The following is a 55902-nucleotide window of genomic DNA, read 5'->3' on the forward strand; positions in this document are numbered from 1 at the left end:
GCCCCGCGTTGACCGTTTCTTTCGAATGCCCATCGCAACCTCCTCATCGAGTGTTGCGACGACCAATTGAATCCACCACCCGGCCTTCCCCGCGCGATGGTTTTAACGCTTATACGCGATCTCCCCGGGGACCGGGCTGTCTTGCCCCCGTCATCTCGCGCGATGCGTTGAGCACCGACACGAGACTTAGCGCCAGCGTCGGGGCGCCAGGACCACGCGACTTCGCCGTCCGTGACGGATCGCTCGTCCGCGCGAACTTTCGTCCGCGCACGGCCCGCCACGTCCACCGCATTCCTGCCCTACGCAACTGGACGATCCGGAAGCGCCCCTCGGCCGGACAGGAACAAAAAGAGAACATAAACTGATTTGCGTCGTTTGGCAAGCGTGGCGTGTCGCGGACATCGCCGGGTGGGGCGGACCATGCAATTCGAGTTCGATTGGGATCCGGCCAAGGCAGAGAGCAATCTGCGCAAGCATGGCGTTGCCTTTGAGCGGGCGATGAGCATCTTCAGCGATCCGTTGGCGCTCTCGCGTCTCGATGACGGATCTGGCGCAGGCGAGGAACGATGGGTTACGATGGGACGCAATATTGCGCACGAGCTACTGCTGGTCGTGCATACGTACACGGAGCTATCGGCAGACCGCGCAGCGATCCGCATCATTTCTGTCCGTCGCCCGACCCGGCGCGAAATCCGCTCCTACGAGAATGGGTGATCCGATGAAGGATGAATACGATTTCTCGAACGCCGAACGCGGCAAGTTCTTTCGCAAGGGCGCGCGAATGCTGCCTCCGGTGCATCTCGAGCCTGATGTGCTCGATCACCTGACCGGGCTGGCCAGCGCGCGGGGCGTATCGTTGACCGAATTGGTCAACACGCTTCTCAAGGAGGATATTGAGCGGATCGAGGCTGCGAAATAGCTCTTTGGGAGCTTCTGCGAGCACCTCGTGATGCCTTCGCGACCAGACTTCCGCGACACGGTTCGGGCGCGCGCGGACCGTGATCCGGCGTTCGCGAGGCGTTGTTCCAGGAAGCCGTGAGTGCGCTGCTGCGCGGAGAGGCCGATGACGGCCGCGCCGGCCTGCGTGCGTAAATCGACGCAACGATCGGCTTCGAGGCGTTGAGCAACGCGCTCGGGCGGCCGTCGAAGAGCCTGATGCGCATGTTAGGGCCATCCGGCAATCCCACGGCCGAGAACCTGCTTGGCGTGATCGGCGTGTTGCAGGCAGAGACAGGCGTGCAGCTCGACGTGCGCGTCGTGGCCGCGGAGTGAGTTACTGGCGCGCGGATCAACAAGATCACAGCTGCTCTCAACCAATGAAGAACGAATACGACTTCTCGAACGCCGAGTGCGGCTCGTCGTTGGACGAACTGGTCGCGACGCTCCTCAAGGAGGAGATCGCGCGGATCAAGGCGGCGAAATAGATATCAGGAGCGCCGCCGCCGCTGATCTTGGCAATAGCCGAGGGCCGTCCGTCGCAGGCGACTGCGGCGGATGAGGCTATCTCCGCCGTTGCTGTTGGCACGGATATCGCGAGCTTCAATCGGGCGCATACGCGTCCGGGTCGGGACTGCTGCTGGGCGACTTGAACGCGGCGCGTAAGGGGGCCGGCATCGGGTAGTTGAAGTTGATCCCGGTCGGCGGCACGGGTGACTCGAACCACTTCTTGTAGAGCGCCTCGATGGCGGGGCTCTGATAGAGCTCGGCCGTGACGCGATCGGCGATGGCCTTGAACGGCGCATCGTCCTTGCGCAGCATGATGCCGAAAGGTTCGGGCTTGGAGAATGCGTCGCTGCTGATCATGTACGCCGCCGGGTCCTTCGACCGCGCGATGGCGACCGCGAGCTGGACGTCATCGAGCACATAGGCCTGAGCCCGGTCGGTCTCCAGCATCAGGAACGCTTCGGCCTGGTCCTTGGCCGGCACGATGTTGATGCCGAGCTTGCGTTCGACATTGACCTTGTTCAGCTGTGCGATGTTGGTCGATCCAGCGATCGCGACGGCCGTCTTTCCCCTGAGGTCGTCGATCGTCTGGAGCGAGAGCGACTTCTTGGCCGCAAAGCGTGTGGCGCTGAGAAAGTGCGTATTGGCAAAGGTCACGAGTTTCTGGCGTTCGGCGTTGTTGGTAGTGGAGGCGCACAAGAGGTCGATCGTGCCATTCGTCATCAGCGGTATGCGATTGGATGACGTCACCGGAACGGTTTCGATCGTGAGGTTAGGAAGCCCAAGCTCCTTTTTGACCGCATCCGCGATCCGGGCGCAGATGTCGAGCGCGTAGCCCACCGGCTTCTGGTTGCCGTCGAGATAGCTGAACGGCACCGACGATTCCTGGAAGCCGATCGATATCCTGTTCGTCTCCTTGACCTTCTGGAGCGTGCCCGTCAGTTCCTCGGCGCCGGCGGCGTTTGCAGCGAGCGCTGCCGTCAGCAGAAGTCCCCAAATGCGCATCAAAGCCTCTCCTCGCAGCAATCCTCTTTGCGCGTGCAGCGTTGCACGCGCAGCGGCGATGCAGCCTCGCTGCGTCCGGCCTGGATGAAAAGGGATAAAACCGCCTTCTTTCTCATTCCTGGAGGTGATGGATCGCCGCGCCGGGCGTCGTCGCCGGGTTCACCTGCCCTGTCTAACCTTCGAGTTGACGGCCGAAATCGCAGGTCTGGCGCGCCAGATCCGCTACGGCGGCCGCGAAGGCCGAGGGTCTGTCGTTGCGATACATGGCCGCATAGGGCACGGCCGGCAGCGTCGGCTTGACCGGCAGGATGACCAGCTTCTTCTGCTCGAAGAGAGGACGAAAACAGCGTTGCGGAAGATAGCTGATGCCGAGGCCGGCCACGGCGAGCCCGACCAGCGCAGTCAGATTGTCGACCGAGATGGCGCGCTTGAAGGAGACGCCGTTGGCCGCGAGCCATTTGTTGACGAAGAGGCCGGAGCCCGAGCGACGGCCCTGCATCAGAATCGTATGATGACCAAGCTCGTCGAAATCGAGGCTCCGGCGCGTTCTGACCAGGCCGGGGCGCGCCGTCCACACGTTCTGCACTTCGGCAAGCCGCAGCGACGTCACCTCCGGGTCAGAGAAGACGTCCGGGATGACGACGAGATCGAGGCTGCCCTCGATCAGCCGATCGTAGAGGCTTCGGGAGGTTTCGACTTCAGGCTCGATCATCACCGCCGGATGGGCTTCGCGAATGGCCGAAACCAGACGCGGCAGCCATGTCAGCGCTGACAGCTCCGTCGCCCCAAGCCGCAGACGGCGCGCCGGTGACTGCCGGCCGTCCTTCAACTCCAGGATCTGGTCCTGCAACGCCAACATCTGTCGGCCAAGAGCAAGGATCTGCTCGCCACGTTCGGTCAGACGAGCCCCGCGCTGGCTGCGATCGAACAGCGGAACGCGCGCTGAGGCCTCGAGCTCCTGGATGCGCTTCGAGATCGCCGATTGCGTCGTGTTCAGCTTGGCTGCGGCGCGTTCGAACGTGCCGAGCTCCGCGATCCAGTTCAAAGCTTCTAGCTGCTTCAGGGTGACCATGTTCGCATTCAAAAAAGAGATGGATCGATATCTCCATTTATCGGTTTTCTGAATTCAAGACGAGTCCTACACCGCCGAGGCGGGGCGCCATCGAGCGACGCTCTGGACTGTGCAAGACGGGGAGCGAGAATGGGTGAGGGACAAGCGCAGCCTGGTGCGCCGATCGATGCGGCGGTCGTCGCCGCGTTCAAGAGCGTTTCCACGGCCGTGATCAGCGACAACCTTCAGCGGTTGCCTGGTGCAGCCAGTCTACGGCCATTCTATACGGGCTCGCCGATGGCCGGGATCGCGCTGACCGTGAATACGGCGCCGGGGGATAATCTCTTCATTCATCGCGCGCTCGATCTTATTACGCCTGGCGACGTCCTCGTCGTCAATGGCGGCGGCAACGAGACGCGGGCATTGGTCGGCGAGATCATCGCCGCCATCGCGAGGGAACGCGGCGCGGCCGGGATTGTCGTCGACGGTGCGATCAGGGATTCCGGCGTGCTGATGAATTCCGACTTCCCCGTGTTCGCGCGTGCGGTCAATCACCGTGGCCCCTACAAGAACGGTCCGGGTACGATCAACGTGCCGGTGTCGATTGGCGGCATGATCGTCACGCCAGGCGATATCGTGGTTGCCGACGCCGACGGAGTGGTCGCTTTCGCGCCGGCGATCGCATCCGAACTGCTCGAGTCCGCCCGCGCGCAGGAGCAGCGTGAAGCCGAAATCCTGGCGAGCATCCGCGCGGGGCGCTATGGCGGTGCCTACGCAAAATAGGCGTCTATTGCGGTCATCCGTACGAGCCTTGGCGGTATGCGGACCTCGTCCTTGTCGTCCCGGATGTCGTTTCGCTCATCCGGGCTACTTGCATGCCAACGGCACCCCGCTCAGCAATACCCATACACGCCGCAGGCATAAGGCAGGCGGAACATGTAGTTGGTGTAGCCTTCGCCGCCGTAATAGGGGCCCTGGTAGTCGTAGGAGAAGGCGCGGCCGTAATAGCCGGGCAGCTCCTGGCGGCCGAACAGCAGCGGCGTCGAGGGCCACATCGGGGAGATCAGCGAGTCCTGGTCCCTGACGACGACGACCGTCGGCGGCGGCGCTCTCACGGCGCGGCGGGCCTTGATGTGCACGATCTTGTCGTGGACGGCCGGCAGGTCGGCTGCGAGCACGACGCCGTTCGCCGCGATGGCCGCCAGCAGCATCATGATCACCAACGTTCGCATCCTGCTCTCCTCGACTTCTGTTCGGGTGGCGTCGGCGCTTCGCGATACATCCACCGCTGCTTTCACGCGGGTCCGGAAGGCGATTCCACGGGCGGCAGGATGAGCCGGGTATGGTTAACGAAATCCTTCCGGCATCCGACAGTTGGCTGCAATCATCCGTAGAAGGACGGGCATTTTCAGCTTTTGTTAAGTTCTGCGGGTGCAAGCTTACTGCTGCCGGCGATTTTGAAGGTCGGCCGAATGCAGCCCGGCCGCTGCGTCCGGGCGCGAAAATCTCTGCTGCATTTCATCAGAGTCTCAGACCAGAAGGTTTCGAGCATGTCGGTGATCATGTTTTCGGCGTCGGCGCGCCAAAATCTCCAATCACGGACCGGCTCAGTCAACGCTGAACTCGCTGCCATCGACGAGGGCGCCGCAGGACTGCAGGCGCTGTCGGCAAGCCGGCTGATCGCGGCCTCCGCGCTGCCTCTGGCCCGCCAGATGCACGCGCGCCTGTTGCAGCTGATGAGATGATCACCTGGAGTTAACGAGGGCGCGGTCCGAGAAGCCGGCAACGGCCCGGCCGTGGGACGAAGGAGAGCGCGGAAGCCCAGGGGGCCGCCCGCGCTCTCTTTGTTTTCGGGGCCGCTTGCTGTCTCAGCCGTCAGTTACTCGTCATGCGCGGGCTTGTCCCGCCTGCGGGGCCGAAGCCCCTTCGGCGCGGCGACGGCCCGCGCATCCACGTCGTCATTGCCGGGGCGAAGACGTGGATGGCCGGGACAAGCCCGGCCATGACGTGGTGAGAGATGCGCTCGTCACGCCGCACGCCGATGCGCGGCGCGATCCGTAGAGCGAAACGCGCCTTACGCGCTCAGCGCCTGCTCGAGGTCGGCGATCAGGTCTTCCTTGTCCTCGATGCCGACGGAGATGCGGACGATGTCGGGGCCGGCGCCGGCCTTGATCTTGGCGGCGTCGTCGAGCTGGCTGTGCGTGGTCGAGGCCGGGTGGATCACCAGCGAGCGGGTGTCGCCGACATTGGCGAGATGCGAGAACAGCTTCAGGTTCGACACCAGCTTGACGCCGGCGTCGTAGCCGCCCTTGAGCGAGAAGGTGAACACGGCGCCGGCGCCCTTCGGGCAGTATTTGCGCGCCAGCGTATAATACTTGTCCTCGGGCAGGCCGGCGTAGTTCACCGAGGCGACCGCCGGATGGCGGTTGAGAAATTCTGCGACCGCCTTGGCGTTGTCGCAATGCTTCTGCATGCGCAGCGGCAGGGTCTCGATGCCGGTCAGGATCATGAAGGCGTTGAACGGCGACAGCGCCGGTCCGAGATCACGCAAGCCCAGCACGCGGCAGGCGATGGCGAAGGCGAAATTGCCGAACGTCTCGTGGAGCCGGATGCCGTGATATTCGGGTCGCGGCTGCGTCAGCATCGGATATTTGTCGCCGCTGCCGGCCCAGTCGAAGGTGCCGGCATCGACGATGACACCGCCGATCGAGTTGCCGTGGCCGCCCAAGAACTTGGTCAGCGAGTGCAGCACGATGTCGGCGCCGTGATCGATCGGGCGGATCAGATAGGGCGAGGCCAGCGTGTTGTCGACGATCAGCGGCACGCCCGCCTTGCGCGCCACCTGCGCGACCGCCTCGATGTCGGTGATGGTGCCGCCGGGATTGGCGATCGACTCGATGAATACAGCCTTGGTGCGTGGGCTCACCGCCGCCTCGAAGCTCGCGACGTCATCGGTGTCGGCCCACACCACGTTCCAGCCAAAGCTCTTGAACGCATGCGTGAACTGGTTGATCGAGCCGCCATAGAGTTTTCGCGCGGCGATGAACTCGTCGCCGGGGGACAGCAGCTGCTGCAGCGCCACGACCTGCGCGGCATGGCCAGAGGCCACGGCCAGCGCGGCGGTGCCGCCCTCGAGAGCTGCGACGCGCTCCTCGAGCACGGCGTTGGTGGGGTTGCCGATGCGGGTATAGATGTTGCCGAACGCCTGCAGCCCGAACAGCGAGGCGGCGTGGTCGGCATCGTTGAACACGAACGACGTGGTCTGATAGATCGGCGTCGCCCGCGCGCCGGTGGTGGGATCAGGCTGGGCGCCGGCGTGAACGGCGAGGGTGGCAAATCCCGGGGCACGGTCGGTCATGATGTTTCCTCTTGGCTTGATCCCTCGCGCAGCGGCGCCGGCTGATGCAGGGATCGATGATGGGAGACGGTGTCGATAGCGCGCCGTCGTGCGCCTCCGCGTCATCCCGGCGGAGGACATTTGCCACCGGGCAAGATGCCGTCAAGGCTGGCGGCGATAATCAGTCGGATTTGAAATGCGTTGCTGTGTCGCGCCGTCGTCGCGACACGATCCTTTCGCAGATGCGTCAGGAGGGATCGCTTCTGTCCTTCGCGGCGCGGTCGGCCGCTGCCGTCGTGCCGCCGCCGACGCTGGTGCGGTTTAGCGACAGCCGCATGCCCTGGGTCGGGATCGGCGCGCGCTTGGCGCTGATGGTGCGCGAGTTGACACCCATCCAGGAGATCTCCGACGACAGCCGGCCATATTCGATCTTGGGGCAGCGATTCATGACGACCTTCAGCCCAGCGGCCTCGGCCTTTTCGGCCGCCGCATCGTCACGCGCGCCGAGCTGCATCCAGATCACCTTCGGCAAGGGCTGCAGCTTCAGCGCCTCGTCGACCACGGGCATGATGTGCTGCGAGCTGCGGAAGATGTCGACCATGTCGATGGGACGGCCGATGTCGGCGAGCGAGGCGACGAACGGCCGGCCCATCAGGCTCTTGCCGACATGGCCGGGATTGACCGGGATCATGTCGTAGCCGCGCTGCACCAGATATTTGAAGGCGAAGAAGCTCGGCCTGATCTCGGACGGCGAGGCGCCGACCATCGCGATGACCTTCACGCCGTTGAGGATGCCGCGGATGTAGTCGTCGGGATAGGTGTCGTGATTCATGGGGGCACGTTTCTATTAGTTATATCGGGCATCGTCATTCCGGGGCGCCCGAAGGGCGAACCCGGAATCCCGAGCTGAGTTCAGCAATCTCGAGATTCCGGGTTCGATGCTTCGCATCGCCCCGGAATGACGAAGTTATTGATGCCGTCATTGCGAGGGAGCCAACGGGTCCGCGCGAACGCGCGGCCCGATGACAGGCTCCGCGACGAAGCAATCCAGGGGCTCGGGTGGAACTCTGGATTGCGTCCGCCTTCGCCTTGCAGGCTTCGGCCGACACGCCGCTGCGCTCGCAATGACGGAGGAGAGAGCGGCGGGCGTCACTCATCCCGCCAGGTCGGAGTCCGCTTCTCGATGAAGGCGCCGATGCCTTCTTCCGCGTCGCGGGCGAGCATGTTCTGCGTCATCACCTCTGCCGCATAACGATAGGCGTCGGCAAGGCTCATCTCAGCCTGGCGGTAGAATGCTTCCTTGCCGAGCTTGATTGTATAGGCGGATTTGCGCGCCACTTGTTGTGCCAGCGCAATCGCCGCGTCGCGTTCCGTTCCGGCTGCGACCACGCGGTTGACGAGGCCGATGTCGCGGGCGCGTTCCGCCGGAACCGGCTCGCCGGTCAGCAGCATCTCCATCGCCTGCTTGCGGGGCACGTTGCGCGACAAGGCCACCATCGGCGTCGAGCAGAACAGGCCGATGTCGACGCCGGGCGTCGCGAACGACGCGCGCTCGGAGGCGACGGCGAGATCGCAGCTGGCGACCAGCTGGCAGCCGGCTGCGGTGGCGATGCCCTGCACGGAGGCGACGACGGGTTTCGGCAGATGCACGATGGCCTGCATCATCGCGCTGCAGGCGTTCATGAGCTTGGCGAAGAAGGCGCGGCCGCGATCGGCATCGCTGCGACGGGCGGTGAGCTCCTTGAGGTCATGGCCGGCGCAGAACGCCGGGCCGTTGGCCGCGATCACCACGGCGCGCACGGCCTTGTCGGCACCGATCTCGGCCAGGGCCTGATGCAGCTCCGCGATCAGCGGCTCCGACAGGCTGTTACGCTGCGCCGGGCGGTTCAGCGTCAGCACGACAACGGGGCCGACCATCTCGCGCATAAGGATCGGCGCGTCGGCAGCATTGGCGAGGGCAGGGGCGGACATTGCGATTTCCGGTTGGCGATTTCCGTTTGGGCGCTGGATCGCGGCTAATGTAACAGAAGGCAACGCGACAGAGCAGGGGGAGACATGACGGCGAAGATGAGCATCGCGGAACTCGAAGCGTTCCTGCACGCGGAATTTCCCCAGGCCTTCCGCACCGGCGGCGACATCAGCATCGAGAGCGCCGACGGCCGGAGCTGCCGGATGCGCCAGCGCTTCAACGAGCGCATGCTGCGTCCCGGCGGCACGGTCTCCGGGCCCACCCTGATGGCGCTGGCCGACTTCGCGATGTACGTGGTGCTGCTGTCGGCGATCGGCCCGGTCGGTCTTGCCGTGACCACGAATCTCAACATCAACTTCCTGCGCAAGGGCGCGGCCGGCGCCGACGTGCTGGCCGAGGCGCGGCTGCTCAAGCTCGGCAAGCGGCTGGCGGTCGGCGAAGTCACGCTATTGTCAGGGGAATCGCCTGATCCGATCGCCCACGTCACGGCCACCTATTCCATTCCGAATGCGTGAGGTTTTCGAGGGTATTATTGCACCATATTTATAACCTCATGTTTTCGTTGGCGTAATTTTGCGCCGATGGCGTTGACGAATGCGGGGCGCTTCTCTAGAAGCTGCGACCAGTCCGGCGCGTCATCCGCGCCGCATTCTCCCTGTCACGGATATCTCTCATGAAAACCTTTTCGGCAAAGCCGGCCGAGGTCCAGAAGAAGTGGGTCGTGATCGACGCCAAGGGTCTGGTCGTCGGCCGTCTCGCTACGCTGGTCGCCATGCGGCTGCGCGGCAAGCACCTCCCGATCTACACGCCGCACGTCGACTGCGGCGACAACGTCATCATCGTCAATGCCGCGCACGCCGTCCTGACCGGCCGCAAGCGCGAGCAGAAGGTGTACTACAAGCACACCGGCTATGTCGGTCACGTCAAGGAGCGCACCGCGCGCCAGATCCTCGAGGGTCGCTTCCCCGAGCGCGTGATCGAGAAGGCCATCGAGCGCATGATCCCGCGCGGGCCGCTCGGCCGCGTGCAGATGGGCAATCTGCGTGTCTATGGCGGACCCGATCATCCGCACGAGGCGCAGAACCCCGAGAAGATCGACATCGCCAAGTTGAACCGCAAGAACACGAGGGCCGCATAAGATGGCCGAAAGCATCCAGTCTCTCGATCAGCTGTCGCAGCTCAAGGGCGCCGTCACGGCTCCGGACGCTCCGAAGTATGAGAAGAAGGTCGACAAGTTCGGCCGCGCCTATGCCACCGGCAAGCGCAAGGACGCGGTCGCCCGCGTCTGGATCAAGCCGGGCTCCGGCAAGGTCACCGTCAACACCCGCGACATCGAGGTCTACTTCGCTCGTCCGGTGCTGCGCATGATGATCGAGCAGCCGATGGTCGTCGCCGCCCGCAAGGGCCAGTACGACGTGATCTGCACGGTCGCCGGCGGCGGCCTGTCCGGCCAGGCCGGTGCGGTCCGTCACGGCCTGTCCAAGGCGCTGACGAATTTCGAGCCGGAGCTGCGCGGCGTCCTCAAGAAGGGCGGCTTCCTGACCCGCGACTCGCGCGTCGTCGAGCGTAAGAAGTACGGCAAGGCCAAGGCCCGCCGCTCCTTCCAGTTCTCGAAGCGCTGATCTCCTGGCTCCGGCTCCGTCCGGATCCATCAGCTTCAAATACGAACGGGCGCCCTCGCGGGCGCCCGTTTTGCTTTGCGTGAAGCCTGTGCGGATCAGGCGCTGGCGCGGCGCGCCGTCAGCCATTGGTTCGGTGCCAGCGGCTTCGACACCACGCGGACCTCGCCGATGCTGCCGATGAAGCCGTCCGCCGGTGAGCGATCCCACCAGCCGCAGCCGAGTGCCCAGGGCTGGCTCGCCGCAACGCTCGCGAGGCCGTTGCCGCCGATGACGCTGCGCACGACCGGCGCGCCCTCGATGTAGAGCACGGTCGAATTGTCCTTGGGATCGTTGACGATCGCGAGGTGGTACCAGGTGTTCAGCATGATCTCGCCGGACCAGTCGGTCTGCGGCTGCTGGGTCGAACTCGACGGCACGATCTCCCACTGCACCTCGCGCAGGTTCGAGATCGCAAACAGGATCGGCGGCGATTCCGGGTCGCCGCCGGCATAGCCGGGCAGCCAGCCGCGGTTGCCGAAGCGGGTGAGGATGTTGCACCAGGCGTGGTCGCTGGCTTTCCAGTTCGGATCGATCTTGATGAAGGCTTCGACGGTATAGCCGGATGCGAACGTTGCCGCGTTGATCGGCGCGTTGGCCGCGGTCGTGAACCAGCTGAAGCGGCCGGCGCCCTGCTTGGTCGTGTTGAGGAACTGCATGCTGCCCGGCGCCGAGGACAGCCGATGCTTGTCGGCGGTGAAGGCGACGTCAGCCACTTGAGCTGCGCCCGTGAGCGAGGCGCGCTGCATCGGGTTGGCGGCGGTGAGGTCCGGCAGTGCAGTGCCGGCGGCCACCGCCTTGCCGATCGCCGACGAGGCGATCCGCCAATGCGCAACCGTCTCGGCGATCAGCGGATAGTCCTGCTCGTTCGCCGGCGGCACCACCACCGGCTCGGGCGCCTCGGTGTAGTTGGCGTAGAGATCCTGCTTGACGCGCGGCAGGATCGGCGTGCCGGCGAAGGCCGGCAGATGGCAGAAATTGGTGAAGCGGGCGAAGCGGCGGCGGAAGTCGATGGGAATGGTGAACTCGTGATTGTCCTCGGTCAGCCAGGCGCGGTCGAACTGCTTCAGGCTGTCCTTCGGCTTCGCGACCACCCACGGTGAGAACGAGGCGACGTCGATCTTGTTGCGGGTGAAGTCGAATTCGTAGAGCCGCATCAGGCCGTTGCCGCCCTGATAGGCCATCTGATAGTCGACCACCATCTGGTGGACCGGATTGTGGAAGTCGTTGATCTTCGTCAGCAGCGCGCCGCCATGATAATGGCCGTTGAGGGTCATGAAGATCTGGTCGTTGCTGCGGATCAGCTTGTCCCAGAGATACTGGCCGTAGGCGACCTCGAGCGGGCTCGTGCCGTCATTGGCGATGTTGAGCAACTGGTGATTGGCGAGGATGACCGGCAGCATCGGATGGCGCGCGATCATGCTGCGCGCCCAGGCGATCGCATCGTCCGAGGCGCGCCACGACAGCGACAGCACCATGAAGCTGACGCCGCAGGCATGGAACACATGCGCCTCGTGCCAGCCGCTCGGATGCCGCTCCAGGAAGGTCCGCTGCCTGGCGGCGCGGCTGGTGGGAAACCATGTGAGATAAGGCTCGGACGCGCCGCGCTGCGCATCGGTGCCCGCGCTCTGGCTTGTCGCGCTTTCGAACTCCAGCGCCGACAGCACGTCGTGATTGCCGGCGAGCACCGAATAGGGCCGGCCGGCGTTCTCCAAGAGCTTCATCGCGGCGTCGGCGACCGCCCATTGCTGCGGATGCTTGGACTGGTCGACGACGTCGCCGAGATGGATGGTGAACGGGATGTGATACTTCGCGGCGTTGTCGACGATGAACTGCGTCTGCGCCGGATAGGGCGTGCTGCCATACTGGCGCTGATAGGCCTGGCCTTCTTCCGACGTTGCATAGCGCGAGTAGAACTGCGTATCGGGAAGGACGGCGAGCGCGAAACTGGTCGTGACGTGATGGTGGTGATGATGCATGCGCCAATGCGCGTGCGCCGCCTGGCCGGGCAGCAGGCTGGCGCCGAGGCCGAGCGCCGAAACGCCCATCGCGTTGCGCAGCAGCGTGCGGCGGTCCACGCCCTGCATCGGCTCCGGACTGCGCGACGGATGATGGCCTGCGGCCGGCTTGTTGTTCGATGAATCGTCGTCGAAAGACATCCTCGTCCCCACCTCGAGCGGCGGATCGCGCCGCGGTCGGGACGTGTTAGGGAGAGATGATCTCAAATTTGAGAAGGTTTCTTATCGTTTCGATGAGTGTTCGCCGCAGGAGGGGAAACCATTGATTCCGCACGCGAGGGCGCACAACTATCAATGAAGGGGTGTGTGCCGTGTGCAATCTGGGCGGGCGGTCGCGCGGATTGCCTCGGCATTTTTGAATCCTGTTTGCAGATTTCTTGCGCAGCAATTTGTTGACGAGTTGCGCCGGGCTTTTCGAGAAAACTTGGCAACCCAGGAAAACCTCTTTCCAACAAACCGCCCGCTAGGTTGATCGCGATAAGGCCGCGCTAACCCTGACTTCCCGCGCCGCCGCAGCAACCGAGGTGATCGATGGCGCTTGATAGCATGACGCTCGACATCGTAGCGACCATGGTCGCGGCGCTGCTTGGCGCCATGTTGCTCCATTTCGGTCGACAGGAGAACACGCCGGCGCTGCGCTGGTGGGGGGCGGCCTATATTCTCGGCGCCGTCGCGATCGCGCTGTGGACGCTGATCGGCGAGCTCTATGGTGAGGTGGTGTCGCTGTTCCTGAGCTCCATCGGTCTGATCGCCACCGCCATGGTGTGGAATGCCGCGCGCGTGTTCCACGGCAAGCCGCCGAGCGTGCTTGGGCTCGTGCTCGGCGCGACGGTCTGGATCGCCAGCGGCATGCTGCTCGATGCGTCGGCGCAGGCGCTGCGGCTGACGATCGGCGCCGCGATCGTCGTGATCTACGCCATGCTGACCGCGGCCGAGCTGTGGCAGGAGCGGCGGCGGACCTTGCACAAGCGCTGGCCGGCGCTGATCGTGCCGGTGATGCACGGCTTCGTCCTGATGCTGCCGATCCTGCTCGGCAACATGCTGCGCGATTCCGACGGCGCCTTCGCCGCGGCCTGGGTCACGATCTTCTCGATCGAGCTCGTGCTCTATGCGGTCGGCACCGTGTTCGTGATCTTCATGCTGGTGTCAGAGCGCATCGTCAGCGCCCACAAGCGCGCGGCGACGACCGACCCGCTGACGGGCCTGCTCAACCGCCGCGGCTTTGCCGAGTCCTCCGCGCAGCTCATCGAGCGCGAGGCGCGCGAGCAGCGCCCGGTCAGCGTGCTGATCTTCGACATCGATCATTTCAAGTCGATCAACGACCGCTTCGGCCACGCCGAGGGCGACGAGGTCCTGAAGCTGTTCGCAAACGTCGTGGTCAACAATCTGCGCCTCACCGATCTCTCGGGGCGGATCGGTGGCGAGGAGTTCGCAGCACTTTTGCCCTGTTCGATCGAAGAGGCCATGGTCGCCGCCGAGCGTGTCCGTGAGGCGTTCGCGGCCTCCGGCGTGGTGTGCGAGGACAAGCCGGTCGACACCACCGTCAGCATCGGTGTCGCCGGCGGGCCGGGCGGGACCGATCTCGACGTGCTGCTCGCGGCCGCCGATACCGCCCTCTACAAGGCCAAGCGTTCCGGGCGCAACCGGGTCGAAGCGTCGGCGGAGCTGCCACTGTCGCTCGACCGCTACCGCCGCCAGCGCGCCGCTGCCAGCCTGCCGCAGTCGGGACAGGCGGTGTTGTCCAGCTGAGGCGCGGCTTTCGCTCTCCCGAGGTCTGGGCTAGACAAGCGGCCCACACCAGGGGAGGCCGACAGAACATGATCACGGAAATCGCCCAGATCGACGTCAAGCCGGGCACGGAGAAGGATTTCGAGGCCGCGGTCGCGAAAGCACGCGCTGCTTTCGGCCGCTCCAAGGGCTTTCACGGCTTCGAGCTGCACAAATCGATCGAGAAGCCGCAGCGCTACCGCCTGATGGTGAAGTGGGAGACGCTCGAAAACCACACGGTCGATTTCCGCGGCTCGGAGAACTTCACCGAATGGCGCGGCCTGGTCGGGCAGTATTTTGCCAATCCTCCGGATGTCGAGCACACCGAGACGGTGCTGACTTCGGCCGGCTGAGGCCGCGCCAGCGCTGCTCGCCGCGGAACACCATCATGACGCATGACGATCTGGTCGAAGCCTACGCTGCCGCCGGACGGCACTACCATGATCTTCGCCACGTCCGGGACTGCCTGGCCCAGCTCGATCGCGTCGCGGACCTCAGCGTCCGCGACCGCGAGATCCTGACCCTCGCGATCTGGTGGCACGACGTCGTGTATGATCCCACGCGCTCCGACAATGAGGAGCAGAGCGCCATCCTTGCCGAGCGTCACGTCGCGCCCGAGCTGCGCGACGAGGTCGGACGCCTGATCCGGCTGACCCGGACGCACGATGTCGCGCCCGGCGATCGGCTGGGCGCGCTGCTCGTCTCGATCGATCTCGCCATTCTCGGCACCGATGAGGCCGGCTACGACGCCTATGCGGATGCGATCCGGCGCGAATATGCGCACGTGCCGGACGACGCCTACCGCGCCGGGCGCGCGGTCGTGCTGGAGCGGTTCGCGGGGCGCCCCGTGATCTATCCGGATGCGGGCTTTGCCGCTGCCCTCGACCAGAAGGCGCGGGCCAACCTCGCGCGCGAGCTGAGCGGTCTTCGATCATAAGCAGGATCAGCTCAGGCATTTCGAGCGGCCGCATCGCTGCGGCAATGCAGCCTGCGCAGCATCGCATGAGCGAATGTGGCTTGTCTTTTGCTGCGGCTCGACATGCAATGAGATGACATGCGCGTCGCCATGGCGCGCTCCTCATTTTCTGGAACTCCGTCATGCCGATCATCAACCGCGCCGCCGAGCTGGCGGAAGACGCCAAGGTCTGGCGCCGCGATTTCCACCAGCATCCCGAGCTGCTCTACGAGGTGCATCGGACCGCCGCGCGTGTCGCCGAGCTGCTGGCCTCGTTCGGTGTCGACGAGGTCGTCAGCGGTATCGGCAGGACCGGCGTCGTCGGCGTCATCCACGGGCGCGAGCCGTCGCAGCGTGTGATCGGCCTGCGTGCCGACATGGACGCGCTGCCGCTGCAGGAGATCAGCGACATCCCGCACAAGTCCACCATTCCGGGCCGGATGCACGCCTGCGGCCATGACGGCCACACCGCGATGCTGCTGGGCGCGGCGCGCTATCTCGCCGAGACGCGGAACTTCGCCGGCACGGCCATCGTCATCTTTCAGCCAGCCGAGGAGGGCGGGGCCGGTGGCCGTGCCATGGTCGAGGACGGCCTGATGGAGCGCTTCGGCATCGAGGAGGTCTACGGCCTGCACAACGCGCCGGGCCTGCCGCTCGGAACGGTCGCGACGCGCACCGGCGCCGTGATGGCCGCCGCCGACACCTTCGAGGTGCGCCTGAAGGGCCTCGGCGGCCATGCCGCGCGGCCGAACAAATGCGTCGATCCGATCATCGCCGGCGCGCAGATCGTGACCGCGCTGCAGACGATCGTGGCGCGCAACGTCGATCCGGTCGAAAGCGCGGTGCTGTCGATCACGCGCTTTCACGCGGGGACGACCGCCGACAACATCATTCCGCAGACCGCAATCATCGGCGGCACCGTGCGCACGCTCGACGAGGACATCCGCCGCTTGATGGACGAGCGCTTCAAGGGCCTCGTGACGGCGCTCGCGAGCGGGATGGGCGTCGAGGCGGAGATCGACTATGAATGGGGCTATCCGGTCGTCATCAATCACGCGGAGCAGACCGCGTTCGCAGCCGACGTGGCGCGCAGCGTCGTCGGGCCGGAAAAGGTCATCACCGATATGCCGCCCCGGCTCGGCGGCGAGGATTTCGCCTACATGCTGCAGGCGCGGCCCGGCGCGTTCGTCTTCATGGGCATCGGCGATGGGGCCGGCGTGCATCACCCCGAATATGATTTCAACGACGACGTGATCCCGCACGGCATCAGCTATTGGGCCAAGCTCGTCGAGACCGCGATGCCGGCCGGCTGAGCGGGCTCTGACCGGGCCTCAGATCGCGGCCGCGGCGTCCTCGGTGCGGCGGTCGCTCTTGAAATAGTCGATCATGACCTTGGCGATCGCCATCAGCGGCAGCGCCAGGGTCAGGCCCCAGACGCCGAACACGATGCCGAGCAGGATCTGGAACGCGAACAGCGTGGCCGGCGGGATGTCCAGCGCCTGGCGCTGGATTAGCGGCGTCAGCACGTAGCTCTCCATCGCGTGCACGCCGAGGAACAGCACGAAGGCGCTGACCGCTGCGACCCAGCCGGAGGCAAGGCTCGCCAGCACCACGATGACGCCGGCGATGATGGCACCGACGGTCGGAATGAACGCCAGCAGGCCGGCCTGGATGCCGAGGATGAACGAGCTCTGCACGCCGATGATGGCGAGGCCTATCCAGGTGACGAGGAAGACTGCGAACATCGTCGTGATCTGGGCGATCAGCCAGCGCTCCAGCGTGTAGCTGATGCGGTCCACGATCACGGTGGCCTGGTCCCGGTACTTCGCCGGCGCCAGGAAAAGCAATCCGCTGCGGTAGACCGCCGGCTGGGCGGCGAAGGCGAGGCCTAAGAACAGCACGATGAAGAAGTTGCCGACGGCACTGACGGTGCCGAGCAGCAGCTTGAAGGTCTGGCTGACGATGGCGCCGCCGGAGGAGGCCAGCGCGCTCGGCGAGGGCAGGCCGCCCGGCAGGCCATGGGACGGCGTCTGGGTCGGTGTGGTCGAGCCGCCATCAGGCGCGGCAGTGGCCGTGCTCGCGGCGTTGAAGTCGAAGAAGCTGGTGTCGATGCCGTTGCGGTCGAGGAAGCCCTTGATGTTGCCGAGCTGCGACTTGATCGTATCGCTCAGCACCTTGGCCTGGTCCGCGATGGTGGTGCCGCCGAGGAAGACGATGCCGACGAGCACGGCCGCGAGGGCCAAGCAGACGATGACGAGCCGCGCCGGATGCGGCCAGGGCAGGACGCGGCCGAGCAGGCTGGTCATCGCGTTGAGCGCGACGCCGAGCAGCATGCCCGCGAACAACAGGAAGATCGCAGCCGCGTAATACCAGGTGAAGGCCATGCCGGCCATGAACAGGGTTACCCCGATGCCGCCCACGGCAATGGCCCAGGCCAGGTCGCTGCGGGCCTGGAGGCGTGGGTCGGCGGGGGCGGTCATGAGGCGTCCTCTGTGCTGATCGGCCCCCACACATTGGCGAAAACGGCTGCCGGATCAAGCGCAGGCTTGAAAATCGGGGCGCACGGCGGTGCGCTTGCGGGGGTGTCCGGAATTGGCATTGGCGACCCGCGCCGCCATATGTTGATCCGGCTTTGCGACACAGGCATGATTTGTCGAGGCATGATTTGTGCCTCCGGGCTCATTGAAGATCGAGCCTGGGCTCCCAGGGAGAGAAACGAGGGCCATGAAGCGTCCGGTCGTCGGCGTGATCGGCAACAGCCATCGCGTCGAGAACAGGTTCACCGTGCAGATGGTGGGCGAACGCAACCTGAGCGCCGTGGCCGAGGTCGCGGGCGCGCTGCCGCTGATGTTTGCCGGCGTTCCCGAGATCACCGACATCGCCGCACTGCTCGATGTCGTCGATGGCGTGGTGCTGACCGGCGCCCGCGCCAATGTGCATCCGACCCGCTTCAACACCGAGCCGAGCCTCAAGCACGAGCCCTACGACATCCATCGCGACGAGGTCGCGTTGCAGTTGTCGGAGGCCTGTGTCTCCAGAGGGATCCCGCTGTTCGGCATCTGCCGCGGCCTCCAGGAGATGAACGTCGCCTTCGGCGGCTCGCTGCATCCGGAGATCCGCGAGCTGCCCGGCCGCATGAATCATCGCATGCCCCGGCTGGAGAATGGCGAGATCCATCCCGACCCCAACGTCGTGTTCGCCGATCGCCATGAGGTGCGGCTGACACCGGGCGGCGCCTTCGCCGGCATCCTCGGCTGCGACAGCATCAAGGTCAATTCGCTGCATGGTCAGGGCATCCTGGAGCCGGGCGACCGCGTCGTGATCGAGGGCATCGCCGAGGACGGCACCATCGAGGCCATCCGCATCGCCGACGCGCCGAGTTTTGCGCTGGGCGTGCAATGGCACGCCGAATATGACCCGCAGAAGAACCCGATCAATCGCAAGCTATTCGAGGCGTTCGGGGCGGCGGTCAAGAAGCGCCATCTGTCATCCTGAAGGCCGGGACTGAACCGGATTTCCGGCGCGGCAGACGAAGCTGCAGAGACGCCTCATCGTGAGCTCGTCACAAGGAAGCCCGGATGCGCCACGTCCTGACTGCTGCAGCTCTGCTCCTCGCCGCTCCGGCCTTCGCCCAGACCGCGCTGCCCATTGAAGGACCGATCACCTGCACGCTGCCCGTGGCGGCGACCGACACCGTGAAGAGTCTCAAGCAGCGCTACGGCGATGAGGCCGTGGTTCAGGATCTCCCCGGCGCCGAAGGCGAGACCTATAAGGGCCTCGTGCTGTTTCCGCGGGCGCTGGACCGGCGCATCGAGGTCGCCTTCATCGACGACAAGATCGCGACGGTGTCCGGGCTGACCTTGCGCGACACGGCCAAGACCAGCCGCTGGAGCGTTGTGGGCATCACCATCGGCGCGAGCCTCGCCGCGGTCCAGAAGGCCAACGGCAAGCCGTTCGTCGTCTCAGGCTTCGGCTGGGACTATGGCGGCTTCGTCACCGACTTCAAGAACGGCGCGCTGGGACGCATCCTGCCGGGCGGCTGCTCGGTCACCGTGCGCTTCGGCAGGGACAAGGACCCACCGCGAGCGCTCTCGGGCGATGGCGTGAAGGTGTCGTCCGACAATCCGGCGCTCGTCAAATTCGCGCCCGTCGTCACGGAGATCGGCATCAATTTCGCCGCGAAGTGATGGCTTCATAGTCGCAGGACTGACCGGGATGAGCATGCGCCGAACGAGCTTGTTGTTGATGCTTCTGGCTGCGCCGGCATGGGCACAGACCGCGCCGCCTGCCGATGGGCCGATCACCTGCACCTCGCCGGTGTCGGTCACGGACTCCGCCAAGAGCCTGATGCAGCGCTACGGCCAGGAGGCGGTGACAGACGACCAGTTGTTCACCGGGGTGGAGGACATCACTTATCAAGGCGTCGTGCTGTCGCCAAAAGCGCCGGACCGGCGTATCGAGATCGGCTTTGCTGACGAGACGATGCAGCGGGTGTCGCGTCTCACCTTGATCGACTCCAGGACGAGTCACTGGAACGTTGCCGGTGTGACGCTCGGCTCCACCCTGGCCGAGGTGCAGAAGATCAATGGCAGGCCGTTTCTGATCCGCGAGTTCTTCACCGATGGTGGCGGCTTCGTTGTCGACTGGAAAGGCGGCACGCTGAGCCGTCCTTTGCCGGGTGGATGCTCCGTCAGCGTTCGCTTCGGCAGTGACGACCACGAGGGAAATCCGATCGGTGATCGCATCGCATCCGACAAGGCGGAGTTGCGCAAATGGGGACCGGTGGTCGAGCAGATCGTGGTGAGCTTTCCCGAGAAATAGCGGCTGAGTTGCGCCCTCGGGCCTCATGGTTCGAGACGGCGCGCGCACTTCTGTCGGATGATCTCATTGACTCACGGGCGCTCCTCACCACGAGGAGAAACCGCGGCCTTGCGCGCGACCTCCATCTCCTCATCCTTAAGGAGCTTGGCGATAGCCAAGCGTCTCGAAGGACGAGTCCCGTTGGATCATCGCAGATGAGCAGCCACCAACAAAAGGCGCCCGGTGAAGGGCGCTGGGGGCAGGGGTGGTGCGGCAAGATCTCCATCAGGAAAGCTTGCCGCATTTCTCGATAGCCACGACAACGCAGCGCTCATCAATGGGCGCCGGTCGCAGGCGCGTCCGGCGGATTCTCCGAGAGTGGCCGTCTCCTACGGCCAAGCCCAATCCGTACAGCTCGTCCCGCGCGTGGCGAGAGCGCGGCTGCGATCAGGGCTTTGCGAGATGCCAGGCGTTGTTCAGGAAGCCGTCGCCTGTGATGTCGCCGGGCTTCTGATCCTTGGCGAAGGTGTAGAGCGGCTTGCCCTTGTAAGCCCACTGCCTGGAGCCGTCGTCCCGGGTGATGATGGTGTAGTTGGCGTCGGCCTTGTCGCTGGCTTCGGCTTTCAGGACCGGCCAGTTGGTCGCGCAGGGACCGTTGCAGGCTGATTTGCCGTCGACGTCCTTGTCGAACGTGTAGAGCGTCATGCCCTTGTTGTCGGTGAGGATGTCGCCCTTCGTGCTGCTGCCGCTCTTGGTTGGAGGCGCCGCGCTGGCGGACGAGATCGCCGCGAGTGAGATTGCGGCGGTCAGGAAGAGGCGCGAGATCGAAAGCTTGGTCATTCGAAATCTCCCAATGCATGTGGATCACAGGGATAGAAACTCATTCCGGCCCGATCTATTCCTTGCGCCTGTCCCTATTCGTCATTGGGCGGAATGTCGTACCGCCGTTCTGGCGCTCATGCCGGCCTTGGCATTCGCCAGCACGGCACTGCGACACCAACGAAAAGGGCGCCCCGCAAGGGGCGCCCTGGTGTCGTCATCCGCCGATCTTATCGGGCCTTAGCCCGAGTAGTACATGTCGAACTCGACCGGGTGCGGGGTCATTTCGAAGCGCTCGACCTCGGTCATCTTCAGCGCGATGTAGCTGTCGATGAAGTCGTCGTCGAACACGCCGCCGGCCTTCAGGAAGGCGCGGTCCTTGTCGAGGTTCTCGAGCGCCTCGCGGAGCGAGCCGCAGACGGTCGGGATCTGCTTCAGCTCTTCCTTCGGCAGGTCGTAGAGGTCCTTGTCCATCGCCGGGCCCGGATCGAGCTTGTTCTTCACGCCGTCGAGGCCGGCCATCAGCATCGCGGCGAAGCCGAGATAGGGGTTGGCGAGCGGATCGGGGAAGCGGACCTCGACGCGCTTGGCCTTCGGCGACGAGGTGTAGGGGATGCGGCACGAAGCCGAGCGGTTGCGCGCGGAGTAGGCGAGCAGCACCGGCGCCTCATAGCCCGGGACCAGACGCTTGTAGGAGTTGGTCGACGGGTTGGTGAAGGCGTTGATGGCCTTGGCGTGCTTGATGATGCCGGCGATGTAGGACAGGCAGGTCTCCGACAGGTCGGAATATTTGTTGCCCGCGAACACCGGCTTGCCGTCCTTCCAGATCGACTGGTGGACGTGCATGCCCGAACCGTTGTCGCCATAGACCGGCTTCGGCATGAAGGTGGCGGTCTTGCCGTAGATGTGCGCGACCTGGTGGATGCAGTACTTGTAGATCTGCATCTGGTCGGCCATCAGCGTCAGCGTGTCGAACTTCATGCCGAGCTCGTGCTGGGCGGAAGCGACCTCGTGGTGGTGCTTCTCGACCTTGACGCCCATGCGGGCCATGGCGCCGAGCATCTCCGAGCGCATGTCCTGCACCGAGTCCTGCGGCGGCACCGGGAAGTAGCCGGCCTTGGTGCGGATGCGGTGGCCGAGATTGCCGCCCTCATACTCGGTGTCGGAATTGGTCGGCAGCTCCGAGGAGTCGAGGCGGAAGCCGGTGTTGTAGGGCGAGGAGCTGTAGCGCACGTCGTCGAACACGAAGAACTCGGCTTCGGGACCGACGAACACGCTGTCGCCCACGCCCATCGACTTCACCATCGCCTCGGCCTTCTTGGCGATGCCGCGGGGATCACGGTTGTACGGCTCGCCGGTGGTCGGCTCGAGCACGTCGCAGGTGATGATCATGGTCGTTTCGGCGAAGAACGGATCGATCGTCGCGGTCACCGGGTCGGGCATCAGGCACATGTCGGATTCATTGATCGCCTTCCAGCCGGCGATCGAGGAGCCGTCGAACATCGTGCCTTCGGCAAAAATGTCTTCGTCGATCATGCTGACGTCGAAGGTGACGTGCTGCCACTTGCCCCGCGGGTCGGTGAAGCGGAGGTCGACGTATTTGACGTCGTTGTCTTTGATTGCTTTCAAGACGTCCTTGGCGGTCTTCATGAATACCCCTCTTGGCTTATAACGTCACGGCCCGGCGCGGGACGGCGTCCGCGGGTCATGCTCCATAGCCTCGTGCGGGGGCCAAGACAACATCGGAAACGGCAAAACGGCCGCGTGCAAGCGCCTCGCAGAGGACACTTGAGCTGCCGTAGGGGCTGCTGGCGCAGCAAACGTTCCGTGCGGGGCCTGGAGCGGACGGTCCGTTCCAGGCCTGCGGTCGGGCTAGATCGCGTCCAGTCCGGATTCTCCGGTTCGGATGCGGATGGCTTCCTCGATGTTGGACACGAAGATCTTGCCGTCGCCGATGCGGCCGGTCTGGGCGGCGCGGCGGATCGCCTCGATCGCGCGCTCGACCAGATCGTCGCCAATCACGATCTCGATCTTCACCTTGGGCAGGAAATCGACAATGTATTCGGCGCCCCGGTAGAGCTCGGCATGGCCTTTTTGCCGGCCGAAACCCTTCGCTTCGGTGACGGTGATGCCCTGAAGTCCCACTTCCTGAAGCGCCTCCTTCACCTCGTCGAGCTTGAACGGCTTGATGATGGCTTCGATCTTCTTCACTGAGCGCCTCCCGGGCATTCCGCTATAAACAACAGGTGGGTCATCGTCAGGCTGCGCGCACGCGCAGGTCGTTCGATCATTTCGTTACCGGGCCCGACACTCTCCGGCGGAGGCCCGGTGATTGACTGCCCGACTTGCCCCGTGCCGAAGTGGCTCCACAAAAGCAGGGTCTATGCCAAGTCGTTAACGGGCCCAAATCGAGCCGATAATCAGGCATTTCACGAGCACCCGACGATTCCCTCAAGGAACGTCTAGAATACCGGAGCCTTGAGATTAGGCAAACAGATCAAACGTTGTGCAGGTCTTGACGGCGGAGGCGGGCGCTGTCCGAAATGCCCAGGGAAAAGGCGACGTGCCGGGTTTCGTCGCGCCTTGCCAGATGTGCAGCGCCCTTGGAAGTTGCGGGCCGGCGCGGCAATAGGAAGCGCGGGATTCGCGCGCACCGGCTCCGAGGAACGGGGCGCCGACGTCCCCTGCGAGGCCATGGGGACGACATCAGGCTGCCGGCGCAAGACGGCGGCTGGAGACGAGAGCGGTTTATGGAAATCTTGACCACGAGCGAAATGGAGCGCGCCGACCGGCTGACGATCGCGGCCGGCACGCCGGGCTTTTCGCTGATGCTGAGTGCCGGACAGGCGGTGGCCGAGGCGGCCATGGACCTGGTCGAGACCGGGCCGATCGTGGTCGTGTGCGGGCCAGGCAACAATGGCGGCGACGGCTTCGTTGCCGCGGCCGAGCTCGCCGCGCAGGGCAGGGACGTGTCGGTCATCCTGATGTGCGAGCGCGACGCGCTGCATGGCGATGCGGCCTCCGCCGCCAAGGGCTGGAAGTTTCCGGTGCTGCCGTTCACGCCGCAGGCGATCGGCAAGCCGGCGCTGATCATCGACGCGCTATTCGGCGCCGGTCTTAGCCGGCCCGTCACCGGCGAGCCCCATGACGTCATCGCAGCGATCAACGGCAACGGCGCGCCGGTGCTCGCTGTCGACCTGCCGAGCGGCATCAACGGCACCACGGCTGCGGTGATGGGCATTGCGGTCCGCGCCACCGAGACGGTGACCTTCTTCCGCAAGAAGCCAGCGCACCTGCTGCTGCCGGGCCGCCAGCATTGCGGGCACGTCCGGCTCGCCGACATCGGCATCGATCCCCAGGTGCTCGCCGAGATCAGGCCGCAGGCCTTCGAGAACGAACCCGAACTCTGGCAGGGCCGCTTTCCCGTGCCTGTTATCGACGGCCACAAATACGCGCGTGGCCATGTGCTCGCGATGTCCGGCGACGTCGCCGCGACAGGCGCGGCGCGGATGGCCGCGCGCGCCGCGTTGCGGGCCGGCGCCGGTCTGGTCACGCTGGCCTCGCCGCGCGATGCGCTCGCGGTCAATGCGGCAGCGCTGACGGCGGTGATGGTGCGCGCCGCCGACACCGCGATCGAGTTCGGCGAGCTGCTCGGCGACAAGCGTTACAACACCTGCATCATCGGGCCCGGAACGGGCGTCAATGAGCGCACGCGCGACCTCGTCTTCACCGCGCTGTCGGCGCAGCGTCATCTCGTGCTCGATGCCGACGCATTGACGAGCTTCGCCGATGCGCCAGAGCGGCTGTTCGAGCAGATCAGGGCGATGGCCGAGGCGCAGATCGTGCTGACGCCGCACGAGGGCGAATTCCCGCGCCTGTTCTCGGATCTCAGCAACAAGCATCCCGGCCGCTCCAAGCTGGAGCGCGTCCGCGCGGCTGCCGCGCGCTGTGGCGCCGTGGTGCTGCTGAAGGGCGCCGACACGACGGTGGCCGCGCCCGACGGCCGCGCCGCCATCGCCGCCAATGCGCCGCCCTGGCTCGCCACCGCCGGTGCCGGCGACGTGCTCGCCGGCATCATCGCAGGGCTGCTCGCACAGGGCGTGCCGGCGTTCGAAGCCGCCACCATCGGCGTCTGGATGCATGGCGAGGCCGGCAACGAGGCCGGCCCCGGCCTGATCGCGGAGGATCTCACCGAGACCCTGCCGGCCGTGTTCAGGCGCCTCTTCGACCGGTTCGGCGTCGACTACTGATGCCGCGCCGTCACTCGAGCTCGACGACGATCTTGCCGGTCGCGCCGCCCGCGAGCGCGGCATAGGCGGCGTCGACCTCGGAGCGTGAGAAGCGGCGCTCGTCCATGCGTGGTGCGAGGTGACCCGCGTCCGCGAGCTTGGCGGCCTGGGCGAGGATGAAGCCGTGATGCTCGCGGCCTTCACCGGTCAACAGCGGCAACAGCGTGAACACGCCCGAATAGCTGGCAGCCTTGAATGACAGGGGCGCCAGCGCATGACTGCCCCAGCCGAGGGCGCTCACGACATGGCCGAAGCGGGCGACCGCATGGAACGAGGCGTCGAGCGCCGCACCGCCAGCGGTATCATAGACGACGTCGAAGCCGCGTCCGGCCGCATACTCTCGGACATACTGATCGACGCTCGTCGTGTGACGGTCGATCGGGGTGACGCCGAGCGCGCTGAGTTCCGCGCGCCGTTCGGCCGAGGCGACCACGAACACCTCGGCGCCGCGCGCCCGTGCAAGCTGTGCCGCGACACGTCCCACGCCGCCGCCACCCTGGACCAGAACCGTCTGGCCGCGGCTTACGGCGGCGCGGTCGACCAGTCCTTCCCAGGCCGTGATGGTGATCAGGGGCAGGGCGGCGGCCTCGCGCATGCCGAGCCGCGTCGGCTTGTGCGCAATCAGCCGGGCATCGACGGCGGCGAATTCGGCGAGCGATCCCTGGATGCCGCCGACACCGCCGGTCATGCCGTAGACCTCGTCGCCGGCCTTGAAGCCGGTGACGCCGGAGCCGACCCGCTCCACCGTTCCCGCGAGATCGATGCCGAGCACGGCGGGCAGAGGATGCCTCGCATGCGCAGCTTTGCCTGCGCGAATCTTCAAGTCGAGCGGATTGAGACCGCTGGCCGCGACGCGGACCAGCACCTCGCCCGGGCCGGGACTGGGGCGCGGCACCTCAGCGATCCGAAACGGCCCGTCCACCTCGTCCAAGACCACGGCGCGCATCGATTGATTGAAGGCCATCACAACACCTCGTTGCTGTTGGGTCTTGTGTGGCGACGTCGAAAGTGTTTGGAAATGGCCTTATTTGATATTGTCTCATTCAAAAATGAATGGGTGGTGCCGAGATGGATTGGAGCGATCTGCAGGTCTTCCTGGCAGTTGCGCGCGAGGGCACCCTGGGCGCCGCCGGCCGGCGGATCGGGCAGAGCCAGCCGACGGTCGGCCGTCGGTTGCGGGCGCTGGAGCGGAGTGTCGGCCAGACGCTGTTCCAGCGCACGACCACGGGTTTCGTCCTGACCGATGAAGGCGCCATGGTCCTGGCCCACGCCGAGCGGATCGAGGAGGAGACGCTTTCGATCGGGCGCAACCTCGGCGGCGGCGATCAGGGCCTCGACGGCACCCTGCGCATCGCCTGCTCGGACTGGTTCGGCCTGCACATGCTGTCGCCGGTGGTCGCGGAGTTCGCGCAATCGCATCCCCGCGTCATGGTCGAGATGTTGACGGATGCGCGGGTCTACAGCCTGGCACGGCGCGAGGCCGACATTGCCTTCCGGATCGCGTCGTTCGACGAGCCCGACGTGATCGTGCGCCGGCTCACCCACATCCGCTACGGCGTCTATCTCCAGACCGGTCGGCCGCAGCCTCGTCCCGGCGATGGCGAAGGCCACGACCTGATCACGATGGACAGCGGTTTTGGCGGGATGCCCGACGCGGTCTGGCTCTCACGCGTGCTGCCGGGGGCACGCGTCGGCATCCGAAGCAACAGCCGCGACGTTCAGGCGCGCCTGTGCGCGCTCGGCCGCGGCGTCGCCGTGCTGCCACGTCCGCTCGGCGATGCCACCCCCGGCATTTCCCGCATCGACCTCGGCGAAGAGCCGCCGGGACGCGATACGTTCGTCGGCTACCACCGCGATCTCAAGCGGCTGGCGCGGCTGCGCGCCCTGCTCGATCTCGTTGTGGCGCGCTTCGCCCGCGACACAATGTGAGCGCGGGCGCGCCGTCACGTCACCTGATACGTCGCGACCGCGCTCTCGTTCCAGGCGAGGCCGAGACCCGGACCTCGCGCGGTCACCTTGCCGTCGATGACCTGCAGCGGCTCGGCGAGGATGGCGCCGGCAAAGTCCAGCACCTCGAGCCAATGCGCGGTCGGCGTCACCGCCAGCACATGCGCGCTCGCTTCTGGCAGGATGTGGCTCGACATCGGGATCGAGGCCGCATCGGCTTGCCCGGCGACGTTGAGCCAGCCGGTGATGCCGCCGACCTTCATCAAATCGGGCATGATGAAGTCGGAGGCGCCGGTGGCGATCGCCTCGGCAAAGCCGCGCGGAAACCACCAGTTCTCGCCGGCCTGGATCGGGATCTCCGAGCGCTCGCGCACCCGGGCATGGCCGGAGAGGTTTTCCTGCGGCACCGGCTCCTCGATCCAGGTCAGGTCGTAGGCAGCAAGGCGCGTGATTCTGCGCGTGGCTTCAGTGGGATCGAGCGACTGGTTGAAGTCGAGCATCAGCGCCATGTCCGGGCCGAGCAGGGCGCGCAGGCCCTTGATCATCGCTTCGTCGGTCGCGAGATCGCCATGACCGCCCTTGGTCTTGATGGCGCGGAAACCGTGCTCGTCGCGCGCGGCGCGCAAGGTGCGCTCGTCGTCCTTGGCATCGAGCACGCCATAGCTGTCATAGGCCGGAATCGGTCGCGCGGTGCCGCCGAGCAGCTCGACCACGGGCTTGCCCGCGAGCTGACCGAGCGCATCCCAGAACGCCATGTCGAGACCTGAGACGGCCATGCCGACGAGGCCCTGCCAGCCGAGCAGGCGGAATTTGGCGTCCATAAGTTTCATCAGATCGAACGGGACCAGGGCTTGGCCTTTGAGCTCGCGGCCGATCTCCTCGACCAGATGCAGCAGCGGTTTCAACGCGAGCTTGGTGTAAGCGAACAGGTAGGAATGGCCGGTAACCCCCTGATCGGTTGCGACGTCGATCAGCACCAGCGGTCCGGAGTCGATGATGCCGAACGCGTTGCGCAAGGGGCGCTTCATGGGCGTGATCACGGCGCGTGCCGTGATCCCGGTGATGGCGGCAGTGGTCATGGGGACTGTTCCCTCAGGGTCGTTTCCTCACCGGATCTCATACCACCGCAGCAGGCGCGGCGCCGCCCAGTTGGTCGCCGTGCTCTCGACCAGGAATCGGCCTGATTGCTCGGCAAGGAATGCAATGCGCTGGGTCTGGCCGGCCTCCAGCGCCAGCGTGTCGAGCCAATAGGGCTTCCAGCCATCGTCGAGCCGGTCGAGCAACCGGAACGGCTGGCCATGAAGGTGGACCACATGGGTGCCGGCGCTCTTGTTTGCCAATGTCAGCACGACCGCTTGGCCGGCCTTGGCCTGGAAGGTGGGGGCGCCGGCGGCGTTGAACGCGGCGGGCGGTTGCCAGCCGGCGCCGTCGAGCGTGAGCTCGGTCCGAGCGGCGGTCCTCAGGTCCAGCTTGTCCGGCAAACCGTTCGAAGGCAAAGGCGGCGCCGGCGGCAACGGGGCGGCACGGAGCGGCGGCTCGCTCGACGCCACCAGCCGGGCGAGGGGACGCGCATTGCTGCCGTCGTGCAGCAGCACGGCCAGCGTTGTCTTGGCGGCGGGCATGTCGAGGAAGACGTCGGTGCGGCCGCCGGGCGGCAGCACCACCGCGCCGTTTCGAGCCAGGAAAGGCTCGGCCGGCTGGCCGTCGATGGCCATCACGCGGACGGCGTCGAGGTCGGCGATTTTGATCGCGATCACAGCGCGTTGACAGCCATTGATGAACCTCAACCTGACCCGCGCATGGGTTCGCAGCGCGATCTCCGGCTGGATGTGCCCATTGACGGTGTAAAGGGGGTCGGCGTCTCTCGCCTCGGTTCGTGGCGCAACCGCGGTTCCGTCCGCCGCGAGCCTGAAGTCCTCGACCAGGAGAATTTCGTCGTGGTCGACAGTTACCGTCTCGGCTTCGTCGACGATGACAGGGAGCGGCCGGATCGGCACGGCGTCGGCGAGCAGCCGCAGGTCGAGCAGGCCGGTCCCGGCGCGCGACGCCAAGGCTGGAATGGTGGCCCGGCCGCCGGGGCCGATCTCCGCCTGCGCCAGCAGCGGGGCGGGTAAAGTGAGGCCGCGGCTGGACAGCGCGGCCGGGATCGAAAGGCCATTCGAAAGGTCCAGATCGAGCGCCGTGCCGCGTGCGAGCCGGATCACCGGAGCCGGTGCAGCCAACCGCCATAGCGGGCTCGGTGAACGTCCCGGGCTCAGCGCGAGAGATTCGCCGCGAGCGTCCAAGGAAACCGAGATTCGGCCAGCGGCCGGAGCCGGGCGAGCAAACGAGGCCGCGCCGGCTGCGGCGAGGCCGCCGAGCAGGGCACGGCGGCTGAGCCCCTCGGACGGTTCCGTCATGCGACAAAACATCGTGCGATGAGGGGGATGCGGATCATGTTGTTTTCCCTTATCTGTGCGTGCGACACGGTCGATCGGCCTGCCGGTGGTGCTTTCGACAGCCCATTTTTTTGCTGCGGACGGTTTCGTGCGTGGTATAAGCCGCGCCGCCCGCGGCACCGCGGCCGGGCTATCGATGCAGTTCACGCGGGCGTGGCGGAACTGGTAGACGCGCTGGATTTAGGTTCCAGTGACGAAAGTTGTGGGGGTTCGAGTCCCTCCGCCCGCACCAAGCGCTTCTCCGGCGTTTGCCCCAAGTTTTACCGGCAGACCCGCCCTCTCGGACAGAGAAGCGGGGCCGCCGATCCCACCGACGCAAGGCCCTTTGCCGCGCGTCGTCCACAATTGAGTCAGATGTGTCCGGATCGCAAGGGTTCGGACCGAAGCGGAAGAAGATTGACGCCATGCAGGTCACAGAAACCTTGTCGGAAGGCTTGAAGCACGAGTTCCAGATCAGCGTTCCGGCGGCGGATCTCGACGCCAAGGCGGATGCCAAGCTGGTCGATCTCAAGGACAAGGTCCGCATCAACGGCTTCCGCCCCGGCAAGGTGCCGGTGGCGCATCTGAAGAAGATCTATGGCAAGTCGGTCATGGCCGAGACTATCGACCAGACCATCCGCGACACCAACACGCAGATCTTCACCGAGCGCGGGTTCCGCCTCGCCACCGAGCCGAAGGTGACGATGCCGACGGAGGAGGCCGAGGTCGAGAAGATCCTCGCTGGCCAGTCCGACCTGACCTACACCGTGGCCGTCGAGGTCGTGCCGGCGATTGCGCTCGCCGACTTCAAGACCTTCTCGGTCGAGAAGCCCGTGGCCGACATCACCGACGCCGATGTCGACGAGGCGATCAAGCGCCTGGCCGATGCCAACCGCAGCTACGCCGCGAAGGCGGAGGGCGCGAAGGCCGAGAGCGGCGACCGGGTGAAGATCAACTTCAAGGGCACGATCGATGGCGTCGCCTTCGAGGGCGGCACCGGCGAGGGCATCGATGTCGTGATCGGCTCGAACACCTTCATTCCCGGCTTCGAGGACCAACTGATCGGGATCGGCGTCGGTGAGACCCGCACGCTCAAGGTGACGTTCCCGACCAACTATCTCAACAACGAGCTCGCGGGGAAGGCCGCGGAGTTCGAGACCACGGCGACCGCGGTCGAGGCTCCGGAGGACAAGGTGGTGGACGATGAGTTCGCCAAGACGCTCGGCCTCGAGTCGCTCGACAAGCTGAAGCAGCTGATGCGCGACCGCCTCGCCGGCGAGTTCAGCCAGGCGACCCGCCAGCGTGTCAAGCGCGCGCTGCTCGACCGTCTCGACGAGACCCACAAGTTCGATGCGCCGCCGTCGCTGATCGACGAGGAGTTCAACCTGATGTGGAACTCGGTCAAGGCCGAGATGGACTCCAGCGGCAAGACCTTCGCCGACGAGAACACCACCGAGGACAAGGCGAAGGACGAGTACCGCACCATCGCCGACCGCCGCGTCCGTCTCGGCCTCGTGCTGTCGGAGATCGGCGAGAAGAACAAGATCACCGTGACCGACGACGAGGTCGGCCGCGCCGTGATGGAGCGCGCGCGCTCGATGCCGGGCCGCGAGAAGGAGGTCTGGGACTTCTATCGCAACAACCCGCAGGCGCTCGCGCAGCTGCGCGCGCCGATCTACGAGGACAAGGTCGTCGACTTCATCCTCGAGCTCGCCAACGTGACCGAGAAGAAGGTCTCCAAGGACGAGCTGTTCAAGGACGACGACAGCGACAAGGCGGCCTGAACAGGTCGCCCATCGTAGGGTTCGCGACATAAGCGCGTGATTAAGGTTGACCGGCGAAAGCGCCGGTCGGCCCGGTTCAGGCGCTGGCCGCCGCCGCGGGAATCAGCTTGAACAGCGCAATGACCTCGCTCGCGGCTGGCCAGGGGACCCGGTCTTGTCACCGGCGAATTGGTCCATATCTGTGAGCTCGGTCTTGAAGTTCTGCATCACGGGACACCTGTCCGTCGCTGCTCGTTGAAATGAGCCTCACCTGCGGCGGCCGGTCGTCTCAACTGCTGGTCCAACCCTTGGGTGATTCATGCGCGATCCCGTCGAAACCTATATGAACCTTGTGCCCATGGTGGTCGAACAGACCAACCGCGGTGAGCGCGCCTACGACATCTTCTCGCGCCTCCTGAAGGAGCGCATCATCTTCGTGACCGGTCCGGTGGAGGACGGCATGGCGACCCTGATCGTCGCGCAGCTCCTGTTCCTCGAGGCCGAGAACCCGAAGAAGGAAATCGCGATGTACATCAACTCGCCCGGTGGCGTGGTGACGTCGGGCCTCGCGATCTACGACACGATGCAGTTCATCCGTCCGGCGGTGTCGACGCTGTGCACCGGCCAGGCGGCTTCGATGGGCTCGCTGCTGCTCTGTGCCGGCCACAAGGACATGCGCTTCTCGCTGCCGAACTCGCGCATCATGGTGCATCAGCCGTCCGGCGGGTTCCAGGGCCAGGCGACCGACATCATGCTGCACGCCCAGGAGATCCTGAACCTGAAGAAGCGGCTGAACGAGATCTACGTCAAGCACACCGGCCAGTCTTACAAGGCGATCGAGGACGCCCTGGAGCGCGACAAATTCCTCACGGCGGAAGCGGCCCAGGAGTTCGGCCTGATCGACAAGGTTCTCGACAAGCGGCCGGAAGATCCGGCGGCGATGGGTAAGTGAGCCGTCCGTGATCGAGGCGGGGTCCGATTGACGGGCCTCGGAACGCAATAGCATCGCCTTTGCCGGCTCGGGCCGGCAAAGGTACCAAGGTGGGGTCCCAAAAGGGCCGCAACCCTGCCGTGCGGCCGGCAAATAGGCGTGGCAAACACGCAACGCTTCGCTGATTTCGCGTGTTCTTACCGTGTCAAGCCCCAAAATCACGGTAATGTCACGGTCTAGGGTCTGTGCTCCGATTAGCGAATTCTTGATAGTCGGATGACAGCATGATTGGCTAGAGTGTCCAGTTATGGATCGTGGGGGATTCGCGTAGGTCGTCGGTGCACGACGGGTGAAGAACAAGGTGTTAATTTTGGTACGAAATTTGCTCTTTCACCAGTCTGGTCCGGCCCGTGCCGGATCGGAACGAACGAGCGGACAAGAGCGAACCGCGGACGGAGACAGGAATGAGTAAGGTCGGCACGAGCGACTCGAAGAACACGCTATATTGCTCGTTCTGCGGCAAGAGCCAGCACGAAGTCCGCAAACTGATCGCAGGTCCAACCGTCTTCATCTGCGACGAGTGCGTCGAACTCTGCATGGACATCATCCGCGAGGAGAACAAGTCCTCGCTGGTGAAGTCGCGCGACGGGATTCCGACCCCGAAGGAGATCTGCAAGGTCCTGGACGATTACGTCATCGGCCAGAACCATGCGAAGAAGGTGCTGTCGGTCGCCGTCCACAACCACTACAAGCGGCTGAACCATCAGACCAAGCACTCGGACGTCGAGCTGGCGAAGTCGAACATCCTGCTGATCGGCCCGACCGGCTCGGGCAAGACGTTGCTCGCCCAGACGCTCGCCCGCATCCTGGACGTGCCGTTCACGATGGCGGACGCGACGACCCTGACCGAGGCCGGCTATGTCGGTGAGGACGTCGAGAACATCATCCTGAAGCTCTTGCAGGCGGCCGACTACAATGTCGAGCGCGCGCAGCGTGGCATTGTCTACATCGACGAGATCGACAAGATCAGTCGCAAGTCGGACAATCCGTCGATCACCCGCGACGTGTCGGGCGAGGGCGTCCAGCAGGCGCTGCTCAAGATCATGGAGGGCACGGTTGCGTCGGTTCCGCCGCAGGGCGGCCGCAAGCACCCGCAGCAGGAGTTCCTGCAGGTCGACACCACCAACATCCTCTTCATCTGCGGTGGTGCGTTCTCTGGACTGGAGAAGATCATCTCGGCGCGCGGCCGGTCGACCTCGATCGGCTTCGCCGCCCAGGTTCTGGCGCCGGAAGACCGCCGTACCGGCGAGATCTTCCGTCACGTCGAGCCTGAGGATCTCCTGAAGTACGGCCTGATCCCCGAGTTCGTCGGCCGTCTGCCGGTCGTGGCGACGCTCGAGGATCTCGACGAGAACTCGCTGAAGAAGATCCTGACCGAGCCCAAGAACGCGCTGGTGAAGCAGTATCAGCGGCTGTTCGAGATGGAGAACATCGAGCTCACCTTCGCCGACGAGGCGCTGGGCGCAGTGGCGCGCAAGGCCATCGAACGCAAGACCGGCGCGCGTGGCCTGCGGTCGATCCTCGAGAGCATCCTGCTCGAGACGATGTTCGACCTGCCGGGTCTCGAGGGCGTCGAGGAAGTGGTCATCTCGCGCGAAGTGGTCGAGGGCACGGCCCGTCCGCTCTACATCTACGCCGATCGGTCCGATCGTGCGGTGGAAAGCAGCGCCAGCGCGTGAGGCGCGCTGGCACGAGAGACAGAAGACCTCGATTTGTTAGATCGGCGATCGCTGCGGACATCATGTCCGCGGCATCGCAGCGTTTCAGCGTCCCGCCGCGTAAAGCCATTTTTGGCGGGTGTTTACCGATACTTGACACCCCCCGGGTCGATAGCCACCTAATGTCGCGTGGCGATACAAATCTCAATCCCGGGATTCGCCTCAACAAACGATCCGAAACAAGCGGGCGATATCGACGCGTCAGTGATGTCCGGATCAGATCGCACCTTGTGGCGGTTGCGCACGATGGCGGACTGCGTGCAAGGGGGCTAAACAAAAGGAACAGGCCATGACGACCCCCAAACCCCGGCCGACCATCGTCTACGGCGAGAGCCACGCGTATCCGGTTCTGCCGCTCCGCGACATCGTCGTCTTCCCGCACAACATCGTTCCGCTGTTCGTCGGCCGCGAGAAATCGATCCGCGCGCTCGAAGAGGTGATGAAGAACGACGCGCTGGTGATGCTGGCGACGCAGAAGAACGCGTCCGACGATGATCCAGCTGCGGATGCTATCTACGAGACCGGGACGCTCGCCAGCGTGCTGCAACTCCTCAAGCTGCCCGACGGCACCGTGAAGGTGCTGGTCGAGGGTCTGGAGCGCGCGCGCGTCGAGAAGTACACCGATCGTGCCGACTACTACGAAGCCACTGCCGTTGCGCTCGAGGATACCGATGCGAAGTCGGTCGAGGCCGAAGCGCTCGGGCGGTCCGTCGTGTCGGACTTCGAAAGCTACGTGAAGCTGAACAAGAAGATCTCCGCCGAAGTCGTCGGCGTCGTTCAGTCGATCACCGATTTCGGCAAGCTGGCCGACACCGTCGCCTCGCATCTCGCCGTCAAGATCGCCGATCGCCAGGGCATCCTGGAGACGCTGTCCGTCACCACGCGCCTGGAGAAGGTGCTGGGCCTGATGGAGAGCGAGATCTCGGTGCTGCAGGTCGAGAAGCGCATCCGCTCGCGCGTCAAGCGCCAGATGGAGAAGACCCAGCGCGAGTACTACCTGAATGAGCAGATGAAGGCCATTCAGAAGGAGCTGGGTGACGAGGACGGCCGCGACGAGCTCGCCGATCTGGAAGAGCGCATCAACAAGACCAAGCTCTCCAAGGAAGCGCGAGAGAAGGCGCAGCACGAGCTGAAGAAGCTGCGCCAGATGTCGCCGATGTCTGCGGAAGCGACCGTCGTGCGCAACTATCTGGATTGGCTGCTGTCGATCCCGTGGAACAAGAAGTCCAAGGTGAAGAAGGATCTGGAGGCCGCGCAGGCGGTTCTGGATGCGGATCACTATGGGCTGGAGAAGGTCAAGGATCGCATCGTCGAGTACCTGGCGGTGCAGTCGCGCGCCAACAAGCTGACCGGCCCGATCCTGTGCCTGGTCGGACCTCCCGGCGTCGGCAAGACCTCGCTCGGCAAGTCGATCGCGAAGGCCACCGGCCGCGAGTTCGTTCGCGTGTCTCTGGGCGGCGTGCGCGACGAGGCGGAGATCCGCGGTCATCGCCGGACCTATATCGGTTCGATGCCCGGCAAGATCATCCAGTCGATGCGCAAGGCCAAGACCTCGAACCCGCTCTTCCTGTTGGACGAGATCGACAAGATGGGCTCGGACTTCCGGGGTGACCCGTCGTCGGCGCTGCTGGAGGTTCTGGACCCCGAGCAGAACACGACGTTCAACGATCACTATCTGGAGGTCGACTACGACCTGTCGAACGTGATGTTCATCACGACCGCGAATACGCTGAATATTCCCGGGCCGCTGATGGACCGCATGGAGATCATCCGCATCGCGGGCTACACCGAGACCGAAAAGCTCGAGATCGCCCGCAAGCATCTGATCCCGTCCGCGCTGTCGAAGCACGGCCTGGATTCGAAGGAGTGGTCGATCGACGATGACGCGCTGCTGCTCGTGATCCGGCGCTACACCCGCGAGGCGGGCGTGCGTAACCTGGAGCGTGAGATTTCCACACTGGCCCGCAAGGCCGTGAAGGAGCTCATGATGTCCAAGAAGAAGTCGGTGAAGGTCACCGAGAAGGCCGTCGAGGAATTCTTGGGTGTGCCGAAGTATCGCTTCGGTGAGATCGAGAGCGACGATCAGGTCGGGATCGTCACGGGTCTGGCATGGACCGATGTCGGCGGTGAGCTGCTCACCATTGAAGGCGTCATGATGCCCGGCAAGGGCAAGATGACGGTGACGGGCAATCTGCGCGACGTCATGAAGGAGTCGATCTCGGCGGCGGCGTCCTACGTCCGCTCGCGGGCGATCGTCTACGGCATCGAGCCGCCGATGTTCGACCGCCGCGACATCCACGTCCACGTTCCGGAGGGGGCGACCCCGAAGGACGGTCCGTCGGCGGGCGTCGCGATGGCAACCGCAATCATCTCGGTCATGACGGGCATTCCGATCCGTCACGACGTGGCGATGACCGGCGAGATCACCTTGCGTGGTCGCGTGCTGCCGATCGGCGGTCTGAAGGAGAAGCTGCTGGCTGCGGCCCGCGGCGGCATCAAGACGGTGCTGATCCCCGAGGACAACGCCAAGGATCTCACGGAGATCTCCGATGCGATCAAGGGCGGCATGGACATCATCCCGGTGTCCCGTCTCGACGACGTCGTCGCCCGTGCCCTGGTCCGCAAGCCGGTGCCGATCGTCTGGGAAGAGGACACCAAGGTGCCGGTGAAGGCCGACGGCGACGAAGCCGCCGGCGGCCTGACCGCCCACTGAGGTCCGAACTGATCCAAGGAAACGGCGCCCGTAAGGGCGCCGTTTTCGTTGGGAGATCGAACCACCGACCCTTCGAGCGTGCGTGGTCTGCCCCCACCGTTCCCGCTGCGGCGGTTTCTCGCTGCCGCCGCGTGGTTCCGGCGTTGATTGAGGATCGGGCAGGGGGTAAAGAAGCGCGACGTGAGGGCGGCTAGCTCAGCTGGTTAGAGCATCTCGTTTACACCGAGAGGGTCGGGAGTTCGAATCTCTCGCCGCCTACCATTAGCATCCGCTGGGACGCACCCTCGCAATGGTGACGCTGCTATTGTCGTGCGCGTCGATTTTCCAAGCTGATGGCGATGCTCTCCAGAAGCGCGTTTGTGCGTCGGGTTTCATCGATCTGCTGCTCTCGTAAAGCTGAGCCACCTTGCCATCGAGCCTCGGCGGCTGAGCCAAACCCACGTCCCGATCACGATGATGGCGCCGCCGAGTGCTATTCGGACAGGGGGTTAAAATCCTTTGCGACAGCTGGTGCGAAGCGCCCGGACGATTTCGCGTGGCGATGAACCGTTCTTCGGCTAGCTTGGCGCGCGGAGTGAAACATCGCGGGCGAACCGATGACCGACTTCCTGCGCCACTGCACCGGCGGACATGAGCGTGCGATTCCGGCGGGCACCATGCTGCTCGAGGAGGGGCATAGCACCGGGCATCTCTACATCCTGCTCGAGGGGCGGCTGGAGGTGATCAAGGCCGGCGCCACGGTGGCGGTCGTGTCGGAGCCGGGCGCGCTGTTCGGTGAAATGTCGCTGCTGCTTGAGCAGCCTCACACGGCGACCGTGCGCGCCGCCGCGGATTGCCTGATCTACGAAATTCCCGACGCTCGGCGCTTCCTGGCTGAAAATCCCGAGGCGACGCTCGCGATCGCGCGCATGCTGGCGCAGCGCCTGAACGTCGCCAACAGCTATCTCGCCGACCTCAAGCGGCAATATGCCGGCCATGGCACGCATCTGGCGATGGTCGGCGAGGTGCTGCAGAGCATGATCAACCTGCCGCCGCAGCAGGTTTCGCCAGGAACGGATCTGGAATCCGATCCACGACTCTGAGCCAGTCCGGCGCCGCCGTCACGGGCTGGGCCGGGCGTTGCAGCGGACCGGCGAGATCGACCCATTCGGCTTGCCCCGCCGCCAGCCAGAAGGCGCGCCCTTCATCGGTGTCGAGCACCATGTAGGCCGGCGGTCGCCCGGGCTGCCGTCCGGTGTTGAAGACCCAAGTCTCACCGACGCGATCGAACCAGGAGCCGTCCTTGATGAACGGCGACTGGTGCACGTGGCCGGAGATCACCATTGCCGGGCGGTGCCGCGCGATGAAGCCTTCGAGCTCGGTGTCGCCGAAGAAGCGTTTGCCGCCCCAGCTCACCGGCGAGTTGGCCGGCGGCGCATGATGCACCCAGATCCAGCGGGCTGCGTCGCGCGTCGCGGCGGCATCGAGCTGGCGTCCGATCGCGGCCTTGACCAGCGGACCGTCCCACCACGGGCAAAGCGAGAACAGCGTATCGCCGATCAGGACGTCATCGCCGTCGGCCGCGATGCCGAGCTCGCGGACCGTCCCGATCCAGGCCGCGATCTTCTCGCCATCCGGGCTGCGCTCCTCCAGGTCATGATTGCCCGAGCAGATCATGACCCGCGTCTTGGCCGCCAGGAGCACGAGATATGTCTTCACGACCACGATCTGGGCGCGAATGTCGACGATCGAGGCGAGATCGAGCGCATCGCCGGCGAACACCACCGCATCAAAATGATCGGCAGCCGCCGCCAGCCAGTCGAACTGCGGCAGCGAGTAATGAAGATCGGCAACGATAAGAGTGCGCATGTGGCTCCTGACGCGCCTGATCGAAGCAAGAGCGAGACCAGAACCAGCGAGACCAGAGGCTGTCCCGCTATTGCATTGCGCTGCTGCGCTCGCCAGCAGGTCCGCGCGCATCTATCGATCCCTCGCCCGCGGCGGTATGATGGGGCCGTTTTTCAGCCGCAGCTGCTAATTGCGAGTGTCCCATGTCTCGTCGTCCGCGACCGCCCATGACTGTTTCCTTCGTCCGCACAGGCGAGCGCCGCTACGCGGTGCGCGCGACGCTCGGCGACGGACGCACCCTCGAAATGAGCCCGGCGCCAGGCTTCGATCCCTGGATGCCGCATGATCTGCAACACTTCATCGTCGAGAAGCATCTCGGGATTGACGGCGCCGTGTTCGGGCGGCTCGCGGCCGGCGGCACGGCCGGGACTTTTCATTTGGTCCCGCATGCGACCTCGTCCCGCGAGACCGCGCGGCTGCGTCGCAGGCATGAGGCCAGGGACCAGCGCCTGATGCCGGAACGCAGCGAGGACTATGCCCGCTCCGAGCGCGCCACCTATGTGTGCTGGCAGGACTGGCTGCAGCAGGCTGACGATCCGGCGCTGCGGGCGCGCGGGGCCGAGATGGCACCGTCGGCGCGCAGCCTGCTAAATGGGATGTCAGCGGAGGAGCGCGCGGCCTACACGCCGATGCGGCGCGACGCCATCCGACAGGAGTTCGCGCGGCTGAGCCGATGTTGGAGCGCTCTCGCCGTCGGCGAAAGTCTCTCCGAACCGTGGTCAGAACCGGCCCACTTTCTTCCTCGAGCGCATCGCGGCCTCGTGCCTTGACAGGACAGGCGGCTGCATGCGCCATGCCGGCTCTTGCGATGACCTCAATCAGACAGGGCACATCATGCAATTGCCGGCAGGGGACGAGCGCAACGCCGACCAGATCGCCTATTGGAACGGGCCGGGCGGCCAGCGCTGGTCCGATCGCCAGGAGGCGCAGGACATCCTGCTCGCACCGGTGTCGCAGATCCTGATCGACCGCATCGCGGCCAAGCCGGGTGATCGTGTGCTCGATATCGGCTGCGGTTGTGGCGGCCTGTCGATCGCGCTGGCCGGGCAGGTGGCGCCTGGCGGGCATGTGCTCGGGGTCGACATTTCCGCCCCGATGCTGGAGCGGGCGCGCGCGGTGGCGCCGGCCGGGCTTCCCGCCGAATTCGTGCTGGCCGACGCGACCGTGCATCCGTTCGCGCCGGCGAGCTTCGATCTGCTGGTGTCGCGGTTCGGCGTGATGTTCTTCGCCGATCCGGTGGCGTCGTTCGCCAACATCCGCCGCGCGCTGAAGCCGGGCGGCCGGGTCGTATTCGCCTGCTGGCGCGAGCCGAAAGCCAATCCCTGGATGATCGCGCCGCTGCAGGCGGTCTATCGCCACGTCCCGAAGCTGCCAGAGATGGCGCCCGACGATCCCGGTCCATTTGCCTTCGCATCGGAAGCGCGGGTGACGCGCATCCTGGGCGAGGCCGGCTTCAGCGACGTCGCGCTGGAGGCACATGCGCTGTCGCTCGACGTCGCGATCGGCAAGGGGCTCGATGCGGCCGTACAATCGGCCTTCGAGATCGGCCCCGCCAGCCGCGCGCTGGAGGGGCATCCCCAGGAGACGCGCGATGCGGCGCGGCAGTCGGTTCGCGAGCTGCTGACGCAGTATGTACGCGGCGACAGCGTGACGCTCGCCGGCTCGATCTGGCTGGTGACGGCGCGCGCCTGACGGCGCTCAGGACTGCTCTTCCCAGATCATCGCCAGATGGACGATGGTCTGCACCGCCTTCTCCATGTCCTGGACGCTGACCCATTCGAGACGCGAGTGGAAGGCATGCTCGCCGGCGAAGATGTTGGGGCAGGGCAGGCCCATGAACGACAGCCGCGAACCATCGGTCCCGCCGCGGATCGATGTCCTGACCGGCGTCAGGCCGGCGCGGCGGATCGCCTCCTCGGCATAGGTCACGATCTCCGGATGCAGATCGATGACCTCCTTCATGTTGCGGTATTGCTGCCGAACCTCCATCCGGTAGCTCGAGCGCGGATAGTCCTTCAGGACGTCCCTGACGATGTCCTCGAGCAGCGCTTCCTTCTGCCGCAAGCCCTGCTCGCTGAAATCGCGCACGATGAAATCGAGCCGCGCCTGTTCGAGCGCGCCGGAGATCCCGACCGGATGCAGGAAGCCTTCCTTGCCCTCCGTCGTTTCCGGCGAGCAGCTATCCTTCGGGAGCCGCTCGATGATCGCAGATGCGATCTTGATGGCATGCTCCATCTTGCCCTTGGCAAAGCCGGGATGGGCGCTGACACCGTTGATGAGGATGGTGGCACCGTCGGCGGAGAAGGTCTCGTCCTCGATGTTGCCGGCGGTCTCGCCATCCATCGTGTAGCCGAAATCGGCGCCGAGCTTCTTCAGGTCGACCCGGTCGACGCCGCGGCCGATCTCCTCGTCCGGCGTGAACAGGATCTTGATGGTGCCGTGCTTGATCTGCGGATGGCTGATCAGGAACTGCGCCGCGTCCATGATCTCGGCGATGCCGGCCTTGTTGTCGGCCCCCAGCAGCGTGGTACCGTCCGTGGTGACGATGTCGTTGCCGATCTGGTCCCTCAACGCCGGATGCTCGGCGGCACGGATGATCTGGCTCGGGTCCTTAGGCAGCACGATGTCGCCGCCCTGGTAGTTGCGCACGATCTGCGGCTTCACGTCGGCTCCGGAGCAGTCGGGCGACGTGTCCATGTGCGAGCAGAAGCAGATCACCGGCACGGCCTTGTCGGTGGTGGCCGGGATGGTCGCATAGACGTAGCCGTGGTCGTCCAGATGGGCGTCCGAGAGGCCCATCGCCTGCAGCTCGGCTGCGAGCAACCGGCCGAGATTCTTCTGTTTGAGCGTCGAAGGGCAGGTCGGCGATGTCGGGTCCGACTGGGTGTCGATCACGACATAGCGGAGCAGACGCTCGGTGACGGAGTGGGTGTAGCTGCGAAGCGGATCGGACATGTGCACCACAAGGACAGGAGAGGGAACAATATGTTACCGTATGCATCGGTATACTAATATATCAGTTATTGCATGCCAGATACCAGGGTTCATCAGGCTATCAGTGGTTCCCCCGATCAAAGCGCATCCGCCGGCTCCTTTGCTGCGGAATGCGACGTCGCGACCCGCTGTGATCGGTACCGCCCGCCGGCGGCTGAATTGCGCGCTCCTGCGCGCGCATGGGACCTAAAGGATACCCAGTCCGGCGATTCGAAACTCATCTTCCTTTGCGGCCGTGCCGTTGCGGTCCCGAAGAAAAAAGACGGATCATCGACTTGGCCCATCATCATGCGCGATTTACGGCGGATGCCCGACGCCACTGAGAGAGACCGCGATTGACCGCTCATCAAGGACTTCGCACAGCTATCGGTTCATTGTCCTTGACTTCGAAACATCGCCCCTTTAAGTCGCACTCCTCCGCGGATTTCGCGATCACGCGGGAGTAGCTCAGTTGGTTAGAGCGCCGGCCTGTCACGCCGGAGGTCGCGGGTTCGAGCCCCGTCTCTCGCGCCATGTTTTCAATGGCTTAGCTTTCGATTTGATCCTTTGGCCGCCGCAAGCCGTGCGACCGCGTGATCTCTCCCCGGCCACCACCTGACGCTTCGCCGAACTGCAGGCGCTCCGTCGCTAATCTTTCCGATCGGGCACGAAAAAGGCCACCCAGCGGGTGGCCTGCGACCGCTGTCAGCAGCGGACCGACGGCTCAGCGCACCATCGAGTCGCTGGAACTCGTCACGGTCACAGGCTTGCCGGCCTTCACGACGTGCGATGCCGTCTGGCTGTAGTCCACATTGGCGCGGGTCGCGATACCGAAAGCGGTTACCGCGATGCCTGCGATCAGGGCAACGACGACGATCTTCAGGTGAGTCGATCGGTCTGCGGAATGCAGCGAGTGGTTCATGTCAGCCTCCCGGCGTCTCAGAGCGCCACTTTGTTGCCTGGACATGTACCTCCGCTTTGTTTCGATCCGGTTTCTTCGTTTCCTCAAAATGGTTTCATCGGTTGCAGTCGGAGCGCCGGCAATCGGGAGTATGCGGCCGGAGCCCGTGATCGGCACCCATGCCGGCATCGGCGGTGACCACGGCCGCGCCGGCCGCCGCAGGTGATCTTGATCCGGCGGCCCTTCGTGACCATCTGACGTGATAACGGACGCCTATCGGGTGACGGTCCAGTCGCCTTGCTTGGATCGCTCGATCGAACGCTGATCCGCATCTGTCTCCGACCCCGCCCAGCCTGCGCACGACGGCGTGCGTGCTCGCGATCGCTGATCACCTCAGCATCCCGCGCCGGTCCGTGCGACACCGTAATGCTGCGGGTCTGCAATGCGGCTCCTGCACGCGTCATCCGTGGCGCCGTGGCTCGGTGTGTCCAGGTTTCCGCAATGTGGGGAGGGATGACACCGGCGAGACGGCTTGTCTTGCGCGGCTTGGTGCGCTGCGCTAAGGCTTCGACCAATTCCAATGCAACGAATCTGCGGTTTGCACCGAAACCGCAGAGGAAAGTGGCGCCGATGACCGGCATCCTCCAGAACTATCTCCCCCTCGTCGTGTTCATAGGTGTCGCAGCCATCATCGGGGTGGTTCTGCTGATCGCGCCCTTCCTGGTCGCCTACCAGCAGCCCGATCCCGAGAAGCTCTCCGCGTACGAATGCGGCTTCAATGCGTTCGACGACGCGCGCATGAAGTTCGACGTCCGCTTCTATCTGGTGGCCATCCTTTTCATCATCTTCGACCTCGAAGTCGCCTTCCTGTTCCCCTGGGCAGTGGCATTCGGCAAGCTCGGCGCGGCCGGCTTCTGGTCGATGCTGGTGTTCCTGGCCGTGCTGACGGTCGGGTTTGCCTACGAATGGAAGAAAGGCGCGCTTGAATGGGATTGAGCCCGACCACGTCCTCGACCGGTCCGGTGATCGCACCGGCCCCGAAGGGCATTCTCGATCCCGCGACCGGCAGGCCGATCGGTGCCAACGACCCGTACTTCCTCGAGGTCAGGCACGAACTGTCGGACAAGGGATTCTTCGTTGCCACCGCTGACGATCTCATCACCTGGGCCCGCACCGGCTCCCTGATGTGGATGACGTTCGGCCTGGCCTGCTGCGCCGTCGAGATGATGCAGGTGTCGATGCCGCGCTACGACGTCGAGCGCTTCGGCTTCGCGCCGCGCGCCTCGCCGCGCCAGTCGGACGTGATGATCGTCGCCGGCACCCTGACCAACAAGATGGCGCCGGCGCTGCGCAAGGTCTACGACCAGATGCCGGAGCCGCGCTACGTCATCTCGATGGGGTCGTGCGCCAATGGCGGCGGCTACTATCACTATTCCTATTCGGTGGTCCGCGGCTGCGACCGCATCGTTCCCATTGATATCTATGTGCCCGGCTGTCCGCCGACCGCGGAAGCGCTGCTGTACGGTGTTCTGCTGCTGCAGAAGAAGATCCGGCGCACCGGCACCATCGAACGCTGAAGGTTTTCGTTATGGACGACGGCAGGCTCGACGCCCTTGGGCAGACGATCGTGAGCGCGCTTCCGGGCGCGGCGATCGGCCATTCGGTCGCTTTCAATCAGCTCACGGTGAACGTGGAGCCGGGTCGGATCGTCGAGGTTGTGAAGTATCTGCGTGATGATCCGGCTCTCCGGTTCGTCAACATCACCGACATCACCGCGGTCGACTACCCGGAGCGCGCCAAGCGCTTCGATGTCGTCTACCACTTCCTGTCTCCGACCCTGAACGCACGGATCCGGCTCAAGGCCGAGGCCGACGAGACGACGCAGGTGCCGTCGCTGATCGACGTCTTCCCGGGGGCGGATTGGTTCGAGCGCGAGGCCTATGACCTCTACGGCGTGATCTTCGTCGGTCACCCCGACATGCGCCGCCTGCTGACGGATTACGGCTTCGACGGCCACCCGCTGCGCAAGGACTTCCCCACCACCGGCTTCGTCGAGGTGCGCTACGACGACCAGGAGAAGCGGGTGATCTACGAGCCTGTCAGGCTCAACCAGGAATTCCGCAAGTTCGATTTCCTGTCGCCCTGGGAAGGCGCGGACTATCCGCTGCCCGGCGACGAGAAAGCGACGAAGTGAGTGGGAGCGCGAGCATGAACGAGCAGAGCCCGGCACTCCGCAACTTCACGATCAACTTTGGCCCGCAGCATCCGGCGGCGCACGGTGTGCTGCGCCTTGTGCTGGAGCTGGACGGTGAGGTGGTCGAGCGCGTCGATCCGCATATCGGCCTTCTGCATCGCGGCACCGAGAAGCTGATCGAGACCAAGACCTACATGCAGGCGATGCCCTATTTCGATCGGCTCGACTACGTCGCGCCGATGAACCAGGAGCATGCCTTCTGCCTCGCCGCCGAGCGCCTGCTCGGCATCGAGGTGCCGCGCCGCGGCCAACTGATCCGCGTGCTCTACTCCGAGATCGGACGGCTGCTGTCGCATTTGCTCAACGTCACCACCCAGGCGATGGACGTCGGCGCGCTGACCCCGCCGCTGTGGGGCTTCGAGGAGCGCGAGAAGCTGATGGTGTTCTATGAGCGGGCCTCCGGCTCGCGCATGCACGCCAACTACTTCCGCATCGGTGGCGTCCACCAGGACCTGCCGCCGAAGCTGATCGACGACATCGACGCATTCTGCGATCCGTTCCTGAAGGTGGTCGACGATCTCGACCGGCTTCTCACCGGCAACCGCATCTTCAAGCAGCGTAACGTCGACATCGGCGTCGTGACCCTGAAGCAGGCCTGGGAGTGGGGCTTCTCCGGCGTGATGGTGCGCGGCTCGGGCGCGGCCTGGGACCTGCGCAAGTCGCAGCCCTACGATGTCTATGCCGAGATGGAGTTCGACGTTCCGATCGGCAAGAACGGCGACTGCTACGACCGCTATCTGATCCGCATGGAAGAGATGCGCCAGTCGGTGCGTATCATGAAGCAGTGCATCCAGAAGCTGCGCGCACCGGACGGGCAGGGCCCGGTGATGATCACCGACAACAAGATCGCGCCGCCGCGCCGCGGTGAGATGAAGCGCTCGATGGAAGCGCTGATCCACCACTTCAAGCTCTATACCGAGGGCGTGCACGTCCCCGCGGGTGAGATCTATGCGGCGGTCGAGGCGCCGAAGGGCGAGTTCGGCGTCTATCTTGTCGCCGACGGCACCAACAAGCCCTACAAGTGCAAGATCCGCGCGCCGGGCTTCGCGCATCTGCAGGCGATGGATTTCATCTGCCGCGGCCATCTGCTCGCCGACGTCTCGGCCATTCTCGGCTCGCTCGACATCGTGTTCGGAGAGGTGGACCGCTGATGGGCCATGCGCCGATCCAGTTCGATCGTGCTTCCGGAGCGCTCGAAGGAGCGAACCTCTGGGAGCGCACGGCTGCATTGGCGCTGTCGACCGGCTCGAAGATCTCGTCGCATTTCTCGCATCGCGGCTACAATCGCTGCGCCAACCTGCTGCGCTTGGCGCTGCCCGAGCGCGACATCGCGGTGAAGCTCAACCCGGACGCCGTGTTCGAGTTCCCCTATGGCGACGGCTACTGGAGCAAGCTTCTCAACCGCGACTATCACTATGAGGACGAGCTCGAGCTCCTGTTCCTCGGCACTGTCGATGTCGACTACACCTTCATCGATGGCGGGGCCAATTACGGCTACTGGTCGGTGCTGGTGTCGAGCACGCCCTACGGCTCGCACAAGGCGATCGCGATCGAGCCGTCCTCGGCGAACTTCGCCAAGCTTGCGAACAATGCGCAGATCAACGGCGGCCGCTTCGAAGTGATGAAGTGCGCCATCGGCGAACGCCGCGGCGTCGCGCATCTCACCGGTACCAAGCACGAGGCCTTCAGTATCGCCGGCGACAGCGCTGGCGGTGAGCAGGTGCCAGTGATGGCGCTCGACGATCTCATCGACGACGGCAACGTCGCCGCTTCCGGCAAGTACCTGATCAAGCTCGACGTCGAGGGCGTCGAGATCGAGGCGATCAAGGGTGGGGCGCGGCTGCTTGCGACCGACAGCATGGTCCTGTGCGAGGAGCACGGCCAGGATCGCAATCATACGGTGTCGCGCTACATCCTCGATGAAACGCCGATGCAACTGATGGTCTACGACCCCGCGAGCGGCCGCTTCGAGATCGTGACCGAGCTGTCGATCCTCGACCGCATCAAGGCGTCCGCTCACGTCGGCTATAACGTGTTCGGAACTGCAAGTGCCTTCTGGCAGAATCGCGTCGCAGCGCTCAATGCAAGTGCCGCGCGCCGCATGCAATGAAAGACTGAAGAGCCATGTCCGTCCGCCGTCTTGCCCCGAAGGAAGTCCAGCCCGCGAGCTTTGCGTTCACGGAGGAAAACCTCGCCTTCGCCAAGGCTCAGATCGCGAAATACCCGGAAGGCCGGCAGGCCTCGGCGGTGATCGCGATCCTGTGGCGCGCGCAGGAGCAGAACGAGGGCTGGGTGTCCGAAGCTGCGATCCGCGTCGTCGCTGACATGCTAGGCATGCCCTACATCCGCGTGCTCGAGGTCGCGACTTTCTACACCATGTTCCAGCTGCAGCCGGTCGGCAAGAAGGCGCACGTGCAGGTCTGCGGCACCACGCCGTGCCGGCTGCGCGGCGCCGAGGAACTGATCGAGGTCTGCAAGCACCGCATTCATCACGACCCCTTCCATCTGTCGAAGGATGGCGGCTTCAGCTGGGAAGAGGTCGAGTGCCTGGGCGCCTGCGTGAATGCGCCGATGGTGCAGGTCTGGAAGGACACGTATGAGGACCTGACGCCGGAGAGCTTCGGCAAGGTGCTCGACGGCTTCGCGACCGGCAACCTGCCGACGCCTGGTCCGCAGAACGGCCGCCAGTTCTCGGCGCCCGCCGGCGGTCCGACCACGTTGAAGGAAAAGACATGAGCCGCAACCGCACCCGCGTTGCGGCCCTGACCGAAGAGGGCGCCGCGATGAAGAACTGGCGCTACGTGGCACTGCATACGCTCGCAGCCGCCGCTTTCATTTTCGTGCTGCAGCGGTTCGCGCTCAATGCGACGCTGGAGTCCAGTCTGCTGTGGGCCTTGGTGTTCGGCGGCTGCGCCGCCTTCATCGCCACCATGCAGTCGAACCGCTGACATCCGAGGAAGCCGTCTGATCATGCTCGACGACAAGGACCGCATCTTCACCAACCTCTATGGCCTGCATGATTGGGGCCTCGAAGGCGCACGCCGGCGCGGCAGCTGGGATGGCACCAAGGCGCTGATCGAAAAAGGTCGCGACTGGATCATTAACGAGATGAAGGCCTCCGGCCTGCGCGGCCGCGGCGGCGCCGGCTTCCCGACCGGCCTGAAATGGTCGTTCATGCCGAAGGAATCGACCGACGGCCGGCCGAGCTACCTCGTGGTCAACGCCGACGAGTCCGAGCCCGGCACCTGCAAGGATCGCGAGATCATGCGGCATGATCCGCATCATCTCGTCGAGGGCTGTCTGCTCGCCAGCTTCGCGATGAATGCGCATGCCTGCTACATCTATGTGCGCGGCGAGTTCATCCGCGAGCGCGAGCGGCTGCAGGCGGCGATCGATCAGGCCTATGAGGCCAACCTGATCGGCAAGAACAACATCCATGGCTGGCCGTTCGATGTCTACGTCGCCCACGGCGCCGGCGCCTATATCTGCGGCGAGGAGACCGCGCTGCTGGAGAGCCTCGAGGGCAAGAAGGGCCAGCCGCGGCTGAAGCCGCCATTCCCGGCCAATGTCGGCCTCTATGGCTGCCCGACCACGGTCAACAACGTCGAGTCGATCGCGGTGGCGCCGACCATCCTGCGCCGCGGTGCGGCGTGGTTTGCCGGCATCGGCCGTCCGAACAATGTCGGCACAAAACTGTTCTGCATCTCCGGTCACGTCGAGCGGCCCTGCAACGTCGAAGAGGCGATGGGCATCCCGTTCCGCGAGCTGATCGAGAAGCATTGCGGCGGCATCCGTGGCGGCTGGGATAATCTGAAGGCGGTGATTCCGGGCGGCTCGTCGGTGCGCATGGTGCCGGCCGATCAGATCATCGACACGCCGATGGATTTCGACAGCCTGTCGAAGCTGCGCTCCGGTCTCGGCACCGCCGCCGTGATCGTGATGGACAAATCGACCGACCTGATCCGGGCGATCGCGCGCATCTCCTATTTCTACAAGCATGAGAGCTGCGGCCAGTGCACGCCGTGCCGCGAGGGCACCGGCTGGATGTGGCGCGTGCTGACCCGCATGGCCGAGGGCCGGGCGCACAAGCGCGAGATCGACATGCTGCTCGAGGTCACGAAGCAGATCGAGGGGCACACGATCTGTGCGCTGGGTGACGCCGCGGCGTGGCCGATCCAGGGCCTGATCACGCATTTCCGTCACGAGATCGAGGCGCGGATCGACCAGTATTCGCACAAGGCCGATGTTGACGACGTCGGCGTGCGCGATCCCGCGCACATGGTGGCGGCGGAGTAGGCGATGGCAGGCCGACCTGCCAGCAAGGTTTTCCTTCGCGCCTGTCGCGCCTTCACGGTGCGCGACGGCGCGGTGGCTCGTGGTTTGAGAGAGATGTGAGGCAATGACCAAGATCATCATCGATGGCAAAGAGATCGATGTGCCGCCGGAGTACACGCTGCTGCAGGCGTGCGAGGCGGCAGGCGCCGAGATCCCGCGCTTCTGCTATCATGAGCGGCTGTCGATCGCCGGCAACTGCCGGATGTGCCTCGTCGAGGTGAAGGGCGGACCGAAACCGGTCGCGAGCTGCGCCTGGGGCGTGCGCGATTGCCGGCCGGGCCCGAAGGGCGAGCCGCCGGAAATTTCGACCCGGTCGCCGATGGTCAAGAAGGCACGCGAAGGCGTGATGGAATTCCTTCTGATCAACCATCCGCTCGACTGCCCGATCTGCGACCAGGGCGGCGAGTGCGACCTGCAAGACCAGGCGATGGGCTATGGTGTCGACACCAGCCGCTTCGCCGAGAACAAGCGCGCGGTCGAGGACAAGTATCTCGGCGCGCTGGTCAAGACCTCGATGAACCGCTGCATCCAGTGCACGCGCTGCGTCCGCTTCTCGGCGGAGGTCTGCGGCGTGCCGGAGATGGGCGCGATCGGCCGTGGCGAGGACATGGAGATCACGACCTATCTCGAGCAGGCGCTGAGCTCGGAGCTGCAGGGCAATCTGGTCGACATCTGCCCGGTGGGCGCGCTGACCTCCAAGCCTTATGCGTTTGCGGCGCGTCCCTGGGAGCTCGGCAAGACGCAGTCGATCGACGTGATGGACGGCGTCGGTTCGGCGATCCGCGTCGACACCCGCGGCCGCGAGGTCATGCGCATCCTGCCGCGCATCAATGACTCCGTGAACGAGGAGTGGATCTCCGACAAGACGCGTCATGTCGTCGACGGCCTGCGCACGCAGCGGCTTGACCGTCCTTATGTTCGCGAGGATGGCAAGCTCCGCGCTGCATCCTGGCCGGAAGCGTTCAAGGCGATCGCGACCAAGCTGTCGCGCATCGATGGCAAGCGCGTCGGCGCCATCGCCGGCGATCTCGCCGCAGTCGAGGAGATGTACGCGCTCAAGGATCTGCTCGCAAAGCTCGGCTCGACCAACGTCGCGGTGCAGGGCGGTGACAGCTTCGATGCCAAGCTCGGCCGTGCGTCCTACCTGTTCAATCCGACCATCGCCGGCATCGAGCAGGCCGACGCGATCCTGATCGTCGGTGCCAATCCGCGCAAGGAAGCGGCTGTGCTCAACGCCCGCATCCGCAAGCGTTGGCGCTCCGGTCAGCTCAAGGTCGGCGTCGTCGGTCCCAAGGCCGATCTGACCTATGCGTACGAGCACATCGGCGCTGGCACCGACTCCCTGAGCGACGTCGCTGCCGGCAAGCATTCGTTCGCGACCACCTTCCGTAACGCCAAGAACCCGATCGTGCTGGTCGGCGCCGGCGCCGCAGCGCGCCACGACGGTGCGGCGATCCTGTCGCTGGCCGCCAAGATCGCGATGGACGTCAACGCCGTGCGCGACGACTGGAACGGTTTTGCCGTGCTGCACAATACGGCGTCGCGGGTCGGCGCCCTCGACATCGGCTTCAACGGCACCGGCCTCACGGCCGCGCAGATGACGACGTTCGGCACCATGGACGTGATGGTCCTGCTCGGCGCCGACGAGGTCGAGGTGCCCGAGGGCGTGTTCGTCGTCTACATCGGCACCCATGGCGACCGCGGCGCGCATCGCGCCGACGTCATCCTGCCGGGGGCGGCCTATACCGAGAAGTCGGGCCTCTACGTCAACACCGAGGGCCGAGTGCAGATGGCCGGCCGGGCGTCGTTCCCGCCGGGCGAGGCACGCGAGGACTGGGCGATCATCCGCGCGCTGTCCGACGTGCTCGGCAAGAAGCTTGGCTACGACTCGCTGGCCGCTCTGCGCGCTGCGATCATCAAGGCCGTGCCGCATCTTGGCCGCATCGACCAGATCGAGGCGGGCAAGATCGCCGACATCAAGACCCTGGCGGGCAAGGGCGGCAACCTTGAGAAGGCGCCGTTCAAGCCGCTGATCGACGACTTCTATCTCACCAACCCGATCGCGCGCGCATCGGCGGTCATGGCGGAATGCTCCCGCCTGGCCTCCGGGCAGATGCTGACGGCAGCGGAGTGAGCGTGACCTGATGGCTGATTTCTTTGCAAGCTCGTTCTGGACCGGCTTCCTCTGGCCGCTGATCGTCATGGTCGCGCAGAGCGTCCTGCTTCTGGTCGTGCTGCTGGTCGCGATTGCCTACATCCTGCTGGCCGACCGCAAGATCTGGGCGGCGGTGCAGATCCGCCGGGGTCCCAACGTGGTCGGGCCCTGGGGCCTGTTTCAGTCCTTCGCCGACCTGCTGAAGTTCGTGCTCAAGGAGCCGATCATTCCGGCCGGCGCCAACAAGGGCGTGTTCCTGCTGGCGCCGCTGGTCTCCTGCGTTTTGGCGCTGGCGGCCTGGGCGGTGATCCCGACCAATCTCGGCTGGGCGATCGCCGACATCAATGTCGGCATCCTCTTCATCTTCGCGATCTCGTCGCTGTCGATCTACGGCATCATCATGGCCGGCTGGTCGTCGAACTCGAAGTACCCGTTCCTGGCGGCGCTGCGCTCGGCGGCACAGATGGTGTCCTACGAGGTCTCGATCGGCTTCGTCATCATCACCGTGCTGCTCTGCGCCGGCACCCTGAACCTCTCGGCGGTGGTCGAGGCGCAGCATGCGCGCGGTCTCGCCAGCCTGATCGGCCTGCCGCAGCTGACGATCCTGAACTGGTACGTCTGGCCGCTGTTCCCGATGTTCGTCGTGTTCTACGTCTCGGCGCTGGCCGAGACCAACCGTCCGCCGTTCGATCTGGTGGAGGCGGAATCGGAACTCGTCGCCGGCTTCATGGTGGAATACGGCTCGACGCCGTACCTGCTGTTCATGCTCGGCGAGTATGTCGCGATCACCACGATGTGCGCGCTGGCGACGATCCTGTTTCTGGGCGGCTGGCTGCCGCCGATCGACCTGCCGCCGTTCAACTGGGTGCCGGGCGTCATCTGGTTCTCGCTCAAGCTGTTCTTCATGTTCTTCCTGATCGCGATGGCGAAAGCGATCGTGCCGCGTTACCGCTACGACCAGTTGATGCGTCTGGGCTGGAAAGTCTTCCTGCCGCTGTCGCTGGCCATGGTGGTGATCGTCGCGGGCGTGCTGCACTTCGCCGGCATCGCGCCGAAATGAGGCTGTCATGAACATTTCCGCCACCGCACGGTCGCTGCTGCTGCAGGAGTTCGTCTCCGCGTTCTTCCTCGCGATGCGTTACTTCTTTCAGCCCAAGCCGACCCTGAACTATCCGTTCGAGAAGGGCCCGATCTCGCCGCGCTTCCGCGGCGAGCACGCGCTGCGCCGCTATCCCAATGGCGAGGAGCGCTGCATTGCCTGCAAGCTCTGCGAGGCCGTCTGCCCTGCGCAGGCGATTACGATCGAGGCCGGCCCGCGTCGCAACGACGGCACCCGCCGCACGGTGCGCTACGACATCGACATGGTGAAATGCATCTATTGCGGCCTCTGCCAGGAGGCCTGTCCGGTCGACGCCATCGTCGAAGGACCGAACTTCGAGTTCGCGACCGAGACCCGCGAGGAGCTCTACTATGACAAGGCCAAGCTGCTCGCGAACGGCGACCGCTGGGAGCGCGAGATCTCCAAAGCCATCGCGCTCGACGCGCCGTACCGCTGAGGCCGTCCGATGATCCTTCCTGCGCTCTTCTTCTACCTGTTCGCGGCGGTCTGCGTGGCCTCCGCGGTGATGGTGATCGTCTCGAAGAACCCCGTTCATTCGGTGCTCTATCTGATCCTCGCCTTCGTCAACGCCTCCGGCCTGTTCGTGCTGATGGGAGCCGAATTCCTGGCGATGATCCTGGTCGTCGTCTATGTCGGCGCGGTCGCGGTGCTGTTCCTGTTCGTGATCATGATGCTCGACGTCGACTTCACGGAGCTCCGCGAGGGCTTCCTGCAGTACATGCCGATTGGCCTCGTCATCGGCGGCATCTTCCTGTTCGAGCTGCTGCTGACGGTGTCGTATTGGGTCATCAACCCGACGGCGCCGAAGGCGATCACCGCGGCGATCCCGACCAACGTCACCAACACCGAGGCGCTCGGCCTCGTGCTCTATACGAAATACATCCATTACTTCCAGCTGTCGGGCATGATCCTGCTGGTGGCGATGATCGGCGCGATCGTGCTGACCCTGCGCCACAAGGCGAGCGTCAAGCGCCAGGACATCAACGTCCAGAACGCGCGCACGCCCGAGATGGCGATGGCCGTCCGCAAGGTTGCGGTCGGGCAGGGGCTGCAGGATACGGACGCCGCGGAGTGGGTGAAATGACCATCGGACTGGGACATTACCTCGCCGTCGCCGCGATGCTGTTCACGCTCGGCATCCTCGGCATCTTCCTGAACCGCAAGAACATCATCGTCATCCTGATGTCGATCGAGCTGATCCTGCTCGCGGTGAACATCAACCTGGTGGCGTTCTCCACCTTCCTCGGCGACATCGTAGGGCAGGTGTTCGCGCTGCTGGTTCTGACCGTTGCGGCGGCGGAAGCCGCGATCGGCCTCGCCGTGCTGGTGGTCTACTTCCGCAACCGCGGCTCGATTGCGGTTGAAGACGTCAATCTGATGAAGGGCTAAGGGCGCATGATCCGCACAGATGGGGGCCGGCTTGCCGGCAAGGTCATGCGTAAGGGGACGGGCGAATGATCCAGGCCATTGTCTTTCTGCCGCTGCTCGGCGCGATCCTGGCCGGCCTGATCGCGCTGCTGGGGGCGCATGGACGCCATCCGAGCGGCGATGTGGTTGAGCATCATCACGACGACGACCATCACCACGGCGCCGCCGACGCGCAGGCACATGACGATCACGGTCATGGGCACGATGACCATCATGTCGCCGAGCCGCCCGCGGCCGGCACCTGGGCCGCGCAGGTGATCACGACGGCGCTGTTGTTCGTGTCGGCTGGCCTATCCTGGGCGATGCTGATCAGCGTCGGCTTCATGCATCATGAGGCCGGGGTCAAGGAGCTGCTGCCCTGGATCAATTCCGGCGAGCTGCAGGTCTCCTGGGCGCTGCGCGTCGATACGCTGACGGCGGTGATGCTCGTCGTCGTGACCAGCGTGTCCTCGCTCGTGCATCTCTATTCGATCGGCTACATGGACGAGGATCCGAACCGTCCGCGCTTCTTCGCCTATCTCAGCCTGTTCACCTTCGCGATGCTGATGCTGGTGACGGCGAACAACCTCGTGCAGCTGTTCTTCGGCTGGGAGGGCGTCGGTCTCGCCAGCTACCTGCTGATCGGCTTCTGGTTCCAGAAGCCGTCGGCCAACGCTGCCGCCATCAAGGCCTTCGTCGTCAACCGCGTCGGCGATTTCGGCTTCGCGCTCGGCATCTTCGCCGTGTTCCTGCTGGCGAAGTCGACCGACTTCGAAACCATCTTCGCCGCAGCGCCAAGCTTCGCCGGCAAGACCATCAACTTCCTCGGCTGGAATGCCGACGCGCTGACGCTGACCTGCCTGCTGCTGTTCATGGGTGCGATGGGCAAGTCGGCGCAGTTCCTGCTGCACACCTGGCTGCCGGACGCGATGGAAGGTCCGACCCCGGTCTCGGCGCTGATCCACGCCGCGACCATGGTCACCGCCGGCGTGTTCATGGTGGCGCGCCTGTCGCCGCTGTTCGAGCTCGCGCCCAATGCGCAGGCCGTGGTGATGTTCTTCGGCGCCACAACCGCGTTCTTCGCCGCGACCGTCGGCCTCGTGCAGAACGACATCAAGCGCATCGTCGCGTACTCGACCTGCTCACAGCTCGGCTACATGTTCGTGGCGATGGGAGCAGGGGCCTACTCGGTCGGCATGTTCCACCTGTTCACGCACGCCTTCTTCAAGGCGTTGCTGTTCTTAGGGTCAGGCTCGGTGATCTACGCGATGCACCACGAGCAGGACATCCGCAACATGGGCGGCCTGTGGCGCAAGATCCCATACACCTTCGCGGTGATGACGGTCGGCACCCTGGCGCTCACCGGCTTCCCCGGCTTCGCAGGCTTCTTCTCCAAGGACGCGATCATCGAGGCTGCGTACGCCGCACACAATCCGTTTGCGACCTACGCGTATTTCCTCACCATTGTCGCCGCCGGCCTGACCTCGTTCTATTCCTGGCGCCTGGTGTTCAAGACCTTCTTCGGCACGCCGCACGACCAGCACCACTACGATGCCGCACATGAGAGCCCGATCTGGATGCTGATCCCGATCGGCGTGCTCGCGGCAGGCTCGATCCTGGCCGGCCTCCCGTTCAAGGGCGTGTTCACCGATCCCCATGGTGTCGAGCACTTCTTCGGCGAGTCGCTGAAGATGAACCCGCACATCCTGGAGGACATGGAGCATATGCCGTTCTGGCTCGCTCAACTGCCGTTCATCATGATGGTGCTGGGCTTTGCGGTCTCCTACTTCTTCTACATTAGTCGTCCGGACATCCCGGAGGAGCTGGCGGCCCAGCAGCCGCTGCTCTACAAGTTCCTGCTCAACAAGTGGTACTTCGACGAGCTGTATGACGTGATCTTCGTCCGTCCTGCGAAGTGGCTCGGCCGCTTCCTCTGGAAGAAGGGCGACGGCTTCGTCATCGACGGGTTCGGTCCGGATGGTGTCTCGGCGCGGGTGCTCGACATCACGCGCAACGTCGTCAAGATCCAGACCGGATATCTCTATCATTATGCCTTTGCCATGCTGATCGGCGTCGCCGGCCTGATCACCTGGTTCATGTTCATGGGGGGCCAGCAATGACCACCTGGCCAATTCTCTCTGTCGTCACCTTCCTGCCCATCGTCGGCGCGCTGCTGATCTATCTGGTGCGCGGCGACGACGAGGCGGCCC

At 64.9% G+C, this 55902-nt stretch carries 56 protein-coding genes and 3 tRNA genes (1 of these 59 only partly in view); 42 read left to right on the forward strand and 17 right to left on the reverse strand.

Features of this window, described 5'->3' with window-relative positions; translation table 11 throughout:
* The first annotated feature begins 420 nt into the window (after positions 1–420).
* From QX039_RS09720 to QX039_RS09730, 3 genes are all read left to right on the forward strand, one after another.
* Positions 421–714 carry a BrnT family toxin gene (locus tag QX039_RS09720; protein WP_315738306.1) on the forward strand — a complete coding sequence of 98 codons (294 nt, stop codon included), beginning with the start codon at positions 421–423 and terminating at the stop codon, positions 712–714.
* A 4-nt stretch (positions 715–718) separates the two neighbouring features.
* Positions 719–919, forward strand: coding sequence for a hypothetical protein (locus QX039_RS09725; protein ID WP_315738305.1), 201 nt, complete (start codon positions 719–721; stop codon positions 917–919).
* Positions 920–1119: 200 nt separating this feature from the next.
* The gene (locus tag QX039_RS09730; RefSeq protein WP_315738304.1) at positions 1120–1272 is read left to right on the forward strand and encodes a hypothetical protein; all 153 of its coding nucleotides are present in this window, start codon (positions 1120–1122) and stop codon (positions 1270–1272) included.
* 267 nt (positions 1273–1539) lie between these two features.
* Here QX039_RS09730 and QX039_RS09735 read toward each other — a convergent pair whose 3' ends face one another.
* Together QX039_RS09735 and QX039_RS09740 are read right to left on the reverse strand one after the other, a co-directional pair.
* Complete coding sequence (locus QX039_RS09735) at positions 1540–2448, reverse strand: amino acid ABC transporter substrate-binding protein (protein WP_315738303.1); 909 nt, start codon at positions 2446–2448, stop codon at positions 1540–1542.
* 172 nt (positions 2449–2620) lie between these two features.
* Entirely contained in the window at positions 2621–3520 is a 900-nt protein-coding gene (locus QX039_RS09740; protein WP_315738302.1) for a LysR family transcriptional regulator, read from the reverse strand.
* Between the two features lie 129 nt (positions 3521–3649).
* On the opposite strand from QX039_RS09740, the gene QX039_RS09745 reads away from it, so the two are divergent.
* Positions 3650–4282 carry an RraA family protein gene (locus tag QX039_RS09745; RefSeq protein WP_315738301.1) on the forward strand — a complete coding sequence of 211 codons (633 nt, stop codon included), beginning with the start codon at positions 3650–3652 and terminating at the stop codon, positions 4280–4282.
* 110 nt (positions 4283–4392) lie between these two features.
* On the opposite strand, the gene QX039_RS09750 is transcribed toward QX039_RS09745, so the two are convergent.
* Entirely contained in the window at positions 4393–4731 is a 339-nt protein-coding gene (locus QX039_RS09750) for a hypothetical protein (RefSeq protein WP_315738300.1), read from the reverse strand.
* Positions 4732–5049: 318 nt separating this feature from the next.
* Here QX039_RS09750 and QX039_RS09755 point away from each other — a divergent pair, with 318 nt between their 5' ends.
* On the forward strand, positions 5050–5244 hold the full coding sequence (locus tag QX039_RS09755; RefSeq protein WP_315738299.1) for a hypothetical protein: 195 nt from the start codon (positions 5050–5052) through the stop codon (positions 5242–5244).
* Positions 5245–5573: 329 nt separating this feature from the next.
* On the opposite strand, the gene QX039_RS09760 is transcribed toward QX039_RS09755, so the two are convergent.
* The 3 genes from QX039_RS09760 to QX039_RS09770 all read right to left on the reverse strand — a co-directional run bounded on the left by QX039_RS09760 (position 5574) and on the right by QX039_RS09770 (position 8807).
* Positions 5574–6857, reverse strand: a complete 1284-nt coding sequence (locus QX039_RS09760) for an O-acetylhomoserine aminocarboxypropyltransferase (RefSeq protein ID WP_315738298.1) — start codon at positions 6855–6857, stop codon at positions 5574–5576.
* 226 nt (positions 6858–7083) lie between these two features.
* Positions 7084–7668: a CoA-binding protein gene (locus QX039_RS09765; RefSeq protein WP_315738297.1), complete on the reverse strand. Its 585-nt coding sequence runs from the start codon at positions 7666–7668 to the stop codon at positions 7084–7086.
* A gap of 317 nt (positions 7669–7985) precedes the next feature.
* Positions 7986–8807 carry an enoyl-CoA hydratase gene (locus tag QX039_RS09770; protein ID WP_315738296.1) on the reverse strand — a complete coding sequence of 274 codons (822 nt, stop codon included), beginning with the start codon at positions 8805–8807 and terminating at the stop codon, positions 7986–7988.
* 84 nt (positions 8808–8891) lie between these two features.
* On the opposite strand from QX039_RS09770, the gene QX039_RS09775 reads away from it, so the two are divergent.
* From QX039_RS09775 to rpsI, 3 genes are all read left to right on the forward strand, one after another.
* Positions 8892–9320: a PaaI family thioesterase gene (locus tag QX039_RS09775; RefSeq protein WP_315738295.1), complete on the forward strand. Its 429-nt coding sequence runs from the start codon at positions 8892–8894 to the stop codon at positions 9318–9320.
* A gap of 158 nt (positions 9321–9478) precedes the next feature.
* The gene (gene rplM / locus QX039_RS09780; RefSeq protein ID WP_315711511.1) at positions 9479–9943 is read left to right on the forward strand and encodes a 50S ribosomal protein L13; all 465 of its coding nucleotides are present in this window, start codon (positions 9479–9481) and stop codon (positions 9941–9943) included.
* Between the two features lies 1 nt (position 9944).
* A complete protein-coding gene (gene rpsI, locus QX039_RS09785; RefSeq protein WP_172109671.1) occupies positions 9945–10427 on the forward strand; it encodes a 30S ribosomal protein S9 in 483 nt (160 codons plus the stop codon).
* A 95-nt stretch (positions 10428–10522) separates the two neighbouring features.
* Here rpsI and QX039_RS09790 read toward each other — a convergent pair whose 3' ends face one another.
* Entirely contained in the window at positions 10523–12622 is a 2100-nt protein-coding gene (locus QX039_RS09790; RefSeq protein WP_315770872.1) for a LamG-like jellyroll fold domain-containing protein, read from the reverse strand.
* 390 nt (positions 12623–13012) lie between these two features.
* Between QX039_RS09790 and QX039_RS09795 the strand changes: the two genes are divergently transcribed.
* The 4 genes from QX039_RS09795 to QX039_RS09810 all read left to right on the forward strand — a co-directional run bounded on the left by QX039_RS09795 (position 13013) and on the right by QX039_RS09810 (position 16516).
* A complete protein-coding gene (locus QX039_RS09795) occupies positions 13013–14230 on the forward strand; it encodes a GGDEF domain-containing protein (protein ID WP_315738293.1) in 1218 nt (405 codons plus the stop codon).
* A gap of 68 nt (positions 14231–14298) precedes the next feature.
* Positions 14299–14601 carry an antibiotic biosynthesis monooxygenase family protein gene (locus QX039_RS09800; protein ID WP_315711517.1) on the forward strand — a complete coding sequence of 101 codons (303 nt, stop codon included), beginning with the start codon at positions 14299–14301 and terminating at the stop codon, positions 14599–14601.
* A gap of 35 nt (positions 14602–14636) precedes the next feature.
* On the forward strand, positions 14637–15185 hold the full coding sequence (locus tag QX039_RS09805; protein WP_315770870.1) for a phosphohydrolase: 549 nt from the start codon (positions 14637–14639) through the stop codon (positions 15183–15185).
* A gap of 161 nt (positions 15186–15346) precedes the next feature.
* Positions 15347–16516 carry a M20 aminoacylase family protein gene (locus tag QX039_RS09810; protein WP_315770868.1) on the forward strand — a complete coding sequence of 390 codons (1170 nt, stop codon included), beginning with the start codon at positions 15347–15349 and terminating at the stop codon, positions 16514–16516.
* A gap of 18 nt (positions 16517–16534) precedes the next feature.
* On the opposite strand, the gene QX039_RS09815 is transcribed toward QX039_RS09810, so the two are convergent.
* Positions 16535–17683, reverse strand: coding sequence for an AI-2E family transporter (locus QX039_RS09815; RefSeq protein ID WP_315711522.1), 1149 nt, complete (start codon positions 17681–17683; stop codon positions 16535–16537).
* 244 nt (positions 17684–17927) lie between these two features.
* Here QX039_RS09815 and QX039_RS09820 point away from each other — a divergent pair, with 244 nt between their 5' ends.
* The 3 genes from QX039_RS09820 (at position 17928) to QX039_RS09830 (ending at position 20024) form a co-directional block, all read left to right on the forward strand.
* The gene (locus QX039_RS09820; protein ID WP_315770866.1) at positions 17928–18698 is read left to right on the forward strand and encodes a gamma-glutamyl-gamma-aminobutyrate hydrolase family protein; all 771 of its coding nucleotides are present in this window, start codon (positions 17928–17930) and stop codon (positions 18696–18698) included.
* An 83-nt stretch (positions 18699–18781) separates the two neighbouring features.
* Entirely contained in the window at positions 18782–19390 is a 609-nt protein-coding gene (locus tag QX039_RS09825; protein ID WP_315770865.1) for a hypothetical protein, read from the forward strand.
* Positions 19391–19448: 58 nt separating this feature from the next.
* Positions 19449–20024 carry a hypothetical protein gene (locus QX039_RS09830; protein WP_409998835.1) on the forward strand — a complete coding sequence of 192 codons (576 nt, stop codon included), beginning with the start codon at positions 19449–19451 and terminating at the stop codon, positions 20022–20024.
* A gap of 426 nt (positions 20025–20450) precedes the next feature.
* Here the strand turns inward: QX039_RS09830 and QX039_RS09835 are convergent, their stop codons facing one another.
* The 3 genes from QX039_RS09835 to QX039_RS09845 form a co-directional block, all read right to left on the reverse strand.
* Positions 20451–20843, reverse strand: a complete 393-nt coding sequence (locus tag QX039_RS09835; protein WP_315738287.1) for a hypothetical protein — start codon at positions 20841–20843, stop codon at positions 20451–20453.
* A 219-nt stretch (positions 20844–21062) separates the two neighbouring features.
* Entirely contained in the window at positions 21063–22472 is a 1410-nt protein-coding gene (gene glnA, locus QX039_RS09840) for a type I glutamate--ammonia ligase (protein ID WP_015666498.1), read from the reverse strand.
* 222 nt (positions 22473–22694) lie between these two features.
* Positions 22695–23033, reverse strand: a complete 339-nt coding sequence (locus QX039_RS09845) for a P-II family nitrogen regulator (protein ID WP_009027873.1) — start codon at positions 23031–23033, stop codon at positions 22695–22697.
* Positions 23034–23572: 539 nt separating this feature from the next.
* On the opposite strand from QX039_RS09845, the gene QX039_RS09850 reads away from it, so the two are divergent.
* Positions 23573–25072 (forward strand): NAD(P)H-hydrate dehydratase, encoded by a 1500-nt coding sequence (locus QX039_RS09850; RefSeq protein WP_315738285.1) that lies wholly within the window; start codon positions 23573–23575, stop codon positions 25070–25072.
* 10 nt (positions 25073–25082) lie between these two features.
* On the opposite strand, the gene QX039_RS09855 is transcribed toward QX039_RS09850, so the two are convergent.
* Positions 25083–26075 (reverse strand): zinc-dependent alcohol dehydrogenase family protein, encoded by a 993-nt coding sequence (locus QX039_RS09855; protein ID WP_315738284.1) that lies wholly within the window; start codon positions 26073–26075, stop codon positions 25083–25085.
* 104 nt (positions 26076–26179) lie between these two features.
* On the opposite strand from QX039_RS09855, the gene QX039_RS09860 reads away from it, so the two are divergent.
* Positions 26180–27040 (forward strand): LysR family transcriptional regulator, encoded by an 861-nt coding sequence (locus tag QX039_RS09860; protein WP_315738283.1) that lies wholly within the window; start codon positions 26180–26182, stop codon positions 27038–27040.
* Between the two features lie 14 nt (positions 27041–27054).
* On the opposite strand, the gene QX039_RS09865 is transcribed toward QX039_RS09860, so the two are convergent.
* Together QX039_RS09865 and QX039_RS09870 are read right to left on the reverse strand one after the other, a co-directional pair.
* Positions 27055–28137, reverse strand: coding sequence for an enolase C-terminal domain-like protein (locus QX039_RS09865; RefSeq protein ID WP_315738282.1), 1083 nt, complete (start codon positions 28135–28137; stop codon positions 27055–27057).
* Positions 28138–28164: 27 nt separating this feature from the next.
* The gene (locus tag QX039_RS09870; RefSeq protein ID WP_316219512.1) at positions 28165–29457 is read right to left on the reverse strand and encodes a multicopper oxidase family protein; all 1293 of its coding nucleotides are present in this window, start codon (positions 29455–29457) and stop codon (positions 28165–28167) included.
* Between the two features lie 186 nt (positions 29458–29643).
* On the opposite strand from QX039_RS09870, the gene QX039_RS09875 reads away from it, so the two are divergent.
* The 7 genes from QX039_RS09875 (at position 29644) to QX039_RS09905 (ending at position 37742) form a co-directional block, all read left to right on the forward strand.
* Positions 29644–29728: transfer RNA gene (locus tag QX039_RS09875), tRNA-Leu, on the forward strand.
* 172 nt (positions 29729–29900) lie between these two features.
* The gene (tig, locus tag QX039_RS09880; protein ID WP_315770864.1) at positions 29901–31259 is read left to right on the forward strand and encodes a trigger factor; all 1359 of its coding nucleotides are present in this window, start codon (positions 29901–29903) and stop codon (positions 31257–31259) included.
* A gap of 298 nt (positions 31260–31557) precedes the next feature.
* A complete protein-coding gene (locus QX039_RS09885) occupies positions 31558–32190 on the forward strand; it encodes an ATP-dependent Clp protease proteolytic subunit (protein ID WP_315738280.1) in 633 nt (210 codons plus the stop codon).
* 443 nt (positions 32191–32633) lie between these two features.
* Positions 32634–33908, forward strand: coding sequence for an ATP-dependent Clp protease ATP-binding subunit ClpX (gene clpX / locus QX039_RS09890; RefSeq protein WP_012044595.1), 1275 nt, complete (start codon positions 32634–32636; stop codon positions 33906–33908).
* A gap of 328 nt (positions 33909–34236) precedes the next feature.
* Complete coding sequence (gene lon / locus QX039_RS09895) at positions 34237–36660, forward strand: endopeptidase La (RefSeq protein ID WP_315738279.1); 2424 nt, start codon at positions 34237–34239, stop codon at positions 36658–36660.
* A gap of 184 nt (positions 36661–36844) precedes the next feature.
* A tRNA-Val gene (locus tag QX039_RS09900) sits at positions 36845–36921 on the forward strand.
* A gap of 335 nt (positions 36922–37256) precedes the next feature.
* Positions 37257–37742 (forward strand): cyclic nucleotide-binding domain-containing protein, encoded by a 486-nt coding sequence (locus QX039_RS09905; protein WP_315770862.1) that lies wholly within the window; start codon positions 37257–37259, stop codon positions 37740–37742.
* Here QX039_RS09905 and QX039_RS09910 read toward each other — a convergent pair.
* Positions 37681–38508 (reverse strand): metallophosphoesterase family protein, encoded by an 828-nt coding sequence (locus QX039_RS09910; protein ID WP_315770860.1) that lies wholly within the window; start codon positions 38506–38508, stop codon positions 37681–37683. The two genes, QX039_RS09905 and QX039_RS09910, sit on opposite strands and share 62 nt — an antisense overlap.
* A gap of 206 nt (positions 38509–38714) precedes the next feature.
* Here QX039_RS09910 and QX039_RS09915 point away from each other — a divergent pair, with 206 nt between their 5' ends.
* Positions 38715–39317 (forward strand): hypothetical protein, encoded by a 603-nt coding sequence (locus QX039_RS09915; protein WP_315770859.1) that lies wholly within the window; start codon positions 38715–38717, stop codon positions 39315–39317.
* Positions 39318–39381: 64 nt separating this feature from the next.
* Positions 39382–40239 carry a class I SAM-dependent methyltransferase gene (locus QX039_RS09920; protein ID WP_315738275.1) on the forward strand — a complete coding sequence of 286 codons (858 nt, stop codon included), beginning with the start codon at positions 39382–39384 and terminating at the stop codon, positions 40237–40239.
* A gap of 6 nt (positions 40240–40245) precedes the next feature.
* Here the strand turns inward: QX039_RS09920 and pepT are convergent, their stop codons facing one another.
* Complete coding sequence (gene pepT / locus QX039_RS09925; protein ID WP_315738274.1) at positions 40246–41502, reverse strand: peptidase T; 1257 nt, start codon at positions 41500–41502, stop codon at positions 40246–40248.
* 475 nt (positions 41503–41977) lie between these two features.
* Here pepT and QX039_RS09930 point away from each other — a divergent pair.
* Positions 41978–42054: transfer RNA gene (locus QX039_RS09930), tRNA-Asp, on the forward strand.
* Positions 42055–42244: 190 nt separating this feature from the next.
* On the opposite strand, the gene QX039_RS09935 is transcribed toward QX039_RS09930, so the two are convergent.
* Positions 42245–42442 (reverse strand): hypothetical protein, encoded by a 198-nt coding sequence (locus tag QX039_RS09935; protein WP_315738273.1) that lies wholly within the window; start codon positions 42440–42442, stop codon positions 42245–42247.
* A gap of 609 nt (positions 42443–43051) precedes the next feature.
* Here QX039_RS09935 and QX039_RS09940 point away from each other — a divergent pair.
* The 15 genes from QX039_RS09940 to QX039_RS10010 form a co-directional block, all read left to right on the forward strand.
* Positions 43052–43417: an NADH-quinone oxidoreductase subunit A gene (locus QX039_RS09940; RefSeq protein ID WP_008964559.1), complete on the forward strand. Its 366-nt coding sequence runs from the start codon at positions 43052–43054 to the stop codon at positions 43415–43417.
* On the forward strand, positions 43414–43998 hold the full coding sequence (locus tag QX039_RS09945) for a NuoB/complex I 20 kDa subunit family protein (protein ID WP_284418856.1): 585 nt from the start codon (positions 43414–43416) through the stop codon (positions 43996–43998). Before QX039_RS09940 ends, QX039_RS09945 begins: the two co-directional genes overlap by 4 nt.
* A gap of 11 nt (positions 43999–44009) precedes the next feature.
* A complete protein-coding gene (locus tag QX039_RS09950) occupies positions 44010–44615 on the forward strand; it encodes an NADH-quinone oxidoreductase subunit C (RefSeq protein ID WP_315738272.1) in 606 nt (201 codons plus the stop codon).
* 14 nt (positions 44616–44629) lie between these two features.
* A complete protein-coding gene (locus QX039_RS09955) occupies positions 44630–45826 on the forward strand; it encodes an NADH-quinone oxidoreductase subunit D (protein WP_315711546.1) in 1197 nt (398 codons plus the stop codon).
* Positions 45826–46785, forward strand: coding sequence for an FkbM family methyltransferase (locus tag QX039_RS09960; RefSeq protein WP_315738271.1), 960 nt, complete (start codon positions 45826–45828; stop codon positions 46783–46785). The genes QX039_RS09955 and QX039_RS09960 overlap by 1 nt, the downstream gene beginning before the upstream one ends.
* A 14-nt stretch (positions 46786–46799) precedes the next feature.
* Positions 46800–47411: an NADH-quinone oxidoreductase subunit NuoE gene (gene nuoE, locus QX039_RS09965; protein ID WP_315738270.1), complete on the forward strand. Its 612-nt coding sequence runs from the start codon at positions 46800–46802 to the stop codon at positions 47409–47411.
* Positions 47408–47623, forward strand: a complete 216-nt coding sequence (locus QX039_RS09970; protein WP_315711550.1) for a hypothetical protein — start codon at positions 47408–47410, stop codon at positions 47621–47623. The genes nuoE and QX039_RS09970 overlap by 4 nt, the downstream gene beginning before the upstream one ends.
* Positions 47624–47645: 22 nt before the next feature.
* Complete coding sequence (gene nuoF / locus QX039_RS09975) at positions 47646–48971, forward strand: NADH-quinone oxidoreductase subunit NuoF (RefSeq protein ID WP_315738269.1); 1326 nt, start codon at positions 47646–47648, stop codon at positions 48969–48971.
* A 103-nt stretch (positions 48972–49074) separates the two neighbouring features.
* Entirely contained in the window at positions 49075–51144 is a 2070-nt protein-coding gene (gene nuoG / locus QX039_RS09980; protein ID WP_315738268.1) for an NADH-quinone oxidoreductase subunit NuoG, read from the forward strand.
* A 10-nt stretch (positions 51145–51154) separates the two neighbouring features.
* Positions 51155–52225 (forward strand): NADH-quinone oxidoreductase subunit NuoH, encoded by a 1071-nt coding sequence (nuoH, locus tag QX039_RS09985; protein ID WP_315738267.1) that lies wholly within the window; start codon positions 51155–51157, stop codon positions 52223–52225.
* Positions 52226–52232: 7 nt separating this feature from the next.
* A complete protein-coding gene (gene nuoI / locus QX039_RS09990; RefSeq protein ID WP_006611003.1) occupies positions 52233–52721 on the forward strand; it encodes an NADH-quinone oxidoreductase subunit NuoI in 489 nt (162 codons plus the stop codon).
* A gap of 9 nt (positions 52722–52730) precedes the next feature.
* On the forward strand, positions 52731–53369 hold the full coding sequence (locus QX039_RS09995) for an NADH-quinone oxidoreductase subunit J (RefSeq protein WP_315738266.1): 639 nt from the start codon (positions 52731–52733) through the stop codon (positions 53367–53369).
* Positions 53366–53674 (forward strand): NADH-quinone oxidoreductase subunit NuoK, encoded by a 309-nt coding sequence (gene nuoK / locus QX039_RS10000; protein ID WP_284418728.1) that lies wholly within the window; start codon positions 53366–53368, stop codon positions 53672–53674. The genes QX039_RS09995 and nuoK overlap by 4 nt, the downstream gene beginning before the upstream one ends.
* A gap of 65 nt (positions 53675–53739) precedes the next feature.
* Positions 53740–55812, forward strand: a complete 2073-nt coding sequence (gene nuoL, locus QX039_RS10005; RefSeq protein ID WP_315738265.1) for an NADH-quinone oxidoreductase subunit L — start codon at positions 53740–53742, stop codon at positions 55810–55812.
* Positions 55809–55902, forward strand: partial view of an NADH-quinone oxidoreductase subunit M gene (locus QX039_RS10010; protein WP_315738264.1) — the start only. Its footprint extends 1415 nt past the window's final position; the window shows 94 of its 1509 coding nt (coding positions 1–94); it begins with the start codon at positions 55809–55811; the stop codon falls past the right edge of the window. Before nuoL ends, QX039_RS10010 begins: the two co-directional genes overlap by 4 nt.

The sequence above is a fragment of the Bradyrhizobium sp. SZCCHNR1043 genome, from assembly GCF_032489675.1.
GTDB lineage: Bacteria > Pseudomonadota > Alphaproteobacteria > Rhizobiales > Xanthobacteraceae > Bradyrhizobium.

Coding starts and splice junctions, on each gene's coding strand:
- QX039_RS09720 (WP_315738306.1), top strand. CDS start 421: ATGCAATTCGAGTTCGATTGGGATCCGGCCAAGGCAGAGAGCAATCTG.
- QX039_RS09725 (WP_315738305.1), top strand. CDS start 719: ATGAAGGATGAATACGATTTCTCGAACGCCGAACGCGGCAAGTTCTTT.
- QX039_RS09735 (WP_315738303.1), bottom strand. CDS start 2,448: ATGCGCATTTGGGGACTTCTGCTGACGGCAGCGCTCGCTGCAAACGCC.
- QX039_RS09740 (WP_315738302.1), bottom strand. CDS start 3,520: ATGGTCACCCTGAAGCAGCTAGAAGCTTTGAACTGGATCGCGGAGCTC.
- QX039_RS09745 (WP_315738301.1), top strand. CDS start 3,650: ATGGGTGAGGGACAAGCGCAGCCTGGTGCGCCGATCGATGCGGCGGTC.
- QX039_RS09750 (WP_315738300.1), bottom strand. CDS start 4,731: ATGCGAACGTTGGTGATCATGATGCTGCTGGCGGCCATCGCGGCGAAC.
- QX039_RS09755 (WP_315738299.1), top strand. CDS start 5,050: ATGTCGGTGATCATGTTTTCGGCGTCGGCGCGCCAAAATCTCCAATCA.
- QX039_RS09760 (WP_315738298.1), bottom strand. CDS start 6,857: ATGACCGACCGTGCCCCGGGATTTGCCACCCTCGCCGTTCACGCCGGC.
- QX039_RS09765 (WP_315738297.1), bottom strand. CDS start 7,668: ATGAATCACGACACCTATCCCGACGACTACATCCGCGGCATCCTCAAC.
- QX039_RS09770 (WP_315738296.1), bottom strand. CDS start 8,807: ATGTCCGCCCCTGCCCTCGCCAATGCTGCCGACGCGCCGATCCTTATG.
- QX039_RS09775 (WP_315738295.1), top strand. CDS start 8,892: ATGACGGCGAAGATGAGCATCGCGGAACTCGAAGCGTTCCTGCACGCG.
- rplM (WP_315711511.1), top strand. CDS start 9,479: ATGAAAACCTTTTCGGCAAAGCCGGCCGAGGTCCAGAAGAAGTGGGTC.
- rpsI (WP_172109671.1), top strand. CDS start 9,945: ATGGCCGAAAGCATCCAGTCTCTCGATCAGCTGTCGCAGCTCAAGGGC.
- QX039_RS09790 (WP_315770872.1), bottom strand. CDS start 12,622: ATGTCTTTCGACGACGATTCATCGAACAACAAGCCGGCCGCAGGCCAT.
- QX039_RS09795 (WP_315738293.1), top strand. CDS start 13,013: ATGGCGCTTGATAGCATGACGCTCGACATCGTAGCGACCATGGTCGCG.
- QX039_RS09800 (WP_315711517.1), top strand. CDS start 14,299: ATGATCACGGAAATCGCCCAGATCGACGTCAAGCCGGGCACGGAGAAG.
- QX039_RS09805 (WP_315770870.1), top strand. CDS start 14,637: ATGACGCATGACGATCTGGTCGAAGCCTACGCTGCCGCCGGACGGCAC.
- QX039_RS09810 (WP_315770868.1), top strand. CDS start 15,347: ATGCCGATCATCAACCGCGCCGCCGAGCTGGCGGAAGACGCCAAGGTC.
- QX039_RS09815 (WP_315711522.1), bottom strand. CDS start 17,683: ATGACCGCCCCCGCCGACCCACGCCTCCAGGCCCGCAGCGACCTGGCC.
- QX039_RS09820 (WP_315770866.1), top strand. CDS start 17,928: ATGAAGCGTCCGGTCGTCGGCGTGATCGGCAACAGCCATCGCGTCGAG.
- QX039_RS09825 (WP_315770865.1), top strand. CDS start 18,782: ATGCGCCACGTCCTGACTGCTGCAGCTCTGCTCCTCGCCGCTCCGGCC.
- QX039_RS09830 (WP_409998835.1), top strand. CDS start 19,449: ATGCTTCTGGCTGCGCCGGCATGGGCACAGACCGCGCCGCCTGCCGAT.
- QX039_RS09835 (WP_315738287.1), bottom strand. CDS start 20,843: ATGACCAAGCTTTCGATCTCGCGCCTCTTCCTGACCGCCGCAATCTCA.
- glnA (WP_015666498.1), bottom strand. CDS start 22,472: ATGAAGACCGCCAAGGACGTCTTGAAAGCAATCAAAGACAACGACGTC.
- QX039_RS09850 (WP_315738285.1), top strand. CDS start 23,573: ATGGAAATCTTGACCACGAGCGAAATGGAGCGCGCCGACCGGCTGACG.
- QX039_RS09855 (WP_315738284.1), bottom strand. CDS start 26,075: ATGGCCTTCAATCAATCGATGCGCGCCGTGGTCTTGGACGAGGTGGAC.
- QX039_RS09860 (WP_315738283.1), top strand. CDS start 26,180: ATGGATTGGAGCGATCTGCAGGTCTTCCTGGCAGTTGCGCGCGAGGGC.
- QX039_RS09865 (WP_315738282.1), bottom strand. CDS start 28,137: ATGACCACTGCCGCCATCACCGGGATCACGGCACGCGCCGTGATCACG.
- QX039_RS09870 (WP_316219512.1), bottom strand. CDS start 29,457: ATGACGGAACCGTCCGAGGGGCTCAGCCGCCGTGCCCTGCTCGGCGGC.
- tig (WP_315770864.1), top strand. CDS start 29,901: ATGCAGGTCACAGAAACCTTGTCGGAAGGCTTGAAGCACGAGTTCCAG.
- QX039_RS09885 (WP_315738280.1), top strand. CDS start 31,558: ATGCGCGATCCCGTCGAAACCTATATGAACCTTGTGCCCATGGTGGTC.
- clpX (WP_012044595.1), top strand. CDS start 32,634: ATGAGTAAGGTCGGCACGAGCGACTCGAAGAACACGCTATATTGCTCG.
- lon (WP_315738279.1), top strand. CDS start 34,237: ATGACGACCCCCAAACCCCGGCCGACCATCGTCTACGGCGAGAGCCAC.
- QX039_RS09905 (WP_315770862.1), top strand. CDS start 37,257: ATGACCGACTTCCTGCGCCACTGCACCGGCGGACATGAGCGTGCGATT.
- QX039_RS09910 (WP_315770860.1), bottom strand. CDS start 38,508: ATGCGCACTCTTATCGTTGCCGATCTTCATTACTCGCTGCCGCAGTTC.
- QX039_RS09915 (WP_315770859.1), top strand. CDS start 38,715: ATGACTGTTTCCTTCGTCCGCACAGGCGAGCGCCGCTACGCGGTGCGC.
- QX039_RS09920 (WP_315738275.1), top strand. CDS start 39,382: ATGCAATTGCCGGCAGGGGACGAGCGCAACGCCGACCAGATCGCCTAT.
- pepT (WP_315738274.1), bottom strand. CDS start 41,502: ATGTCCGATCCGCTTCGCAGCTACACCCACTCCGTCACCGAGCGTCTG.
- QX039_RS09935 (WP_315738273.1), bottom strand. CDS start 42,442: ATGAACCACTCGCTGCATTCCGCAGACCGATCGACTCACCTGAAGATC.
- QX039_RS09940 (WP_008964559.1), top strand. CDS start 43,052: ATGACCGGCATCCTCCAGAACTATCTCCCCCTCGTCGTGTTCATAGGT.
- QX039_RS09950 (WP_315738272.1), top strand. CDS start 44,010: ATGGACGACGGCAGGCTCGACGCCCTTGGGCAGACGATCGTGAGCGCG.
- QX039_RS09955 (WP_315711546.1), top strand. CDS start 44,630: ATGAACGAGCAGAGCCCGGCACTCCGCAACTTCACGATCAACTTTGGC.
- QX039_RS09960 (WP_315738271.1), top strand. CDS start 45,826: ATGGGCCATGCGCCGATCCAGTTCGATCGTGCTTCCGGAGCGCTCGAA.
- nuoE (WP_315738270.1), top strand. CDS start 46,800: ATGTCCGTCCGCCGTCTTGCCCCGAAGGAAGTCCAGCCCGCGAGCTTT.
- QX039_RS09970 (WP_315711550.1), top strand. CDS start 47,408: ATGAGCCGCAACCGCACCCGCGTTGCGGCCCTGACCGAAGAGGGCGCC.
- nuoF (WP_315738269.1), top strand. CDS start 47,646: ATGCTCGACGACAAGGACCGCATCTTCACCAACCTCTATGGCCTGCAT.
- nuoG (WP_315738268.1), top strand. CDS start 49,075: ATGACCAAGATCATCATCGATGGCAAAGAGATCGATGTGCCGCCGGAG.
- nuoH (WP_315738267.1), top strand. CDS start 51,155: ATGGCTGATTTCTTTGCAAGCTCGTTCTGGACCGGCTTCCTCTGGCCG.
- nuoI (WP_006611003.1), top strand. CDS start 52,233: ATGAACATTTCCGCCACCGCACGGTCGCTGCTGCTGCAGGAGTTCGTC.
- QX039_RS09995 (WP_315738266.1), top strand. CDS start 52,731: ATGATCCTTCCTGCGCTCTTCTTCTACCTGTTCGCGGCGGTCTGCGTG.
- nuoK (WP_284418728.1), top strand. CDS start 53,366: ATGACCATCGGACTGGGACATTACCTCGCCGTCGCCGCGATGCTGTTC.
- nuoL (WP_315738265.1), top strand. CDS start 53,740: ATGATCCAGGCCATTGTCTTTCTGCCGCTGCTCGGCGCGATCCTGGCC.